Consider the following 57671-nt stretch of genomic DNA (forward strand, 5'->3'; position numbering starts at 1 on the left):
TCCTGACGTTAAGGGCGATCGCGTCCGCTTAAAAATACGCGGACACCATCGCCCTTAATGCTGGAGTTCGGAAGGTGACTTCCCCAGCCGCTTACGTATTTAAGGCTTTCTTTTACCGCTGGCCTTGAGATTTTCAGGGGTATGATATTGGCCACTTCGACTCGAACGCACTCATCCAAAAAAGCCTTTTTTGGAAGATGAGGCTGCTGAGCGTGAGTAGGCTCAAGTCTTTGGTCAGACATCACAACTGCCCTCCATTCTGAAGCCGAGTCTGTATCAGCTTTGGCATCAAATTCAGATGCTCTGCAGAGAGTAGCTTTTCGAAGTCACTGACGGATAAGAGCTCTTTAATCGCTTGAATGGCGAAAACAACCCGGTCGTGGGTAAAGGCTGCCTTTTTTACCATTAAGCGCTGTCGTTCGGCCTCCCGTTCGAATAGTCGTCTCAAGTCTGCGGGCGTCAGTCTTTTCTTTTTATTCTGGCTGACACCTAATGAGCTCCCCCGCACAAATTTGTCTTTCTTGGCTCGGAGCTCTAAAAGGTGTCGCAGCTTTGTTATTTTCTTTCCTCTTATTCCACGCTCGTAGGCATCAGTGAGCAAATTTTGGATATCGCTTTCACTGCTTCGGGCGATGTCGGTTGCCATGCTTAAAGGGATTAAACCGGTTTCGACAGCTGACAGGAGTTTTTCTTCACCGCGCTCCAGCAGCCCAACAATCATGCTGACCCATGATGCGGTGCTGCCAATTACTATTGCGATCTCTGCGTCTGTCTTGCCCCTTTCCTTCAAGCGTCCAACCTCGTTCATGAGATCTATCGGGCGATGCTGCCTTCGAGCTACGTTCTCTACCAAACTCATTACAAGGCAATCTTCTTCGACAGCATCAATCACAAACGCTGGAATCTCTGTGGCCTCCAGTGCTAGGAACGCCTCTAGACGGCCTTGTCCGCACACAAGGTCATAGTTGAGCGCGCCTTGCGGCGAGGCTTTTCGACTTAATGTGATGGGGCGTTTGAGGCCCACCGTTTTGATATTTTCGATGAGCTCGCGGTGAACCTTCTTATTCCTCGTTCGAGGGTTCAGGATATGAATTTGTGCTATAGGAATTAGTGCGACACGTTCGCGTGAAGTTGATGGGACGGTCATCGGCAAGCCTCCTTCAGGGAGCAACGGGCAGCAAGCCCATCAAGAACATCCAGCGTTGTGAAGCGGTAGCTGTCGATTAAAGGGCTATTTTCCTCGGCCATTTTTTGTGGCCATGCCCCCATATCTATACTGGGAACCAGGTAATAGTCCCGCACCTGAAGATTTGCGTGCTCCATGCGGGCAGCAATCGTGATGTCAGGCGCCAGGCTGTTGTCGAATCTGAGCTTCCAGCGAAGAGTCCCTGTAGGTGTCGCCTGGCAGCGCGCTATGACCACGGACGCCGTCCACTCACCGTTAACGGTCAGTAGGTCATTGTCAGCATTGGGCTCGACTTGGGCTCCGACTTGCTTCAGGTGTTTGACAACATCTTCAAGAACCTTCGGATGCAGCTGTCTTATGGAGCGATTGATCTCCAAATATCGATAGTCTCTGTCGGGTGTATAACCGATGAGTGTGTAGGCACGTAAAAGCCCGCCGAATCTGCTTACATAGGTAGTGCTAGACGGCATGTTGTCCTGCTCATCGATGAGCATTCCGGACAGTAAACCCGCCCGGTTCAATAGAGTACGAAGCAGTTCCAACATTTGCGCATCGTCCAGGCGATGTGAGCGCTGCAAGATTATTTCGCGAACGACCGCAAACACCTCTAGCGAGACAATTCCCTGGAATGCTCCATCACAGCGAACCCACCTGTCGGGTGGGTTGCGACTGATGCGTTTACGTAGCTTGGAGGAGGTTTTGTTGTAGACATTGTTACCGATGTATTTTTCGTTGGTCAGCACTTGGTGGACGCTACCCCGGCTCCAAGGACGGTTAAAGTCGGTGATCAGTCCTTCAGCGTTCAGTGCGTTGGCGATCTCACGTTCGTTCATTTTGTCGTGGACGAATTGATGGTAGATGCGCTGAACCACCTCAATTTCCGCCTCGGGCCCAGGAATCAAAATGACCCTGTCGGTCTGGATGCTCTTCTGCTGGCCCCTTGATAGTTCTGCCTTGAATTCGTTTTTCTCGTCGATCAATGCACGACGTAATCCATATCCTGCTGGCCCACCTTGGTGAAAACCCTTTTCGACCAGGCGGCACTGACCAGCGAAAACTTTTTGGGATAGCTCTCGGCTGTACTCCCCTGCCATGGATCGTTTGATGCCTTTGTAAATTGTTGCCAAAGGCGAACCGTCGTTTTCGAATGGCTCTGCGCAATACACAACCTTGATGCCTGAGCTAGTGCAAAGATACTCATAGTGGGCGCTTTCGTCCGTGTTCTGAAAGCGTCCCCAGCGACTGACGTCATAGACAAGAATGACCTGGAATTGGGTATGTCCGGTCTGGACGTCGTCTAGCAGCCTGCGCAGAGCATCACGACCGCCGATGTCCAGGCCGCTTTTCCCTTCGTCTCGGTAAGTTGTAATGATTTCCATGCCATGGCTCATTGCGTATGCATGGATGGCTGCTGATTGGTTTTCGGTGGAGTACCGTTGGTGATCAGTGGACATGCGAACGTACTCTGCAGCTGGTATCAAGCTATCAGAGCGGTCTGTTGAGTTTGTCCGTATGGATGGAGAGGGCAATAGGCCTCCTCTAGACCAGAGAAGGCTGGCCCATTCGATTCAGCCTAGCGATGCTTTATTACGTGATGGTGACGGAGCAGGAGTATCTACCCAGACTGAGCAGCGGCTCCTCTTCTATGCTTTCGGCGAGCTTAGAGGATCATGGATCAGTTGACATGGCTGTATTTATGTACAGTCATAGATTTGGAGGTGGGTGTCAGGGCTGGCAGTTAAAAGTTGCCAAAATAGACTGGTATTAACTTACTAAGACGTACTTGAATAAGTGAGTTATATAGTTTAATTTATATTCTCTTTTGACAAATTGTCAATTAACCGAATTTTAAAATCGTTGTTCATTTCCATGGCGTCTAACTTTGGCCGAAAATAGGTTTCCGCACTTTAACTTCTTCTAATAGGAAGATTAACTTTGCCCAAACGTGCCGTATACCTCTGATATTTCAATCTGTCAAAGTCGGTTAACTTTGCCCACCTACATCCAGCGGATTTGCCAAACAAAAAACCAGCGCATTGCGCTGGTTTTTTTTTCGGATTTTTTCGGGATTCGGCGTGAAGCACCTGAAAAAAACGTGGTGTTGTCTTGATGATAGATGTTATACATATAACATTACTGACTATAATGACATCTATATAACAGTTCCTCGATCGGTGCGCTGACATGCCTACAGAAAAGAACAGCTTCCTTCAGTTGCTCGAGCAAGAGTTCTCCAACCTGACTCCGACTGGCAAACGCATTGCCAGCTATCTGTTGGGGAACCCGGATCAGTTACCGTTCGAGTCGGCCGACAGCATCGCGCAGCAGGCTTCCACCACCGGCATTTCCGTGGGGCGTTTTTTCCGTTCGCTGGGTTATCAGAACATTGATGAGGTTAAACAGAGTCTGCGCGGCGAAGCGCCGGCGTCCTGGTTGATCACCGACCGTATCGGTGCCTTTCGCACCGAAAGCACTCTAGAAGACGCGCTCGACCGCTCCATGAGTCGCGAGATCGAGGCCATCCGGCACGTCTATGGCCTGGCGCGAAGCAGTGCCTTCGCTGAGATCGTGCAGCGCATCTACGAAGCCGATGCGGTATTCATTCTCGGCATCCAGTCGACGCGCGGGATTCTCACCGCGTTTCACAGTCACCTCGAATACATTCGGGCCAAGGTCTACTACGTCGACGGCTTGTCCGGCATATATGCCGAAACCCTGAATTCCGGCTTTGCCAATCCCTACGCAATCATTTCGGATTTCCGGGCCTATTCCAGTGTGACCCGGACCTTCTGCGACGCCGCCATCGACAGCAATCTGCCCTTGGCCCTGATCACCGATCTGCAATGCCCATGGGCACGTGACTACCCGCTGGATTTGCTGCAACTCAAAACCGATGTCGGGCAGTTCTGGGACTCCCCTGCCCCGCTGGCCTGCCTGTTGAACCTGATGGTGTCGGCCGTTGCGGAAAAGTACGGCGATCGCCTCGATGAACGTCTGAGCAAAAATCGACAATTGCAAAAAGCTTTCGGCCAGTTCGAAGGCTAGATCCATCCAATCCCAACTGGAGTTTTTGCGTGAACAACAGCCCCCTTGTAGAGATTGATGCCGAGCGATATCAGGTGCAAATCGATCTGATCTACGCCAGTGCCGACAATCTGGCAGGAAAGGTGATTTACCCCAGTGCCCGTTGCCTGCTGCATCGCCAAGCAGCCGAGTGCCTGGGCAAGGCCAGTGAACTGGCGCGGCTGGCCGGTTACACACTGCGCATCTATGACGCCTACCGTCCACCTTTCGCCCAGTTTCTATTGTGGGAGGCGTTGCCTGACGGCAACTACGTGCGCGATCCCCATTTGGGGTCCCACCATAGCCGTGGCGTGGCAGTGGATTTGACTCTGGTGGGGAGTGATGGACAGCCGCTGGATATGGGCAGCGCCTTCGACACCATGGAAGAGAAGTCCCATCAGTTCTACCCCGACCTTCCCGTTCACGTGCAACGCAATCGTCTGCTGTTGCTGGGAATCATGCTCGCGTCCGGGTTCTGCGCAATTCCCACTGAGTGGTGGCATTACGAACTTCCGGATGCCGATGATTACCCCCTGCTGGAAGACAACCAGACCACGTTCTCGAACAACTAAAACCGCAACAAACCGATAACGAAACCAAAGAGTTTCGAAACCAACGCAACACGATAACAACAAGTCAGCGTTACCTGCTTCACCTGCAACTGCCCGGTTATAGCTTTTATAAAAAACCTGACGTACTTCCATACATCGAATGATTAAGGAAACCGGCATGACCCCAATGAACACCGTGACCCGCAATACCTTTCCACGCACCAGCAAGCTGCTGCTTGGTCTACTGTGCAGCGCGATGAGCCTGGGCGCCTGGCAAGCCGCTTCGGCGGCGACGGCTCAAGACACTCTGGTCATCGGCAAGCCCGCCGACCCGCAAACGCTCGACCCGGCGGTAACCTTCGATAACAACGACTGGACCATCACCTACCCGTCCTATCAGCGCCTGGTGAGCTACAAAACCGACGGTGACAAGAGCAGCACCGAAGTGACAGGGGATCTGGCGGAAAGCTGGACCGTGTCGCCGGACAACCTGGTGTGGGAGTTCAAGATCAAGCCCGGAAACAAGTTCGATGACGGCACCGCGGTGGATGCCGCCGCCGTGAAGTTTTCCTTCGATCGCCTGATGACCCTCAAGCAAGGGCCGTCCGGTGCATTCCCGGAGGACATGGTGGTGGCGGTGATCGACCCGCAGACCATTCGGTTTACGCTGAAAACGCCGTTCGCCCCTTTCCTGTTCACCCTGGCCCATAACGGCGCCTCGATCGTTAACCCGCTGGTGGCCAACAAGGGTGCCGAAACCAATGCCTGGCTGTCCAGCCACACCGCAGGCTCCGGTCCTTTCCGCCTGACCAACTGGCAAAAGGGCCAGTCCGTCACGATGGAGCCGAACCCCTACTTCGCCGGTCCCAAGCCTGCGTTCAAGACCGTGATCCTCAAGACTATTGCGGAGCCCTCGGTGCGTCGGCTGCAACTGGAGCGCGGGGACCTGGATATCATCGAAGACATGCCCGAAGACCAGTTGGGTGCACTGGGCGGTAAGCCGGGCGTAGTGGTCAGGGATTTTCCTTCGCTGCGCGTCACTTATCTGTACCTGAACAACAAGAAGGGTCCTCTGACCGACGTCAACGCCCGTCGTGCGATCACCGAAGCGGTGGACTACAACGGTATCGTCAAGGGCATTCTCAAGGACAAGGCCAAGCTGCTGAACGGGCCGATCCCGGATGGCATGTGGGGCTACGACAGTTCGCTGCCAGTGATGAAGCAGGACATGGCCGCCGCGAAGAACAGCCTGGCCAAGGCACCCCAGAAGATCACCAACCTGAACTACATGTATTCGGACAAGGACGCCAACTGGGAACCGATCGGCCTGACCTTGCAGGCGGCCCTGGCACCCCTGGGCATCAACCTCAAACTGGAGAAAACCGCCAACGCCACCCTGCGTGAACGTGTTGGCCAGGCCGACTACGACATCGCGGTGGGGACCTGGAGCCCGGACTTCGCTGACCCGTACATGTTCATGAACTTCTGGTTCGACTCCAAGATGCAGGGCCTGCAAGGCAACCGCTCGTTCTACAGCAACCCGGAAGTCGACAAGCTGATTCGTGAAGCGGCCGCTGTCAGCGACACCGCCAAGCGCATCGAGCTTTACCAGACTGCGCAGAAAAAGGTGCTCGACGACAGCGTCTATGCCTACCTCTATCAGAAGAGCTACTCCCTGCCGATGCGTGATTCGGTCAAGGGCTACGTGTTCAACCCCATGCTCGAACAGGTGTTCAACCTGGGAAGCATGAGCAAGTAAACATGCTCCTTCGCGCCAGCCCCGGTGGTTGGCGCGGCTTCTGATTTCGTCGCTCGTGTAACTGAGGTGCCAGATGGCCTTCCTGACATTGTTGCGCAAGCGCCTGCTCGGCTTGATGTTGGTCGTGTTCGGTGTTTCGCTGATTACCTTTTCAATTTCCCACCTGATCCCGGGCGACCCTGCCCGATTGATCGCCGGTGACCGTGCCAGCGACGCTCTCGTAGCCGGCATCCGTCATCAACTGGGATTGGATCTGCCGCTGTATCAACAATACGGTCGCTACCTGATGGATCTGTTGCACGGGGACCTGGGAACCTCGATACGCACCAACCGTCCCGTCCTGGAAGACTTGCAAGCGTTCTTCCCGGCGACACTGGAACTGGCGCTGGTCGCACTGACATTGGCGATTCTGGTCGGTGTGCCGCTGGGCGTGTTGTCAGCGGTCTACCACAACCGGCTGATCGATCAGATCGCCCGGACCCTGGCGGTCACCGGTATTTCCACGCCGGCCTTCTGGCTCGGCCTGGGTGCAATCGTGCTGTTCTACGGTCATCTGGGCTGGCTGCCCGGTGGTGGCCGGTTATCTGAAGGACTCTCGCCGCCACCGACGATCACGGGTTTTTATCTGATCGACTCGCTGCTGGCGGGGGATGTCCGCCTGTTTCTCGATGCGGCCGAACACCTGATTCTTCCAGCCGCAACGCTGGGCTTCGTGACCCTGGGGGTTGTCGCCCGGCAGATCCGCTCGGCCATGCTGGATCAATTGGGCGAAGACTACATCCGCACCGCGCGCGCCTATGGCCTTTCGCGGTGGACAGTGATCCTGCGTCATGCTCTGCCTAACGCTCTAATCCCTTCGGTGACCGTCCTCGGGTTGACCCTGGGTGATTTGTTGTACGGCGCGGTACTGACCGAAACCGTATTTGCCTGGCCCGGAATGGGTGCCTATGTGGTCAAGTCGATCCAGTCGCTGGATTTCCCGGCGGTGATGGGCTTTGCCATTCTGGTGTCGTTCATCTATGTCCTGTTGAACATGGCTATCGACCTTTTGTATCGCGTGATCGACCCACGCATCGGCGAGGTGAATTGAAATGTCCGTGACTCTGACGGCGGTACATGGCCTGCGCAGGGCTGAAAAACTCGCCTACCTGGCATACCAGATCCGCCGGAGCCCGCTGACCATGGCGGGCCTGCTGATCACTTCTATCGTATTGCTGTGCATGATCTTCGCGCCCTGGCTCGCCAGCCACGACCCGAATGCACTGAACCTCGGCGAACGCCTGGCGCCGCCATCTGCCGACCATTGGTTCGGCACCGACGAAGTGGGCCGCGACTTGTTCAGCCGGGTGCTGTTCGGCAGCCAGCAGTCGGTGGGTGTCGGCCTGTTCGTGGCTTTTACCTCCTGTTTCATTGGCGGGCTGTTGGGGTGCTTTTCGGGGGTGATCGGGGGGCGTTTCGACGCATGCATCATGCGCCTGATGGACATCATGCTTTCAGTCCCGTCACTGGTACTGATCATGGCATTGGCGGCCGCATTGGGCGCGAGCCTGTTCAACGCCATGCTGGCCATTACCCTGGTGCGAATCCCATCCTACGTACGACTGGCCCGTGGCCAGGCCTTGAGCATTCGACAGATGGGTTACGTCAAGGCAGCCCATACGTTCGGGGCCGGACGCTGGCACGTGGTGCACTGGCACGTGGCGCGAAACGCAATGCCGCCCTTGCTGGTGCAACTGAGTCTGGATATCGGTAGCGCAATCCTCATGGCCTCGGCCCTTGGATTCATCGGCCTGGGGGCGCAGCAGCCAACCGCCGAGTGGGGCGCAATGGTCGCCACCGGGCGCAACTACATCCTCGATAACTGGTGGTATTCGACCTTTCCAGGCATGGCGATTTTGATCACCGCCACCGGTTTCAACCTGCTGGGCGATGGTGTGCGCGACCTGCTCGACCCACGGCAACAGGGGAAATGACAATGCAGACTTCGAGCCCAGTGCTGGCCATCGACAACCTGAGCCTGGAATTCCCGGCTTACAAAAACAATGTGAAAGCCCTGAACGGCGTGACGTTGCACGTCAATCCCGGCGAAATCGTCGGCGTGGTGGGGGAGTCCGGGTCGGGCAAGTCGGTCACGGCCATGCTCAGCATGCGTTTGCTGCCCGAGCGCAGCTATCGGATTACCGCGGGCAGCCTCAGCATGCTCGGCCGCGACATGCTGACAACGCCTGAAAAGGAACTGCTGCAGATTCGCGGACGCGATGCGGCGATGATTTTCCAGGAGCCGATGACCGCCCTGAACCCGACCCGACGCATCGGTCGACAAATGCTTGATGTGATCATCCATCACCAGAAAATCAGTGCTGCCCAGGCACGACTCAAGGCGATTGCCCTGTTGCGTGACATGCACATCGCAAGCCCCGAGCACGTATTGGAGAGCTACCCGTTCGAACTGTCCGGGGGCATGCGCCAACGGGTGATGATTGCGCTGGCGTTCTCCTGTGAACCGCAACTTTTGATCGCCGACGAGCCGACCACCGCGCTCGACGTGACGGTGCAACGCCAGGTGCTGTTGCTGCTGCGAGAAAAGGCTAGGCAACGGGGGACTGCTATTTTGCTCATTACCCATGACATGGCATTGGTGTCGCAGTTCTGTGACCGGGTGTATGTCATGTACACCGGCGCTGTGGTCGAAGAAGGCCGCACCGTCGACGTGATGAACAATCCGCAACACCCCTACACCCGTGGGCTGCTCAGCGGCCTTCCGGAAATGGTGGAACCGGGCCAGCCGTTGCTGACCATTCCCGGGCAAGTCCCCAACCTCGCTTCTTTACCCGAGGGCTGTACCTTTCAGGAGCGGTGCTCATACGCCATGCCTGTCTGTGCCAAACGCCCTACCCTCACTGCCATTAACGACCAACGTAAAAGCGCTTGCTGGTTGCCCGTCAAGGAGCTTTCGTGATGAACAATGCCGTCCTTCATAGTGCTATCGACATGGCTCCCCCGATTCTTCAACTTAACGATGTTCGTGTGCGTTTCCCCGTGAGCAACGACTGGCTGGGTCGGCCGCGAGGCTATGCTCACGCCCTGAATGGCATTGATCTTCAGGTACGAGCGGGCGAAACCCTGGGGATCGTGGGTGAGTCAGGCTGTGGAAAAAGCACATTGGCGCAGCTGTTGATGGGCTTGATTGCGCCCAGCAGCGGCGATTTGAACTGGGCCAGTCGTACCGGCAGCGAAGGCCGCAACAACGTGCAGATTGTGTTCCAGGACCCCCAGTCTTCGCTCGACCCGCGTCTGCCGATCTGGCGGATCATCACCGAGCCGCTGTACGCCCGGGGTCATGCCGATCGAGCACAGATGCGCGAGGTGGCAGCCAAGGTCGCGTCCCAGGTCGGTATCCGCCCGGAATACCTGGACCGCTTTCCCCACCAGTTTTCCGGCGGCCAGCGTCAGCGGATTGCCATTGCCCGGGCTCTGTCCTCCGACCCGGACATTATCGTCCTCGACGAACCCACATCGGCGCTGGATATCTCGGTTCAGGCGCAGATCCTCAACCTGCTCGCAGAGCTGCAACGAGCCCGCAACCTGACCTACATCCTCATTTCCCATAACGTATCCGTCGTGCGTCATATGGCAGACCGGGTAGCGGTGATGTATTTGGGGCAAATCGTCGAGCTTGGCCAGGCTGCCCAAGTGCTCGACCAGCCACGCCATCCCTATACCCGCCTGTTACTCGACGCGGTGCCGCGACTGGGCGCTGCGCTGCATGAAGAGCAGGTGGCGGCGCCTACCGAATTGCCGGGTAACCGTCATCTGCCAACTGGCTGCTTCTTTCGGGAACGTTGCAGTCTGTGCACCGTTGGCTGTGACAAACCTCAGGTCCTGCAGGGAGACGAGCAGCAGCGGGCGCGATGTCATTTACAAGGCTGATGTCCTGTCGGCAGAGAGCGTGTTGTGGCGCATAAAAAAACCGGCTTTGTTAGCCGGTTTTTTTGACCTTAGGGAAAACCTATGCACATTTTTCCGACTTTTATGAATTTAAGAAATATATAGTTAAATCATAGTCTTAAAAGCAAAACACGGCGTGTGTCAGCAAAACGGCACACAGGTTATCCACAGAATTCAGACAGCCACTTGATCGCTGGCTGCCGGGGCTTGTGAAGCGGGTGGAAGCGAACCCATTTCCCGTTGCATCTGCTCGTTCCAGGCCTGAACCCGGTCATTGAGGTTGGCAATCGCGCGGGGCCCGCTCCCTTCGGCGTACATCGGCTCGCCGATGATCACTGTAATGACGCCCTGCTTCTTCGCCCAGCCGGTTTTCGGCCAGAACTTGCCGGCATTGTGCGCAATCGGCAACACCGGAAGCGCGGCGTTGACCGCTAACGCCGTACCACCCCGGGAGAACTTGCCAATGGTGCCGTATGGAACTCGCGTCCCTTCAGGAAAGATCAGCACCCAGACACCATCCTTCAACAGTTCATCACCCTTCTTGGCCACATGTTTAAGCGCGGCTTTCGGGTTATCGCGGTCGATTGCGATCGGTCGCAACATGGCCATGGCCCAACCGAAGAACGGCACAAACAGCAAAGAGCGTTTCAGTACCTGGCTCAGCGGCTCAAAGTAGGCCGAGAGGAAGAACGTCTCCCAGGTGCTCTGGTGATTGGACTGAATCACGCAGGGCTGGTCAGGCACGTTCTCGGCGCCCTTCACTTCGTAGCTGATGCCCAGAAAGACTTTGCTCAGCCACAGGGCGCAGCGGCACCAGTACACGTTGATGAAACGATAGCGCGCCTTGAACGGCAAAAAGGGCGCGATAAAAAAGCTCAGGCTGCACCAGAGCAAGGAGCTGGTGCCCAGCAGCAGGTAAAAGAGGAAGGTTCTGATGGCCTGCAGTATCGACATGGCGACGTTTACCGTGCGGGCTCTGCCCGTCTATATAAAGCGCACTTCCGATCAGTCCTTAAATCGGATCAATCGAAGCACTCTAATTGTGGATAAGTTCTGCGGCAATCGCCGCGAGATCGTCAAAAATCAAGGTGCCTACCGGCAGGGTCCTGCCCAAAGTCTTTTCGCCTTTCCCGGTCTTTACCAAAACTGGCTGAGAATCGACGGCTTTGGCGGCTTCCAGGTCACCGAGGCTGTCGCCAACGAACCATAGATTGGTCAGCGACACGTTGTAATGCGCGGCGATGGTTTTCAACATCCCGGGTTTTGGCTTGCGGCAATCGCAGCCTTCGTCCGGCCCGTGCGGGCAATAGACGATCAGGCCGACCTCACCGCCCTGCTCCGCCACCAACGAACGCAAGCGTTCGTGCATGGCATCGAGGGTGGCGATGTCGTAATAGCCGCGAGCGATGCCCGACTGGTTGGTCGCGACCGCTACCGTCCAGCCGGCCTTGCTCAACTGCGCGATGGCCTCGATCGAACCGGGAAGTGGAATCCACTCCTCCACCGACTTTATGTAAGCGTCGGAGTCATAGTTGATCACCCCGTCCCGATCGAGAATCAGCAGTTTCAACAGCAGCCCCTCAACCCAGCAGCGAAATGTCGGCGACGCCGAGGAACAGCCCGCGAAGACGTGCCAGCAGCGCATACCGGTTGGCGCGGACCTTGGCATCTTCAGCGTTGACCATCACGGCTTCGAAGAACGCATCCACCGGCTCGCGCAAGGCCGCCAGGCGCGCCAGAGATTCGCTGTACTGACGCGCAGCGGCCATTGGCTGAACAGCCTGGTCCGCTTGCTGAATCGCCGAATACAGGGAGAACTCATTGGCGTTGTCGAAATACTTGGCTTCAACGACCGATGGAACAGAGCCTTCAACCTTGCTCAACAAGTTCGAAACGCGCTTGTTCACCGCGGCGAGGGCGGCGGCTTCCGGCAATTTGCGGAAAGCTTCTACCGCTTGTACACGCTGATCGAAGTCCAGCGCAGAGCCCGGCTTCAGTGCCCGTACCGACAGATAAGTCCCGACATCGACGCCTTCGTCTTCGTAACGAGCACGCAGACGGTCGAATACGAATTCGAGTACCGAGTCGGCCAGGCCAGCAGCCTTGACCTTGGCACCGAATGCATTCACAGCGAACGCCACGGCATCGTTCAAGTCGAGATCGAGCTTCTTGTCGATCAGGATACGCAACACGCCGAGTGCAGCACGACGCAGGGCATACGGGTCTTTGCTACCGGTCGGCAGCATGCCGATACCGAAGATACCCACCAGAGTGTCGAGCTTGTCGGCGATGGCCACTGCTGCACCGGTCAGGGTGGTCGGCAGTTCAGCACCGGCACCGCGCGGCATGTATTGCTCGTTCAGCGCCAGAGCGACTTCTTCCGGCTCGCCATCATTGAGGGCGTAGTAGTAACCGGCGACGCCTTGCATCTCCGGGAACTCACCGACCATCTCGGTCGCCAGGTCGCACTTGGACAGCAGGCCGGCACGGGAAGCCCAGGCTGCGTTGCCGCCAATGCGCTGAGCGATGAATGCAGCGAGTCTGGAAACGCGCTCGGCCTTGTCGTAGACGCTGCCGAGTTTTTCCTGGAACACCACGTTCTGCAGACGCAGGTTGAAGTCTTCGAGTTTCTGCTTCTTGTCTTGCTTGAAGAAGAACTCGGCGTCGGTGAGGCGTGGGCGAACCACTTTCTCGTTACCGGCGATGATCTGCTGCGGGTCTTTGCTTTCGATGTTGGCCACGGTAATAAAACGTGGCAGCAACTTGCCGTCGGCATCCAGCAGGCAGAAATACTTCTGGTTGTCCTGCATGGTAGTGATCAGCGCTTCTTGCGGCACGTCGAGGAAACGTTCTTCGAACGAGCACACCAGCGGCACCGGCCATTCAACCAGCGCGGTCACTTCATCGAGCAGGGCTGGCGGAACGATTGCCGTACCTTCCTGCATCGTCGCCAGCTCATCGGTGCGCTTGCTGATGATCGCGCGACGTTCGTTGGCATCGGCCAGCACATAAGCGGCACGCAGGTCGGCCAGGTAGTTGGCCGGCGAGGTGATGCGCACGCTTTCCGGGTGATGGAAGCGGTGACCACGGGAATCGCGACCGGCCTTCTGGGCGAGGATCGTGCATTCGATGACCTGGTCACCGAGCAACATCACCAGCCATTGGGTCGGACGAACGAATTCTTCCTTGCGAGCGCCCCAGCGCATGCGCTTCGGGATCGGCAGGTCATTCAGGGAGTCTTCGACGATGGTCGGCAGAAGGCTCGCGGTCGGCTTGCCGGCGATGCTTTGGCTGTAACGCAGTTTCGGACCGCTCTGATCGATTTCGCTCAGCTCTACGCCGCACTTCTTGGCGAAACCCAATGCCGCTTGCGTCGGATTGCCTTCGGCATCGAACGCGGCCTGACGTGGCGGGCCATCGAGGTTGATGCTGCGATCCGGCTGTTGGGTGGACAGCGAGGTGATCAGCACCGCCAGACGACGTGGCGCGGCGTAGACGGTTTTGGTCTCGTAGTTCAGGCCAGCGGCTTGCAGACCCTTGTCGATACCGGCCAGGAAGGCCTCGGCCAGGGTGTTCAGGGCTTTGGGTGGCAGTTCTTCGGTGCCCAGTTCAACCAGAAAATCTTGAGCACTCATTGTGCAGCCTCCAGCTTGGCCAGTACTTCATCGCGCAGGTCCGGGGTCGCCATCGGGAAGCCCAGCTTGGCGCGAGCCAGCAGATAGGCTTGCGCAACGGAACGCGCCAGGGTGCGCACACGCAGGATGTATTGCTGACGCGCAGTTACCGAGATCGCCCGGCGCGCATCCAGCAGGTTGAAGGTGTGGGAAGCCTTCAACACCATTTCGTAGCTCGGCAACGGCAGCGGCTGGTCGAGTTCGATCAGGCGCTTGGCTTCGCTTTCATAGAAATCGAACAGTTCGAACAGCTTCTCGACATTCGCGTGTTCGAAGTTGTAGGTCGACTGCTCCACTTCGTTCTGGTGGAACACGTCACCGTAGGTCACTTTGCCGAACGGACCGTCAGCCCAGACCAGGTCGTAGACCGAGTCCACGCCCTGCAGGTACATGGCCAGACGCTCGAGACCGTAAGTGATCTCGCCGGTCACCGGGTAGCATTCGATGCCGCCCGCTTGCTGGAAGTAAGTGAACTGGGTCACTTCCATGCCGTTGAGCCAGACTTCCCAGCCCAGGCCCCAGGCGCCCAGTGTCGGCGATTCCCAGTTGTCTTCGACGAAGCGAATGTCGTGGACAAGCGGGTCCAGGCCGACATGCTTGAGGGAGCCCAGGTACAGTTCCTGGAAATTGTCCGGGTTCGGCTTCAGGACTACCTGGAACTGGTAGTAATGCTGCAGACGGTTCGGGTTTTCGCCGTAGCGGCCATCAGTCGGGCGACGACTGGGCTGCACATAAGCGGCGTTCCAGGTTTCCGGGCCGATGGCGCGCAGAAACGTGGCAGTGTGGAAAGTACCGGCGCCTACTTCCATATCGTAGGGCTGAAGTACCACGCAACCTTGCTCGGCCCAGTATTGCTGGAGGGCGAGGATCAAGTCTTGGAAGGTACGCACGGCTGGCGTAGGCTGGCTCACGAAATTCACCTGTTTCTTGGGCTGCGATTTAAAGAGCGGGAGTATACCCGATTCGTTGCTGCGCACGCCCCCTGGAGCCTTATGCCACGCTGCTTTTGGTGTTCCGAAGATCCGTTGTACATGGCTTATCACGACCAGGAGTGGGGCACGCCGCTACGCGATGCGCAGGGATTGTTCGAGTTGCTTTTGCTCGAAGGGTTCCAGGCCGGCCTCTCCTGGATCACCGTGTTGCGTAAACGTGAGCGATATCGCGAGGTGTTGTTCGGCTTCGACGTACAGCGAGTGGCGCAGATGAGCGACGCTGAAATCGATGAATTGATGCTTGATCCCGGCATCATTCGCAATCGCCTCAAACTCAATGCGGCCAGGCGCAATGCCCAGGCTTGGCTGGCGCTGGAGGACCCGGTGGCGTTTCTCTGGTCCTTCGTGGGTGGCCAACCGGTTATCAATCATTTCAAGGATCGCACCGAAGTGCCGGCGGTCACGCCGGTCGCTGTGGAGATGAGCAAAGGCCTGAAAAAAGCCGGCTTCACCTTCGTCGGCCCGACCATTTGCTACGCGTTGATGCAGGCCTCGGGGATGGTCATGGACCACACCCGGGATTGCGATCGCTACGCGACCTTGTCGATCGGCGGTTAGAATAGCCGCCTCGCGCACAGCACAAGATCAGGAGTGACCTGTGGATAAGTTGAAAGGCGCCTTGCTGGTAGGCGCTCTGCGGCTGTTTGCCCTGCTTCCTTGGCGAGCAGTGCAAGCGGTTGGCTCGGCCATCGGCTGGGTGATGTGGAAAACCCCTAACCGTTCCCGCGATGTGGTACGGATCAATCTGGCCAAGTGTTTTCCCGAGATGGACCCTGCCGAGCGCGAGCGCCTGGTCGGCCAGAGCCTGAAAGACATCGGCAAGTCGTTGACCGAAAGTGCGTGCGCGTGGATCTGGCCGGCGCAGCGTTCCATTGATCTGGTTCGCGAAGTCGAAGGGCTCGACGTCTTGAAGGACGCCCTCGCTTCCGGCAAAGGTGTCGTCGGCATTACCAGCCACCTGGGCAACTGGGAAGTGTTGAACCACTTCTATTGCAGCCAGTGCAAACCGATCATTTTTTATCGTCCGCCAAAGTTGAAAGCGGTGGATGAATTGCTGCGCAAGCAGCGCGTGCAACTGGGTAACAAGGTTGCCGCGTCGACCAAGGAAGGCATTCTCAGCGTCATCAAGGAAGTGCGCAAAGGTGGTGCAGTGGGCATTCCCGCTGACCCGGAACCGGCAGAATCCGCCGGGATCTTCGTGCCGTTCTTCGCCACTCAGGCGCTGACCAGCAAGTTTGTACCGAACATGCTCGCCGGCGGCAAAGCGGTCGGCGTGTTCCTGCATGCCCTGCGCCTGCCGGATGGTTCGGGTTACAAAGTGATCCTCGAAGCCGCGCCAGAGGCCATGTACAGCACCGATACCGAAACGTCCTGCGCGGCCATGAGCAAGGTGGTCGAACGCTATGTGCGGGCTTATCCGAGCCAGTACATGTGGAGCATGAAACGTTTCAAGAAGCGGCCGCCGGGTGAAGAACGCTGGTACTGAGTGGATTGGCATGATCTGTGGATAACTTGAACCTGCAGGAGCGAAGCAAGTTGCGCTCCTGCAGGTTCAAGTTATCCACAACTGATCAAGAAAGGGCGCAGAAGATGTCCGAACACCGCAAATCGTTTCGCATCAAGATCAGTCATGAAAGCTTTGGCGAATGCCTCGGCCAGACCCGCAACCTCTCGACCACGGGTGTCTACGTCAAGCATCCGGGCTTGTCTGCGTTGCCTGAAGGCGCCGTGGTGTACGGTCAGGTCCAGGATTTACCCACAGGTGCGCCGCGGGTGCGCATGGAAGTGGTGTTGGTGGATGCCGACGGTATTGGCCTGCGCTATCTCTAATCAGGGCGCCTGACGCTCAAGCTTTTTCAGAAATACCGTCATTTCTTTCTCTGCCTGCTTGTCGCCATGAGCGCGGGCGGCTTCCAGACCCTGTTCCCACGCCTGACGCGCGGCCGGATAGTCCGCCAGCGCCAGCTGCGCCTTGCCCAACAGCTTCCACGCCGCTGAATACTTCGGATCGAACTCGACGCAACGCTGGAAATGTTCGGCGGCCTTGGCGTTTTCCCCAAGATCCAGGTAGCCCTTGCCCAGGCCGAAGCGCAGCAGTGAGTTATCCACACCCTTGGCGAGCATTTTTTCCAGGGATTCGATCATGGGGAAAATTTCCGAATGGGTGGCGTAATCGACATCGCATCGCCAGCAAGCCGGCTCCTGCAGGGTAACCGCCACCCTTTGTAGGAGCCGGCTTGCTGGCGATAGCGATCCAACGGCTTAAAAGAAGCTAAGGCCGACATGGAACAACTTCTCCACATCCCGAATATGCTTTTTATCCACAAGGAACAGAATCACATGGTCACCCGCCGAGATCACCGTGTCATCGTGGGCAATAATCACTTCTTCGTCACGAATGATTGCCCCGATCGTGGTGCCCGGTGGCAAACCGATGTTCTCAATGGCCTTGCCAATCACCTTGCTCGACTTCGCATCGCCATGGGCAATCGCCTCGATGGCCTCCGCCGCGCCACGGCGCAGTGAGTGCACGCTGACGATATCGCCACGCCGTACATGAGCCAGCAACGTGCCGATGGTTGCCAGTTGCGGGCTGATGGCGATGTCGATGTCGCCGCCCTGAATCAGATCGACGTAGGCCGGGTTGTTGATGATGGTCATCACCTTCTTCGCGCCCAGTCGCTTGGCCAGCAGCGACGACATGATGTTGGCTTCGTCGTCGTTGGTCAGGGCCAGGAAGATGTCGGCATCGGCGATGTTCTCTTCCATCAGCAAGTCGCGGTCGGAGGCGCTGCCCTGCAACACCACGGTGCTGTCCAGAGTGTCCGAGAGATGGCGGCACCGAGCCGGGTTCATCTCGATGATTTTCACCTGATAGCGGCTTTCGATGGCCTCGGCCAGACGCTCGCCGATCTGCCCGCCACCGGCGATGACGATGCGCTTGTAGCTCTCGTCGAGGCGGCGCATTTCGCTCATCACTGCGCGAATGTTCGCCTTGGCGGCGATGAAAAACACTTCGTCGTCCGCTTCGATCACCGTATCGCCCTGGGGCAGGATCGGCCGGTCACGGCGGAAAATCGCGGCAACGCGGGTTTCGACGTTCGGCATGTGCTCGCGCAACTGACGAAGTTGCTGGCCCACCAGCGGTCCGCCGTAATACGCCTTCACCGCGACCAATTGTGCTTTGCCTTCGGCGAAGTCGATCACCTGCAATGCGCCCGGATGCTGGATCAGGCGCTTGATGTAGTTGGTGACCACTTGTTCCGGGCTGATCAGCATGTCCACCGGAATCGCTTCGTTATCGAACAGCTCGGAGCGCGTCAGGTATGCCGCTTCGCGGACCCGAGCGATTTTGGTCGGTGTGTGAAACAGGGTATGAGCAACCTGACAGGCCACCATGTTGGTTTCGTCACTGTTGGTCACCGCCACCAGCATGTCGGCATCGTCCGCGCCGGCTTGGCGCAGCACCGTCGGCAGCGAGCCGCGGCCATGCACGGTGCGGATGTCCAGCCGATCGCCGAGGTCGCGCAGGCGTTCGCCGTCGGTGTCGACCACGGTGATGTCGTTGGCCTCGCTGGCCAAGTGTTCCGCCAGCGAACCGCCGACCTGCCCTGCGCCGAGGATGATAATTTTCATCCAGTCACTCCCTTAAACCGGTTAACCGCGCGCGGCGGTGATCTTGATCAGTTTGGCGTAGTAGAACCCGTCGTGGCCGCCTTCCTGGGCCAGCAACTGGCGACCATGGGGCTGCTTGATGCCGGCCGTTGTGGCGAGGTCCAGCTCACGAGCGCCCGGTGTGCGGGCGAGGAAGGCTTCGATGACTTCGGTGTTCTCGGTCGGCAACGTGGAGCAGGTGGCGTAGAGCAGAATCCCGCCGACCTCCAGCGTTATCCACATGGCATCAAGCAATTCACCTTGCAGCACTGCAAGTGCGGCGATGTCATCCGGTTGGCGAGTCAGCTTGATATCCGGGTGACGACGGATCACACCGGTGGCCGAGCAAGGTGCATCGAGGAGGATGCGCTGGAACGGTTTGCCGTCCCACCAGGTGGCAGTGTCGCGGCCGTCGGCGGCGATCAGTTCGGCGCTCAGACCCAGGCGTGCGAGGTTTTCCCGCACGCGCACCAGACGCTTGGCTTCCAGGTCTACGGCAACGACGCCGGCCAATGCAGGCTCGGCTTCAAGGATGTGGCAGGTCTTGCCGCCCGGTGCGCAGCAGGCGTCGAGCACCCGTTGGCCTGGCGCCAGGTCCAGCAAGTCGGCGGCCAGTTGTGCCGCTTCGTCCTGCACGCTGATCCAGCCTTCTGCGAAGCCCGGCAAACTGCGCACATCGGCAGCGGTGTCGAGAATGATGCCGTCCTGACTGTAGACACACGGTGTGGCGGCGATGCCCGCTTCGGTCAGCAGGCTCAAGTACGCATCGCGAGTGTGATGGCGACGGTTGACCCGCAGAATCATCGGCGGATGTGCGTTGTTCGCCGCGCAAATGGCTTCCCATTGCTGCGGCCAGAACGCTTTCAGGGATTTTTGCAGCCAACGCGGATGCGCCGTGCGCACCACCGGGTCATGTTCCAGCTCGGCCAGCAGCGTTTCGCTTTCACGCTGTGCGCGGCGCAACACGGCGTTGAGCAAGGCCTTCGCCCACGGCTTTTTCAGCTTGTCGGCGCAACCCACGGTTTCGCCGATGGCGGCGTGGGCCGGGACGCGGGTGTAAAGCAGTTGGTAAAGACCGACCAGCAACAGCGCCTCGACATCGGCGTCGGCAGCCTTGAACGGCTTCTGCAGCAACTTGGCCGCGAGTGCCGACAAACGCGGCTGCCAGCGCGCGGTGCCGAACGCCAGGTCCTGGGTGAAACCGCGATCACGGTCTTCAACCTTGTCCATTTGGGTCGGCAGCGAACTGTTGAGCGAGGCTTTTCCGTTGAGAACTGCAGCCAGTGCCTTGGCGGCGGCCAGACGTGGATTCATTGAGCGTCCGCCGTTTGACCGAGCACGGTGCCGGCGGCAAATTTCTCACGACGGCTGTTGAACAAATCGCTGAAGTTCAGCGCCTTGCCGCCGGGCAATTGCAGGCGGGTCAGGCACAGTGCCTGCTCACCGCAGGCGACGATCAGGCCGTCCTTGCTGGCGCCGAGGATTTCCCCCGGTGCGCCCTGCCCTTCGGCGAGGCTCGCGGCCAGCACTTTCAGCGCTTCGCCATTCAACGTGCTGTGGGTGATCGGCCATGGATTGAAGGCGCGGACCAGACGTTCCAGCTCAATGGCCGGGCGGCTCCAGTCGATTCGCGCTTCATCCTTGTTCAGTTTGTGCGCATAGGTGGCGAGGCTGTCATCCTGCACTTCGCCTTCCAGGGTTCCGGCAGCGAGGCCGGCAATCGCCTGAATCACCGCCGGTGGACCGATTTCCGCCAGACGGTCATGAAGGCTGCCGCCGGTGTCTTCAGCGCTGATCGGCGTGGTGACTTTCAGCAGCATCGGCCCGGTGTCGAGGCCCAGTTCCATGCGCATCACAGTCACACCGCTTTCGCTGTCGCCAGCTTCGACGGCACGCTGGATCGGCGCCGCTCCGCGCCAGCGTGGCAGCAACGAGGCGTGGCTGTTGATGCAGCCCAGACGCGGAATATCCAGCACCACCTGCGGCAGGATCAGGCCGTAGGCGACCACCACCAGCAAATCCGGCTTCAGCGCGGCCAGTTCAGCCTGAGCGTTTTCGTTGCGCAGGGTCGGCGGTTGCAGCACCGGGATGTTGTTTTCCAGTGCCAACTGCTTGACCGGGCTCGGCATCAACTTTTGCCCGCGACCCGCCGGACGGTCCGGCTGGGTGTAGACCGCGACGACCTCGTAAGGGCTGTCGAGCAGGGCCTTGAGGTGTTCGGCGGCGAATTCCGGGGTGCCGGCAAAGACGATGCGCAGTGGCTCAGTCATGGGAGCAATCTCTGAAAAGAAAAAGGCTTGCCGCAGCAAGCCTTTGAAAGAAGGGCATCAAGCGTTCTGGCGATGGAGCTTTTCCAGTTTCTTCTTGATTCGGTCGCGTTTGAGGTTCGACAGGTAGTCGACGAACAATTTGCCGTTGAGGTGGTCGCATTCGTGTTGGATGCACACGGCGAGTAGGCCTTCGGCGATCAGTTCGTAAGGCTGGCCGTCGCGGTCCAGGGCCTTGACCCTGACCTTCTGTGGGCGATCGACATTTTCGTAGAAGCCCGGCACCGAGAGACAGCCTTCCTGGTATTGCTCCATCTCATCGGTCAGGGGTTCGAACTCGGGGTTGATGAACACCCGCGGTTCGCTGCGGTCTTCGGAGAGGTCCATCACGACGATACGTTTGTGCACGTTGACCTGGGTCGCGGCGAGGCCGATGCCTGGCGCTTCATACATTGTTTCAAACATATCATCGACCAACTGACGCACTTCGTCGTCCACTACGGCCACAGGTTTGGCGATAGTGCGCAGACGCGAGTCGGGAAATTCGAGGATGTCTAAAATGGCCATAAGCTTGATTGCTGCACGTGTGAGGTAAAGTCGGGTCGATGGCCTGGCAGGTCCGGAGATGCAGGCTACCGTTGTGAAGCGTAGCTTCCTTTTCTTTAAGAACCGGAAGCGAGCCACGAGGGCTCTGGCGTTTCACGCGAACGCATATAATAAAGGGATTCACCGCATGAGGAAATCACTACTCGCCTTGCTCCTTCTGGCCTCGGCCGGTTTGGCGCACGGGCAAGTGCAACTCAGGGAAGGTTTTCCACAGCAATACACGGTTGTCTCGGGTGACACACTCTGGGACATCTCTGGAAAATACCTCCGTGAGCCGTGGAAATGGCCTGAGCTCTGGCAGGCCAATCCGCAGATCCAGAACCCCAATCTCATCTACCCCGGCGATGTGCTGTCGCTGGTCTACGTCAATGGCCAGCCGCGTCTGACGCTCAATCGCGGGGCATCCAGGGGCACTATCAAGCTTTCGCCGCGGGTGCGCAGCTCGCCGGTGGCGGATGCCATCCCGAGTATTCCGCTGCAAGCGATCAACAGCTTCCTGCTGAGCAACCGAATCGTCGATAAGGTCGAGGATTTCGACCGGGCGCCTTATATCGTCGCCGGCGATGCCGAACGGGTGCTCAGCGGCACCGGTGACCGCATCTTCGCCCGTGGTCAATTCGATCCGAGCCAGCCGGTTTACGGCATCTTTCGCCAGGGCAAGGTCTACACCGACCCCGACAGCAAAGAGTTTCTGGGGATCAACGCGGACGACATTGGCGGCGGCGAAATTGTGGCCACTGAAGGCGATGTCGCCACCCTCGCCCTGCAGCGCACGACTCAGGAAGTGCGTCTTGGCGACCGTTTGTTCAGCAGTGAAGAGCGATCAATCAACTCAACCTTCATGCCCAGCGCGCCAACCACCGACATAAACGGGCTGATCATCGACGTGCCGCGCGGGGTCACTCAGATTGGCGCGATGGATGTTGTCACGCTGAACAAGGGTCAGCGTGATGGCCTGGCCGAAGGTAACGTGCTGGTGGTGATGAAAACCGGCGAAACCGTGCGTGACCGGATCACCGGTCAACCGCTGAAGATCCCTGATGAACGCGCCGGTTTGCTGATGGTTTTCCGCACTTACGACAAGCTCAGCTACGGGCTGGTGCTTAACGCATCGCGCTCGTTGGCGGTGATGGACAAGGTGCGAAATCCGTAAGCAGGCTCCACAAGTTACCAACAGAGTTATCCACAGCTTATTCCCGTTTGAACGGGGCTCATAACGATCAAGGATGATCCATGTCGCTGTCTGCTGTTACACCGGTTTCCCCTGCGGAACTGGAAGCTCGTTTACGCCTGCATCGTTTGCCGGAACTCGGCCCGGCGCGTTTCAGGAAGTTGCTTGAGGCCTTTGGCTCGGCGTCCAAAGCCATCAGCGCCCCGGCCAGTGCGTGGCGTGCATTGGGTTTGCCGCTCGCCTGTTCGGAGGCCAGGCGCTCGAGCGAAATTCGCGATGGCGCAAGCCACGCACTGGCCTGGCTAGAGCGTCCGGGCCAGCATTTACTGATGTGGGACCAGCCTGACTACCCGGCATTGTTGGCGGAGATCAGCGACGCACCGCCGCTGTTGTTCGTGGCGGGCGATCCGGGGATTCTGGAAAAGCCGCAGCTGGCGATGGTCGGCAGTCGTCGCGCCTCCCGACCGGGCATGGACACCGCTGCCGCGTTCTCCCGCAGTCTGGCCAGCGCCGGTTTTGTCATCACCAGCGGTCTGGCGCTGGGCATCGATGCCGCCGCGCATCAAGCCGCTCTGGACGTGGGCGGGCGAACGGTCGGTGTACTTGGCACGGGACTTGAAAAGTTTTATCCACAGCGCAACCGGAGGCTGGCGGACGCCATGATCGCATCGGGCAGTGCGGTGCTTTCCGAGTTCCCGTTGGACACGGGGCCCACCGCCAGCAACTTTCCCCGGCGCAACCGGATCATCAGCGGTTTGTCCCTCGGCGTGCTGGTGGTGGAGGCCAGTGTCGCCAGTGGTTCACTGATCACCGCGAGGCTGGCGGCGGAGCAAGGTCGTGAGGTGTATGCCATTCCGGGGTCGATTCACCATCCCGGTGCCCGAGGCTGTCATCAGCTGATCCGTGACGGTGCGGTATTGGTGGAAACCATCGAGCATATCCTCGAAGCCTTGCGCGGCTGGCAACAGTTGCCGTTGTCCATCGAGACGCCCTCGGTAACGCATCCGCTGCTGATGCTGCTGCATGCGGCGCCGCACACCAGTGAAGCGTTGGCAGGCAGCAGCGGCTGGGCGCTGCCGAAAGTGCTGGCGGCGTTGACGGAGCTGGAAATGGACGGCCGGGCGGTTTGCGAAAGCGGGCGCTGGTTTGCGCGGGTGAGCTAGGTTTTATAAGGAAGATCGGTAAACTGCGCAGAGCCTTATTCCGGAGAGTTTTTCATGGTCAACAGTTGGCGTGTGCAACAAGCCGCGCAAGCCATTCGCGCAGGGGCGGTGATTGCCTATCCAACCGAGGCGGTCTGGGGCCTGGGTTGCGACCCGTGGGACGAAGAAGCGGTAGAGCGTCTGCTGATGCTCAAGGGCCGGTCGGTAGAAAAGGGCCTGATTCTGGTCGCCGACAACATTCGCCAGTTCGATTTTCTCTTCGAAGACTTCCCTGAACTGTGGATGGATCGCATGGCCAGTACCTGGCCGGGGCCGAATACCTGGCTGGTGCCGCATCAGAATTTGCTGCCGCAGTGGATCACGGGTGTGCACGAGACGGTCGCATTGCGGGTCAGCGATCACCCGTTGGTGCGGGATTTGTGCGCGGTAGTCGGGCCGCTGGTTTCGACCTCGGCCAACCCGCAGGGCCGGCCGGCGGCGCGGACGCGGATTCGCGTGGAGCAGTATTTCCGTGGGCAGTTGGATCTGATCCTGGGCGGCAACCTCGGAGGGCGCAAGAATCCGAGCGTGATTCGGGATCTGGCGACCGGGAACGTCATCCGCCCGGATTGAGACCGCGGTGCGGCCATCGCGAGCAAGCCCGCTCCCACAGGATTTCGGTCGTTTACATATTTTGTGATCGACCCTGTACCTGTGGGAGCGGGCTTGCTCGCGAAGAGGCCCTTACAGACGCCACAAATCTTTAAGGCAGTAACACCGTCGAACCCGTGGTACGCCGAGCCGACAACTCGGTCTGGGCCTTCGCCGCGTCAGCCAACGAATACTTCTGGCTGATCTCCACCTTCAACTTCCCGCTGATGATCATTTCGAACAGCTCATCCGCCATCCGCTGCAGGTTCTCGGCGTTGTTGGCGTAGGTCGCCAGCGTCGGCCGGGTCACGTACAACGAACCTTTCGCCGACAAAATCCCCAGGTTCACCCCATCCACGGCACCCGACGCATTACCAAAACTCACCACCAGGCCCCGAGGCGCCGTGCTATCCAGCGAAGTCAGCCAGGTGTCTTTACCGACGCCGTCGTACACCACCGGGACCTTTTTGCCGTCAGTCAATTCCAGCACGCGTTGTGCGACATTTTCATGGCTGTAGTCGATGGTCGCCCAGGCACCGTTGGCCTTCGCCAACGCGGCTTTCTCCGGCGAGCTGACCGTGCCGATCAACTTCACGCCCAAGGCTTTGGCCCATTGGCAGGCCAGGGAGCCGACACCGCCGGCAGCGGCGTGAAACAAAATGGTTTCGCCGCCCTTGAGTTCATAAGTCTGACGCAGCAAGTACTGCACGGTCAGGCCTTTGAGCATTACCCCGGCCGCCTGTTCGAAGCTGATAGCGTCCGGCAAGTGCACCAGATTGGCCTCCGGCAACACGTGAACCTCGCTGTAGGCACCCAACGGACCGCTGCCATAGGCCACGCGGTCGCCGACCTTGAAGCGGGTTACTTCGCTGCCCACCGCCTCGACCACGCCCGCACCTTCCGAACCCACGCCCGACGGCAAGGCGGGTGGCGCATAGAGGCCACTGCGGAAGTAAGTGTCGATGAAGTTCAGACCGATGGCCTTGTTGGTGACGCGGACTTGCTGCGGGCCGGGCTCGGCGGGCTGGTAATCCACATACTCGAGCACTTCGGGACCGCCATGGGTGCGGAACTGGATACGCTTTGCCATCAGAACTCTCCATAGGTCTTAGCTTTTGGATTAGTAGCGCCAAGCCCTCTATCGGACTCCTAAGCTTGATCCCCGTCAACTGCGGCAGGCCCATCAGCGATGTTATGCTACGCGCCCATTTGCGCCGGCCCTGCTCCGAGGGAGCGCTGCGTAGTTTTGCCCGATTCAAGGTGATGACATGACGACCCGCACCGAGGCCGTAAAAGCCTACCTGCTCGACCTGCAAGACCGCATTTGTGCTGCCCTGGAAGCCGAAGACGGCGGCACGCAGTTCGTTGAAGACGCCTGGACCCGGCCTGCCGGCGGTGGCGGTCGCACGCGAGTGATCGAGAACGGTGCTGTCATCGAAAAGGGCGGCGTTAACTTTTCCCACGTCTTCGGCAGCGGTCTCCCACCGTCCGCCAGCGCCCATCGGCCGGAACTGGCCGGTCGTGGCTTCGAGGCCCTGGGCGTGTCGCTGGTGATTCACCCGCACAACCCCCATGTGCCGACTTCCCACGCCAACGTGCGCTTCTTCATCGCTGAAAAAGAAGGTGAAGATCCTGTCTGGTGGTTCGGTGGCGGCTTCGACCTGACTCCGTATTACGGCAATGAAGAAGACTGCGTGCACTGGCACCGCGTCGCCGAGCAGGCCTGCGCGCCATTCGGCCCGGACGTCTACTCGCGCTACAAAGCCTGGTGCGACAGCTACTTCCACATCAAGCATCGTCACGAGCCGCGTGGCATCGGCGGTCTGTTCTTCGATGACTTGAACGAGTGGGACTTCGACACCAGCTTCGCCTTCATGCGCGCCATTGGTGACGCCTACATCGACGCCTACTTGCCGATCGTGCAGCGTCGCAAGAACGACGCGTTCACCGCCAAGCAGCGCGAATTCCAGGAGTTCCGTCGTGGCCGGTACGTCGAGTTCAACCTGGTTTACGACCGCGGCACCCTGTTCGGCCTGCAGTCGGGCGGGCGTACCGAATCGATCCTCATGTCACTGCCGCCGCAAGTTCGCTGGAGCTATGACTGGAAAGCCGAGCCGGGTAGCGAAGAAGCGCGCCTGACCGAGTACTTCCTGCAAGATCGCGATTGGTTGGCCAAGGCCTGAACGAGGACTCCTGATGGACCGTTACGTCGTATTCGGTAACCCGATTGGCCACAGCAAGTCGCCACTGATCCATCGTCTGTTCGCCGAGCAGACCGCTCAGCAACTGGACTACAGCGCTTCGCTGGCACCGCTCGACGATTTTTCCGACTTTGCCCGGGAGTTTTTCCTTGAAGGTCGCGGGGCGAACGTGACGGTGCCGTTCAAGGAAGAAGCGTTTCGTCTGGCGCACAGTTTGACGGCACGAGCGCAGCGCGCCGGTGCGGTGAACACCCTGAGCAAACTCGCCGATGGCACGTTGCTGGGCGACAACACCGATGGCGCCGGGCTGGTAAGGGATCTGACGGTCAATGCCGGATTCAGTCTCAAGGGCAAACGCATCTTGCTGCTCGGTGCCGGTGGCGCCGTGCGCGGCGCGCTTGAGCCGCTGCTGGCCGAGCAGCCGGCCTCGGTGATCATCGCCAACCGCACGGTGGATAAAGCCGAGTTGCTGGCGGAGTTGTTCGCGGATCTGGGGCCGGTGTCGGCCAGTGGCTTCGATTGGCTGCAAGAGCCGGTGGACCTGATCATCAACGCGACGTCCGCCAGCCTGACAGGCGATGTACCGCCGATTGCCAGCAGTTTGATCGAGCCGGGCAAGACCGTTTGCTACGACATGATGTACGGCAAGGAGCCAACCTCGTTCTGCCGCTGGGCTACGGAGCACGGCGCAGCAGTGTCGATGGATGGCCTGGGGATGCTCGCTGAACAAGCGGCAGAAGCCTTCTTCCTGTGGCGCGGCGTGCGCCCGGACACGGCGCCGGTGTTGGCCGAACTGCGCCGCCAACTGGCCCTGTAGGAACCGGCTTGCTGGCGATGGGGGCACCGCGGTGTATCAGGTACACCGCGTTATCGTTGAATCGCCAGCAAGCCGGCTCCTGCAGCCGGTCTGTGTGCCGTAATCACGGTCATTGTCCGGAGATTGGTGTGTTTCAATCCTCGAAACGGATCGGGCATTTCTCCGCACCTTCCAGCTTCCTCAATTCCTCCACCACCGGCGGCCGGGCCCCGCGCAAGGTCAGGCTGCGGTCCTGCTTGCGCAGCCGTCGCGCTTCCTGGTGCAGCATTTCCACACCTGAATAGTCGATGAAGTTGATGTGCTGCGCCTCGATCACCACGCGCGCGCCGTGCATCCGTTGCAGGCGCGCTTGCAGGTAATGGCTGGCGCCGAAGAAGATCGAACCGCCGACCCGCAGGATGTCTTCATCACCGTCGCGCCAGTGCTGCACCCGCGGTTGCGACGTGCGTTTCAAATAGAAGAACAGCGAAGCCAGCACCCCGGCATAGATCGCAGTCTGCAACTCCAGCAACAGCGTGGCGACACAGGTCAGCGCCATCACCACGAACTCGGCGCGGCTGACCCGCAGCAACGCGCGAATGCCGCGATGGTCGACCAATCCCCAGGCGATCAACAGAATGCTGCCGGCCATGGCCGGGATAGGGATGTGCGCAATCAGATGGGCGCCAAAGATTGCGAACAACGCCACCCACAACGCCGAAAAAACCCCCGCCAGCGGCGAACAGGCACCCGCTTCGTAGCTCAGTCCCGAGCGGGTGAAGGATCCGGCTGACAGCGAACCGGAAAAAAACGCACCGACAATGTTCGACAAGCCCTGGGCGCGAACTTCCTGATTCGCATCGAGCAACTGTTGTGAGCGCGCCGACAGGGAGCGGGCAATCGACAGACTCGTCACCAGCCCCAGCATCCCGACCGCCACGGCGCTGGGCAACAGGCGCAGGATCAGATCCAGGTCCAGCGGCAACGGGCTGAAGGGCGGCAGGCGCCCGACAAACGCGCTGACCAACTGCACGTGACCAAACATTGATGGCCAGAGCCACACCAGCCATCCGCTCAGGACCAGGGTGATCAACAGCGTTGGCCAGCGCGGCAATAGCAGTTTCAGCGTCACCCCGACCGCGACAGTCGCCAGGCCCAACACCAGCGAAGGTTGGTCTACCTCGCCGAGATGCCTGAACAGCATCGTAAAACTGTCCAGCGCCGTGGCCTGGTTGGGCAAATCCAGCCCCAGCAGGTTGGGCATTTGACCGATGGCAATCACCACGGCGGCGCCAAGCGTGAAGCCGAGCACCACCGAATGCGAAACGAAATTCACCAGCGCGCCAAATCGCAGCAAACCCAGTAGCCACTGGAATATGCCGGCAAGGAGCGTCAGAAGCAGGATCAGCGTGATGTAGTCCTTGGACGCAGGAACGGCCAGAGGACTGACGCTCGCGTACAGGACAATCGAAATGGCCGCCGTAGGACCGCAGATCAGATGCCACGATGATCCCCACAGGCAGGCAATCAGCACCGGGATGATCGCCGCGTACAAGCCGTATTCCGGTGGGAGACCGGCGATCAGCGCGTAGGCAATGGATTGCGGCAACGCAAGAATGGCGCCGCTGAGACCGACAATCAGATCACGACCGACGCTGGCGCGGGTTTGCCGGGGCAACCACGTGAGGAAGGGAAAGAGTGAATGGCGGCTGGGAAGGGCCATGGGTCCTCTCGGTCTGGAATTTTGCGCAAGGGTAACAGCACCAGAACCTGTAGGAGCCGTCTTGCTGGCGATAGCGGTGTATCAGGCGCCATCAATGTTGACTGATGTGCCGCTATCGCCAGCAAGCCGGCTCCTACAGGTAAGGGGTTAGAGCTTGGCTTTCACGGCCGGCAACGCATCCTTCCCGTCCACGGTCTTCACACCATCCAGCCATTTATCCAGCACCGCCGGATTAGCCTTGATCCACGCCTTGGCGGCGTCCGCATTGCTGACCTTCTTGTTCACCACGTCCGCCATGATGCTGTTCTCCATCTCCTGGGTGAAACTCAGGTTGGTGAGCAGCTTGCCGACGTTCGGGCAGGCCTGTGCATAACCTTTGCGAGTCAGCGTGTGAACGCTGCCGGTGTCGCCGAAGTATTTCTCGCCGCCTTTCAGGTAATGCATTTTCAGCTGCACGTTCATCGGGTGCGGCGTCCAGCCGAGGAAGGTCACGAACTTCTGTTTCTTCACCGCGCGGGACACTTCGGCCAGCATCGCCTGCTCGCTGGACTCGACCAGTTTCCACTGGCCCATGTCGAAGTCGTTCTTCTTGATGATTTCTTGCAGCGAGATGTTCGCCGGCGCGCCGGAGCCGATGCCGTAGATTTTCTTGTCGAACTTGTCGGCGAACTTGTTCAGGTCGGCAAAGTTATGCACACCCGCGTCCCACACGTAATCCGGGACGGCCAGGGTAAATTCGGTGCCGTCGAGGTTCTTCGCCAGTTGCGTGACGTCGCCGGTGGCGACGAACTTGTCGTAGAAACCCTGCTGCGCCGGCATCCAGTTGCCGAGGAACACGTCGACCTGGCCATCCTTCAAACCGCCAAAGGTAATCGGCACCGCGAGGGTGTCGACTTTGGGCTTGTAGCCCATGCCGTCCAGCAGAAACCCGGTGATGGCGTTGGTCGCGGCGATGTCGCTCCAGCCAGGGTCAGCCATTTTCACCGTCTCGCAGCTCTGATCGGCATATGCCGACGCACTGCCCAGAGCCAGCAGCCCGACCGTCAGTACTGTGGATAACTTTTGCATGGACTTCCCCTTAACATTATTGGTTTTGGCAGGGTTGTGGATAACGTGCTTTGCGCTCCAGGTCGTCGAGGTCGATGTGGTTGCGCATGTACTGCTGACTGGCGTCCACCAGCGGCTGGTGATCCCAGCTCTTCAGCTTGCCGATGGTCAGCGCATCGGCGACGAATCGCCGACGACGCTGGCTCGCGAGCACCTGTTGGTGTATCGCCGGGATGTTCCATTTGGCCCGTGCTTCGGCCAGAAATTCCTCGAACAGGGGCCGATGTTGCGGCGACTGGCTGAGTTCTTCCTGTTCACGCGGGTCATTGTGTACGTCGAAGAGTAGGCACGGGTCGTCTTCGCTGTAGATGAATTTGTAGGCGCCGCGACGAATCATCATCAACGGGCTGATGGTGCCTTCGGCCATGTACTCGCCGAAGACTTCGTCGTGACCGCCCTGCCCTTGCAGGTGCGAGACCAGCGAGCGGCCGTCCAGTGGCAGGCCTGGCTCCAGCGAGCCGCCGGCCAACTCGACAAACGTCGGTAACAGGTCGGCGGTGGAAACCGCTGCGCTGACCCGGCCTGCGCCGAACTGTCCCGGAGCACTTATCAACAGGGGGACTCGTGCAGCCATTTCAAACCAGTGCATTTTGTACCAGAGCCCGCGCTCGCCGAGCATGTCGCCGTGGTCGCCGGAGAAGACGATGATCGTGTCGTTGATCAGCCCAGTTTCTTCGAGTGTTTGCAGGAGTTTGCCGACGTTGCTGTCGATATAGCTGCAAGCACCGAAGTAAGCGCGGCGCGCATCGCGGATCTTATCCACAGGCAGCGGTTTGTCCCACAGGTCGTAAACCTTGAGCAAACGCTGTGAGTGCGGGTCGAGCTCGGTTTGCGCCGGCGTTTGCGGCAACGGGATGTCGGCATCGTCGTACATATCCCAAAAAGCCTTGGGAATTGTGTACGGATCGTGTGGGTGAGTCATCGACACGGTCAGGCAGAACGGCTGATCGCCATCCTCACGGATGTGATCGAACAGGTATTGCTGGGCCTTGAACACCACCTCTTCGTCGAAATCCAGCTGATTGGTACGCACGCACGGCCCGGCTTGCAGCACCGACGACATATTGTGATACCAGGTCGGACGTACGTCCGGTTCGTCCCAGTTCACCGCCCAACCGTAGTCGGCCGGGTAAATGTCGCTGGTCAGGCGTTCTTCGTAACCGTGGAGTTGGTCCGGACCACAGAAATGCATCTTGCCGGACAGCGCGGTGCGGTAACCGAGACGGCGCAGGTAGTGAGCGTAGGTCGGTACATCGGCAGGGAAATCCGCCGCGTTGTCATAAGCGCCGATCTTGCTCGGCAACTGACCGCTGACCAGGGTAAAACGCGACGGCGCGCACAGTGGGCTGTTGCAATAAGCAGCGTCGAACACCACGCCTTCGGCGGCGAGGCGGCTGAGATTGGGGAGTTTGATCGGCGAAGGACCGTAGAACGGCAACATTGGCGCGGCCATCTGATCGGCCATGATGAAAAGAATATTCTTGCGCTTCATGTGATCGCGGCATTCCATAGTGAATATTTATGCGAGAGTGCTGCGATCGAGCATGTAGCCCATGCACTTTGTGGTAAAGCCCCTGCCAGGCAATGACTAGGATAAGCACAGCTTATGTATGACGCTCTGGGTGATTTGTCCCTTGATCTGCTCCGTGCCTTCGAAGCAGCGGCGCGCAAGCGCAGCTTCACCGCGGCGGCGGTTGAGCTTGGCACCACGCAACCGGCAATCAGTCAGCAGATCAAGCGGCTGGAAGATCAGCTCGCCACCCGGCTGTTCGATCGCATTTATCGCGGCATTGAATTGACTGAGGCCGGGTCGATACTTTTTGAGCAAGTTCAGCTCGGTTTACAGAATATCGACGCAGGGTTGAGCGCTATCAGTGCACAGCATCAGCATGAGGTGTTGCAGGTCGCCACCGATTTCGCCTTCGCTGCCTATTGGCTGATGCCCCGTCTGCATCGCTTTCACGCCGCCAATCCGCAAGTGGACGTCAGCCTGGTGACCAGCGAGCGCAGCCTCAACATGCTGCGCACCGATATTGATGTGGCCGTGCTGTTTGGCGATGGCCGATTCAAGCAGGGCGAAAGCCACTGGCTGTTCAGCGAAGAAGTGTTTCCAGTATGCAGTCCGCTGCTGCTGAAGGATCGTGCCCTGCCCTTGCCTGCACAGTCGCTGCTGGAATTTCCGCTGCTGCACCTGCGCGGCGAAAACAGCAGCAACTGGTTCGACTGGAGCGGCGTGTTTCGCGAGTTGGGGATCACGTCGGCGCCAGCGCCCGGGCAATTGCGTTTCGACAATTACACCTTGTTGATTCAAGCGGCGATTGGCGGCCAAGGGGTGGCGATTGGCTGGCGACACCTTGTGGATAACTTGCTCGCGCAAGGTTTGTTGTGTCGCCCGATTGCCGACACGGTGATGTCCCGGCAGGGTTATTACGTGGTCTTGCCCCAGCGCAAACGGCGCGGGGCATTGATTCAACAGTTTGTGGACTGGTTGATGGCGGAACAGGCCAGCAGCGCGCAATCGCTCAATGGCCTGCCTTTGCCTTTGCCTTCGATTGCGGTGTGAATGCAAAAAGATCGCCGCCTTCGGCAGCTTCGACAGGGGAAACGCATTCCACAGTAGGAGCTGCCGAAGGCTGCGATCTTTATGACTGCTCTGAAGTTGCGACGAAATTCACATGTTCGCCAACGTGCAGATTCAACCGCAGTTCATCGGCAATCCCCGCAGCAACGCGGCTCAACCGCTGAAGCGGCTCGGCCAGCCCCGGTTCCAGGCTGCTGCTGACCTGACTGAAATGCTCGATGGTCAGCCCTGCGACGCCGCGTGGCGCATTCACCAGCGTCCAGTGCAATGCGCTGCTTTGCAGAGCCTCGCGGATTTCTTCGGCGGCGTGGTATTGCAGTTGATCCTCGATGTCCGGATCGTCCAGTACCTCGAAATCGCCCACCACAAACAGTCTGGCAATGCCCGCGGCCTGCATGCCACCAATCAGCGCATCGACGGCCAGTACTTGTTCGACCGGGCCCGGCACGATGGTTTTTTCTATGTGCTCACTGTTAAACGGCAACCCTGGTGCGTCCAGTAGACAGATGACGGCCGAACAGCCCGCCACGCTTTGTTTTACCCGCTCGGCGTCAAACAGATCACCGGTCTTGGCGCGCAAACCGGGGCGCGGCGCCAGCGCCGTCAGGTCATCGAGAATCGCGATCACTTCATGTTGGCGTCGCAGCATTTCAGCCATCAACGCACTGCCCAGGCTACTCATGGCACCATACAGCACCACTTTGACCACTGGGGTTTCGGCATTTTTCATGGCTGGACTCCGCACTCTCCTACCTATATGACGTGTGACCTGTGGGAGTCGGTGAGGGTTCGACCGGGTTTAGAGGGATTCAGATGCAACAGATCAAGGGCTATCACGCCCATGTGTATTTCGACGCCGCCAGCATTGATCAGGCGCGCACGTTGTGTGAGCAAGCCGCGCAGCTGTTCCCGCTGAAAATGGGCCGCGTGCACGAACGTCCGGTGGGGCCGCACCCGGACTGGAGCTGCCAGTTGGCATTCGGGCCGGAACTCATCGGCGACGTGTTGCCGTGGCTGGCCCTCAACCGCAAGGGGCTGGTGGTGTTCTTGCACCCGGACACCGGCGACGATCTGCTTGACCACACGGAACATGCGATCTGGATGGGCGCGATCCGGCCACTGGACCTGTCTATTTTTTGATCACAGGGTTTCTTCGGCTTCACCCGGCAGGTGCTCGTCCAGATGCAGCCACGGCAGACGGTTGTCCGTCCAGATGTGTCGTTCGGCCGGCGCCTGCTCGGGATGATCGAGGGTGGCGACGGTCAGGTCGATACTCTGCGGGCTGAGGCGGGTTATCAGCGCGATCTGTGCCCCACAGTTTGGGCAGAAATAGCGTATGCAGCTGGATGACGAGGCGTACTGCGCCGGTGTGCCTTTCGCCCATTGGAAGGTGGAGGCGGGTACGGTGATCCAGGTGGTGACGATTCCGCCGCTGACTCGTCGGCAGATCGAGCAGTGACAGTGGGCGATGTCGTGCAGCGGCCCGCGGAATTGATAGCGCAGATGTCCGCAGTGGCAGCCGCCTGTGTGAAGTTCGCTCATGACTTTCCCTCCTCATGCGTCTGTACCGACGCCTTCGCGAGCAAGCCCGCTCCCACAGTAATCAGCGTCGTACACAAAAGTGTTTTCACATCGAAAACCCTGTGGGAGCGGGCTTGCTCGCGATGGCCTCACCCCGGTTTCCCTTCCTGCCCCGGTCCGACGACCGGTTGTACATCCCATCAATGCTTTCATCGGCGAAAGCTGGGTGAAAGCTTCCCCGATTAGGATCGCCCCCACTGCCGGCAACAGACCGGTCGGCCAATGCCAGTGTTTTATCGCTCGCACAGCCCATTTAACAACAACAATGGTGACCCTGATGTCCTTTGCTACCCGCCGCTTCGCTGCAACTCCGCCCGTACGCCTCGTGCTTTCCGTTCTGCGCTGACCCCACCCGGTTCGCCCATTCCCTAGCCGCGCTACGCCTGGAGTATTCCCATGCTGACTTTCCTTGGCTTCGCCATGGTCATCACGTTCATGTTCCTGATCATGACCAAGCGCCTGTCTGCGCTGATCGCCCTGATCATCATTCCTATCGTCTTTGCCCTGTTCGGTGGTTTTGCGCCGAAGATCGGCCCGATGATGCTCGAAGGCATCACCAAGCTTGCGCCGACCGGCGTGATGCTGATGTTCGCCATTCTGTATTTCGCCCTGATGATCGACTCCGGCCTGTTCGACCCGGCCGTGCGCAAGATCCTCAAACTGGTCAAGGGCGACCCGCTGAAAGTTTCGGTCGGCACCGCCGTACTGGCGCTCGTCGTTTCCCTTGATGGTGACGGCGCGACCACTTACATGATCTGCGTGGCCGCCATGCTGCCGCTCTACAGCCGCATCGGCATGAGCCCGCGAATCATGGCCGGCCTGATCATCCTCGCCGGTGGCGTGATGAACATGACGCCATGGGGTGGCCCGACCGCCCGTGCGGCCAGTGCGCTGCACGTGGACCCGTCGGCGATCTTCGTACCGATGATCCCGGCGATGGCGGCCGGTGTCGTGGCCATCCTGGCCATCGCTTATTTCTACGGCAAACGTGAACGTGCGCGTCTGGGTGAGCTGCACCTGGTGGGCGATGAAATCGATCACAGCGAAATCAGCGTTTCGCAGTTCCCTGACGCCCGTCGTCCGAAGCTGATCTGGTTCAACGGTGCCCTGACGTTCGCCCTGATGTGCACTCTGATTGCTGGCCTGTTGCCGCTGCCGGTGCTGTTCATGGTGGCGTTCAGTATTGCGATGATCGTCAACTATCCTTGCCTGCAACAGCAGAAGGATCGCGTCGCGGCCCACGCCGGCAGTGTGCTGGCGGTGGTCGGTTTGATCTTCGCGGCAGGCATCTTCACCGGTATCCTGACGGGCACCGGCATGGTCGATGCGATGTCGAAGAGCCTGTTGGCGGTCATCCCGGATTTCCTCGGCCCGTACCTGGCCGTGATCACCGCGCTGGTGAGCATGCCGTTCACGTTCTTCATGTCGAATGACGCATTTTATTACGGCGTGTTACCAGTACTTGCCGAAGCCGCCAGTCATTACGGTATAACCGCGGTTGAAATGGCACGTGCCTCGATCGTCGGTCAGCCCGTCCACTTGCTGAGCCCGCTGGTACCATCGACCTATTTGTTGGTGGCCCTGGCCGGTATCGACTTCGGTGACCATCAGCGCTTCACCCTGAAGTGGGCAGTGCTGGTGTGCATGTGCATACTGGTCGCCGCATTGCTGATGGGGATTTTTCCGCTGTTCAGCACTCTATAAGCCCAAGACTCACCACAACGGGTCCAGGCTTTGTTGTTCGAAGCCCGGGCCCGTTCTGGTTTAACACTCGCTCAAAGGAATACACATGGAATGGCTGACCAACCCTGAAATCTGGGTTGCCTTCTTTACCCTGACCGCCCTGGAAATCGTCCTGGGTATCGATAACATCATCATGATTTCGATCCTGGTCAGCCGCATGCCCAAACACATGCAGGCGCGCACCCGAATCTTCGGCCTGGCGCTGGCCATGATCACGCGGATCCTGTTGCTGCTGTCGATCACCTGGGTCATGCGCCTCACCGCAGACCTGTTCGAAGTGTTCGGCCAGGGTATTTCCGGGCGAGACCTGATCCTGTTCTTCGGTGGTCTGTTCCTGCTGTGGAAGAGCTCGCAAGAGATGTACCACGCGCTGGAAGGTGAAGACGAAACCAATGAGGAGCCGGGTGGCAAGGGTGGCAACTTCCTTTACACCATCATCCAGATCGCGATCATCGACATCGTATTCTCGCTGGACTCGGTGATCACCGCAGTCGGCATGGTGTCCCACGTACCGGTCATGGTCGCGGCGATCGTAGTTGCGGTACTGGTGATGATGCTGGCTTCCGGCACCATCAGCTCGTTCATCGACAAGCACCCGTCGCTGAAGATGCTGGCGCTGTCGTTCCTGCTGATCGTGGGTACCGTGCTGATTGCCGAATCCTTCGACGTGCACGTGCCAAAAGGCTACGTCTACTTCGCCATGGCGTTCTCGCTGGCGGTGGAAGCGATCAACATCAAGATGCGCACCGCGATCGCGAGAAAGAAGAAACAGCAGGATCCGGTGAAACTGCGCAAGGATATTCCTGGGCAGTAACACTTTGCACACGCTCGCTTCTACATGAATCGGGGGCCTTCGGGCCCCTTTTTCACATCTGCATCAAGTTGTTTTCATGACAGTTTTGTTTCAATCGCCTCTTTAGCTATGCGATGCTGGCGCCCAGACCGTTAGCCAACTACAGCTTAAGTACACAACGTAGAAAGTCGCGCGGCACCGTCAACTTGCTCCTTTGGGGCGCTACCACCACAGGGGGCCCGTATGCTCACCCTGCTCAATTTGTTATCGGCCGTGGCCTTGTTGATCTGGGGCACGCACATCGTCCGAACCGGCATCCTGCGGGTCTACGGCTCTAACTTGCGCCACGTGATTGGCCAGAACATGTCCAAGCGCTGGCTGGCGTTCATCGCCGGCATTGTCGTGACCGCCATGGTCCAGAGCAGCAACGCCACGGCCATGCTCGTCACGTCCTTTGTCGGTCAGGGCTTGATGGCGCTGATGCCGGCGCTGGCGACGATGCTCGGCGCCGACGTGGGTACGGCATTGATGGCACGGGTCCTGACCTTCGATCTGTCATGGCTGTCGCCGCTGCTGATTTTCCTCGGAGTGATTTTCTTCCTGTCGCGCAAACAGACGCGGCTCGGGCAGATGGGCCGCGTCAGTATCGGCCTGGGGCTGATCATCCTGGCGCTGCAACTGATTGTTGAAGCGGCTGCGCCGATCACCCACGCCCAAGGGGTCAAAGTGATTTTCGCCTCGCTGACCGGCGACATCCTGCTCGACGCCCTGGTCGGCGCTCTGTTCGCGATGATTTCCTACTCCAGCCTGGCCGCCGTCCTGCTGACCGCAACCCTGGCCGGCGCCAGCGTGATCAGCTTGCCCGTGGCCATCGGCCTGGTGATCGGCGCCAACATCGGCAGCGGCATTCTGGCGTTCATGAGCACCAGCATGCAGAACGCCGCGGGCCGCCAGGTGGCGCTCGGGAGCCTGCTGTACAAGCTGATCGGCCTGTTGCTGATCATTCCCGTGCTCGATCCGCTCGTGCACTGGATCGACAGTCTGGATTTCAGCCCCCAGGAAATGGTCATCGGCTTCCACCTGCTCTACAACACGGTACGCTGCCTGATCCTGCTGCCAAGCGTCGGGCTGATGGCCAGGCTTTGTGCCTGGCTGCTGCCAGAGCGGCCGGAAATCAATGGCACCGCCAAACCGCGGCACCTTGACCCGACGGCGCTGGTGACCCCCAGCCTGGCGCTGGCCAACGCCGCCCGGGAAACCCTGCGTATCGGCGATCTGATCGACAACATGCTCGAGGCCATGCTCGACGTGCTGCGCGGCAAGCAAACCGCCGTCACCCAGGAAATGCGCCGTCTGACCGATGATGTGGAATCGCTCTACAGCTCGATCAAGCTCTATCTGGCGCAGATGCCCCGCGAGGACCTGAGCGAGCACGACAGCCGGCGCTGGGCGGAAATCATCGAACTGGCGATCAACCTCAAACTGGCCAGCGACCTGATCGAGCGCATGCTGCGCAAAGTGCAGCAACAGAAAACCTCGCAGCGCCGGTCTTTTTCCGAGGTCGGACTGGACGAATTGGCGGGGCTGCACAGTCAGCTGATCTCCAATTTGCGCCTGGGATTGTCGGTGTTCCTCAGCGCCGACAAGGAAAGTGCCCGCCAGTTGCTGCGTGAGAAGCGTCGCTTTCGCGCACAGGAACGCCGCCTGGCCCATGCGCACGTCAGCCGGTTGCAACGTAAGATCGTGCAGAGTATCGAGACCAGCTCGCTGCACCTGGAGCTGATCGCTGACATGAAGCGCCTGAATTCGTTGTTCTGCAGCAGTGCATATGTGGTGTTGGAAACATCGGACACTGGCGCGTTGGCCGTCGACGATTTGGCTGACATCACACATTCGCCTTGAACGTCTGGCAGTGTGGTCAGTCAGTAACATGTATTCAGCCTTCAGGTTGTCTTCGCGAGCAAGCCCGTTCCCACAGTGGATATTAGGTGTACTCAGAAATTGAGTCTGACTCGATCACCTGTGGGAGCGGGCTTGCTCGCGAAGACGGCCAGACTGACGACACGGATCTCCGATTGATTGCCTGGAAGCGTGCTATGCGTTGTCTGTTGTTCGCCTGTCTGTTGCTTGCATCTCTCCCTTCGTTTGCCCTGGATCGCTTTCAGGTCGAGGGCTATACGCTGCCCAATGGCCTGCAAATGCTGCTCAAACCCGGCACCGAACGCGGGCATGTGGCAATTCGGCTGGTGGTCGGCGTCGGTATCGATGATTTCAGCTGCGCCGAAAAGGAGCTGCCGCATCTGCTCGAACACCTGCTGTTCAGCGGCATCGACGCCACCGGCGAAGGCGGTCTGGAAGAACGCATGCAAGCGCTCGGCGGTGAGTGGAACGCCTACACCAGCAATGCCGATACCACGTTTGTCATCGAGGCCCCGGCGAAAAACCAGCGCAAGGTCCTCGACCTGCTGCTGGCGCTGCTGACCCAGACCCGAATCGACGACAACGCGATCAACGCCGCCAAACAGGTGGTCGAGCGCGAGGACGGTGGCCATTACTCACACTTGCAACGCTGGCTGGATCGTCAGGATCTGGGCCACACGGCGAGCAATCAATTGGCCGTGGAGCTGGGGCTCAAGTGCCCGGAGCGGGCTGAGGTCGATCACCTGACCCGTGAACAACTGGAGACGGCACGCAAGGCCTGGTACGCGCCGAACAACATGACACTGATCATGGTCGGCGACCTCGACCGCTTGCTGCCGGCTTATCTGGAACGGGCGTGGGGCGCACTCGAGGCGGTTGCCCCGACCGATCACCCGCCACTGCCGCAAATCCAGGCCAGCGCGGCCCACGAGCGCACGTTGAGTCACGGCTTTGTCGGCGGTGGAGCGAAGTTGCACTGGCTGGTGCCGGAGCCGGTGCTGGAAGACCAGCACGACGAAACCTTCGACCTGCTCAAGGACTATCTGGACTGGGCGCTCTATCGCCAGTTGCGCCTGGCGCACAGTTTGTCCTACGGCCCCTCGGCCGAGCGCGAGGTGTTTGGCGGAGTGGGTTTCATGAGCCTCAACGCCGATGTCGAGCGCGACGATGTGCCCCAGGCCGAGCAAGTACTGGAAGAGTTGAAGGCAGGGTTGCTCAAGGACGGCCTCGACGCCGACACCTTCAACCGTCTCAAGCAGGCCGCCATTGCCCGTCAGGCCTGGGCCGTGCAAGGCAACAGCGCGCTGGCCGATTACTACTGGAGCGCGCTGGGCGACTACGAGGAAGGCCGTTTCGCTGACCCGGCCAGGGAGCTGCAGGGCGTGACGCTGGCAGAGGCCAACAAGGCCATGCGCGAATTGCTGTTGCAACCGGGCTATCTGCGGATCGAGAAGCCGTTGATGAGTTATGACCAGGTGATGTGGGTGGTTGTCGGGGTGTTTGCCTTGATGGTGCTCGGATTGTTGGCCTGGCGGATCCATCGCAAACAATAATTACCCGTGTGGGAGCCGGCGTGCTGGTGAAGGTCGTTAACGATAACGCGTGTTTCCTGGGTTAACGCGGTGCCTTGAAGTGCATCGCCAGCAAGCCGGCTCCTACAGGCCGGCGTGCCCTCGCGAAGCTGATTTGACCCTCGCCACACCGCCCCACGGGCGGTAACCTGTCGGGGATTTTTCCCACGACTATTGTGAATCGCCGAATGCCTACCCTGACCTTGTTCGTACAGCGCATCCTCGAATTGATGAAGCGCTATCCGGGGGTCATTGCGCTCGGCGGTTTCATCTCCGGGGTCGGCAGTTTCATGCTGGTGGACCGTCAGCAAGGCCTGGCGACCTGGATCACCATCATCATGGTGCTCAGCTGGATCTGGTTGATGCTGGAAAACAGCCTCACCAAGCTCTTCACCCGAATCTTCAAGCGCGAGATCCCCCAGCCGCTGCTGCGCTACGCCACGCAGATGATTCACCAGGAAAGTCTGTTTTTCGTCCTGCCGTTCTTTTTCATCACCACGACCTGGAACAGCGGCCAGCTGTTTTTCACCGGGCTGCTGGGCATCGCCGCGCTTATTTCCATCACCGACCCGCTCTACTACAAATGGCTGGCGCCCCGGCGCTGGGCGTTCCTGGCGCTGCACACGCTGACGCTGTTCGCTGCGCTGCTGACCGCCCTGCCCGTCATCCTGCACCTGACCACGTCCCAGAGTTTCAAGCTGGCTCTGGGCACGGCCGTCGTCCTGTCGTTCCCGAGCCTGGCGTCGATCTTCCCGATCCGGACGGTGCGCAACGCGCTGGCTATTCTGAGCATCACCGTCGGCATCGGCGGCGTGGGTTGGGTGCTGCGCTCGTGGGTGCCGCCGGCCACGCTGTGGATGACCGATGTAGCGATCAGCACGCAAATGCAGGACCGCACGCCCGGCAAGAGTCTGGAAGAAGTCAGCGCGGAACAGATCCGAGGCGACGGCCTGTACGCCTACACGGCGATCAACGCGCCGCGCGGTCTCGATGAGCGGATTTACCATGTCTGGCAGTTCAACGGAAAAGAAGTCGACCGCATCGCACTGGATATCCACGGCGGGCGCAAGGAAGGCTATCGCGCCTGGACCCACAAGCAGAACTTCCCCGGTAACCCGGCGGGCAAGTGGCAGGTTCGGGTGCTGACCGAGGACGGCCAGTTGATCGGTGTGTTGCGCTTCAAGATCACGGACAGCACACCGATCAAAGAAAAGTAATGCGGTTCGTGCTATTACGTAGCTCTGCGTAACAGCCGAACAAGCACGGAGCTTATGACCAGCAGCACAACGCCCGGCAGTGCCTTGATGGACACCTCGCACACCCCTGCGCAATTGCGGGTCATGGGTGACTGGACGCTTGCCCATTACGCCGATCTCAAGGCACTGAGCGAAAAGCTTCGCGGCCAATACGACGACAGCACCCACATTGACCTCAACAGCCTCGGCGCGCTCGACACCGCCGGTGCCTCGCTGTTGGTGGAATTGCTCGGTTCGGAGCGCCTGGGAAAATCCGCCGAACATCCCGATTGCACGTTGTCCGTCGCCGATCGTGCCTTGTTGCAAACCGTTTATTGCTCAATGACCGACTTCTGCGTGCCGATCAAGGAACCGGAAATCGGCGTCGGCATTCAACTGCTCACCCGCATTGGCCGCGCGGTGGATGCCGTCTGGCAGGACACCCTGCAACTACTGGGATTCGTCGGCCTGATCCTGGAAACCATCGCCCGCAACCTGTTGCGCCCCAAACGCTGGCGCATCACGCCAATGGTCGCGCACATCGAACAGACCGGCCTCGACGCCGCGCCCATCGTTGCCCTGCTGACGTTTCTGGTGGGCGCCGTGGTGGCGTTTCTCGGGGCGACGGTGTTGCAGAGTTTCGGTGCGAGCATTTTCACCGTGGACCTGGTGGCGTTCTCCTTCCTGCGCGAATTCGGTGTGCTGCTCACCGCTATCCTGATGGCCGGCCGCACCGCAAGTGCCTTCACCGCGCAGATCGGCTCGATGAAGGCCAACGAAGAGATCGATGCCATTCGCACCCTGGGCCTCGACCCGATGGAGTTGCTCGTCGTGCCGCGTGTGCTGGCGCTGCTGGTGGCGCTGCCGATGCTGACCTTTCTGGCGATGCTCTCGGGGATTGTCGGCGGTGGCGTGGTCTGTGCCGTGGCGCTGGATATTTCGCCGGCGATGTTCCTCTCGCTGCTGCAAACCGACATCGGCGTTCAACACTTTCTGGTGGGGATCGTCAAAGCGCCGATCTTTGCATTTCTCATCGCCGCCATTGGTTGCCTTGAAGGCTTCAAGGTCAGCGGCAGCGCCGAGTCTGTGGGGGCGCACACCACGTCGAGTGTGGTGCAGTCGATTTTCGTGGTGATCGTGCTCGACGCCGTGGCCGCACTGTTTTTCATGGAGATGGGCTGGTGAGTCGTCTACCCCGAGCGCCCTCCGAGGCGGTGATCGAAGTCCGTGGGCTGTGCAATCGTTTTGGCCGCCAGAGCGTGCACGAGAACCTCGACCTGGATCTGTACAAGGGCGAAATCCTGGCCGTGGTCGGCGGTTCCGGCAGCGGCAAATCGGTGCTGCTGCGCAGTATTGTCGGCTTGCGCCAGCCCAGCGAAGGGGTGGTGAAGGTCTTTGGCAAGAACCTCCCGACGCTGCCCGAACACGAGCGCTCGATGGTCGAACGACGCTTCGGCGTGCTGTTCCAGAAAGGCGCCCTGTTCTCTTCGCTGACCGTGACCGAAAACGTCGCCCTGCCCCTGATCGAACACGCAGGCCTGAGCCGCGACGATGCCGAACACCTGGCGGCGGTCAAACTGGCGCTGGCCGGGTTGCCGCTGTCGGCGGCGGACAAGTACCCCGCTTCGCTGTCCGGCGGCATGATCAAGCGCGCGGCACTGGCCCGCGCGCTGGCGCTGGACCCGGACATCCTGTTCCTCGACGAACCCACCGCCGGCCTCGACCCGATTGGCGCGGCGGCTTTCGATCAGTTGATCCTGACCCTGCGCGACGCGTTGGGTTTGAGTGTGTTTCTGGTCACCCATGACCTCGACACGCTCTACACCATCACCGACCGCGTGGCGGTGCTGGCGCAGAAGAAAGTGCTGGTGGCGGACGCCATCGACAAGGTCTCGGAAACCGACGACCCATGGATTCACGAATACTTCCATGGCCCTCGCGGCCGCGCGGCGCTGACGGCCGCTCAACAGTTGAATGAGGTCTGACATGGAAACCTGAGCCCATCATGTATTGATCGGCCTGTTCACCGTGATTGTGGTGGCAGGCGCCCTGCTCTTCGGCTTGTGGCTGGCCAAGTCCAGCGTCGATACCGAGTTCAAGGATTACGAAATCGTCTTCAACGAGGCGGTCAGCGGTTTGTCCAAAGGCAGCGCGGTGCAGTACAGCGGGATCAAGGTCGGCGATGTGGTGACGTTGCGCCTGGACCCGAAAGACCCGCGCCGCGTACTGGCGCGGATTCGCCTGGGCGGTGATACGCCGATCAAGGAAGACACCCAGGCCAAACTGGCTCTGACCGGGATCACCGGTACGTCGATCATCCAGCTCAGCGGTGGCACGCCGCAAAGCCCGACGCTCAGGGGCAAGGACGGTAATTTGCCGACCATCATCGCATCGCCCTCGCCCATCGCCCGGCTGCTCAACGACAGCAACGATTTGATGGCCGGTGTGAACGTCTTGATGCACAACGCCAATCAGATGTTTTCCGCGGAGAACGTCGAGCGCATCAGCAAGACCCTCGAACACTTGGAACAAACCACCGGCACCATCGCCGATCAGCGCGGCGACATCCGTCAGGCGATGCAGCAACTGGCGTCGGTCGGCAAGCAGGCCGGCGCGATGCTGGAGCAGACGTCGGCGCTGATGCGCAACGCCAACGGCATGCTCAACGATCAGGGCAAACAGATGTTCGGCAGTGCCGAGCAGGCCATGAAGTCGCTGGAACAAAGCAGCGCGACGATCAACAAGTTGCTCACCAACAATCAGGATTCCCTCAACAGCGGCATGCAAGGTCTTAACGGCTTGGCCCCGGCAGTGCGCGAGTTGCGCGACACCCTGACGTCGTTGCGGGCGATTTCCCAACGCCTGGAAGCCAACCCCAGCGGTTACCTGCTGGGCAATGACAAGAACAAGGAGTTCACGCCATGAAGCTGCGTCACATTGCCCTCCTCGGCGCTGTTGCGTTGACCAGCGCTTGCTCGATCCTTCCCAAGTCCGAGCCGTCCGATGTGTATCGGTTGCCTTCGGCCCAGAGCGTTTCTCCCAGCCACGGCACGCCGCAGCGCTGGTCCCTGCGCCTGACCAAGCCGCAGGCCAGCGAGGCGTTGAACAGTCCGCAGATCGCCGTGATTCCGCAAGGCGATCTGATCAGCAGCTACAAGGCTTCACGCTGGAGCGACCCGGCGCCGGTGCTGTTGCGTAATCGTCTGCTGGATGGTTTTCAGCGTGACGGTCGGGTTGCGTTGCTGAGCACCGACGACAGCAATTTCCAGGCGGACCTGGAATTGGGCGGGAGCTTGCAGGCGTTCCAGACTGAATACCAAGGCACAGCGGCGAGTGTCGTTGTGCGTCTCGATGCGTTGTTGGTGCGTGGTTATGACCAGCGGATTCTCGCCAGTCGCCGCTTTGAAGTGCGTCAGCCGCTGAGCGATGTGAAGGTGCCAGCGGTGGTGGTCGGGTTTGGCCAGGCGAGTGATCAGTTGACGGCGCAGGTGGTGAGTTGGGCGGTTGAGCAAGGACAGAAAGTCGCGCCGCCACCGCGACCTTGAAGCCCTGCACAGATCAAATGTGGGAGTGGGTTTGCTCGCGAAGCGGTGTGTCAGTCAGCATTGATGTTGCCTGACACTCCGCCATCGCGAGCAAGCCCGCTCCCACAAGGTTTTGTGTTTAACCGAAGAACCAGTAGCAAACGCCAATGGCCCCGAGCACCCCGGCCAATTCCGCCAGCAACGCACACCCCACCGCATGCCGCGCCCGCTGAATCCCCACCGCGCCGAAATACACCGCCAATACATAAAACGTCGTTTCCGTGCTGCCCTGAATCGTCGCTGCCACCAACGCCGGGAAGCTGTCTACCCCGGACGTCTTCATGGTTTCAATCAGCATTGCCCGGGCCGCGCTGCCGGAGAACGGCTTGACCATCGCCGTCGGCAGCGCATCGACGAAGCGCGTGTCCCAACCGGCCCACTCCACCAGATGCCGAATCCCGTCGAGGCCGAAATCCAGCGCTCCGGACGCGCGTAGCACGCCCACCGCGCACAGCATCGCCACCAGGTACGGCAGCAGATTCTTGGCCACGTCGAAGCCTTCTTTCGCGCCTTCGACGAACGCCTCATAAACCTTCACTTTGCGCAGCGCGCCGATCACCAGGAACAGCATGATCAGGCCGAACAGCGTCACGTTGCCGAGGATCGAGGACAAGCCGGCCAGAGCAGTCGCCGAGAGTGTCGCCAGCAACGCCATGAAGCCGCCGAGGGCGAGGGCACCGGGGATCAGGTAGGCAAGCACCACCGGGTCCCACAGGCGCAGGCGCTGCATGACCGCCACCGACAGCAATCCCACCAGTGTCGAGCAACTGGTAGCGAGCAGGATCGGCAGGAACACCAGCGTCGGGTCCGGCGCGCCTTGCTGCGCGCGGTACATGAAGATCGTCACGGGCAGCAGGGTCAGGGAGGAGGCGTTGAGTACCAGAAACAGGATCTGCGCGTTGCTGGCAATGGTGTCGCTGGGGTTGAGCTCTTGCAGCGCCTTCATGGCCTTGAGGCCGATTGGTGTGGCGGCGTTGTCCAGGCCCAGGCCGTTGGCGGCGAAGTTCAGGGTGATCAGGCCGATGGCCGGGTGACCTGCGGGCACTCCCGGCATCAGGCGCAGGAACAACGGGCCCAGCGCCTTGGCCAGCCATTCGACGATCCCGGCCTTCTCGGCGATGCGCAGAAAACCCAGCCAGAGGGTCAGGGTGCCGAACAGCAGGACCATGACCTCGACCGACAACTTGGCCATGGCGAAAATGCTTTCCACCATCGCCGCGAAGATCCCGGCGTTACCACCGATCAGCCATTGCGCCAGCGCCGATACGGCCGCCACGATGAAGAAGCCAAGCCACAGGCCATTGAGCATCAGTTGAATCCCCCGAAGAATGTGGCGAATGATAGCGGGGTAGCCAGAAACGACAAACCCCGGATTTCTCCGGGGTTCATATAAATGCCACATCTTGTAGGCGCCGGCTTGCTGGCGATGAACGATAACGCGGTATGTCTGATAAACCGCAGTGTCCGGATCGCCAGCAAGCCGGCTCCTACAGGTTTAGTTGCGGGAAATCTCGCCTGCCGGCAATTTTTCCTTGCTGCGCCAGTGCGGCAGCGAGTTCCAGTAGCGCTGGCCCTTGGCGTCGTCGTACATGCCTTCCCAACGGGAGATGACCAGTACGGCCAAGGCATTGCCGATCACGTTCAGTGCGGTACGCGCCATGTCCATGATGCGGTCGACACCGGCAATGAACGCCAGGCCTTCCAGCGGAATCCCCACACTGCCCAAAGTGGCCAGCAACACCACGAAGGACACGCCCGGAACACCGGCGATACCTTTGGAGGTGACCATCAGCGTCAGCACCAGCAGCAACTGCTGGCTGATCGACAGGTCGATGCCGTACAGCTGGGCAATGAAGATCGCCGCGATGCTTTGGTACAGGGTCGAACCGTCGAGGTTGAACGAGTAACCGGTCGGCACCACGAAGCTGCAAATGGCTTTCGGCGCGCCGTAGGCTTCCATCTTCTCGATCACACGCGGCAACACGGTTTCGGAGGAGGCGGTGGAGTACGCCAGCATCAGCTCATCCTTGAAGATGCGCATCAGCTTGATCACCGAGAAGCCGAACAGGCGGGCAATCAGGCCCAGCACCATGAAGGCGAAGAAGGCGATGGCGAAGTAAACCAGGATCACCAGTTTGGCCAGCGGCAGCAGGGACGCGAAGCCGAAGTTGGCCACAGTCACCGCGATCAGTGCGAAAACGCCGATCGGGGCGTAGTTCATGATCATGTGGGTGACCTTGAACATGCTTTCCGAAACGCCCTGGAACATTGTCACCAGCGGGTCGCGCAATTCGGGCTTGAGGCTCGACAGACCGAGACCGAACAGCACCGAGAAGAAGATGATCGGCAGCATTTCACCGCGAGCGATGGCGGCGAAGATGTTCGACGGGATCAGATTGAGGATGGTTTCGATGAACGCATGTTCATGCTGAACCTCGGCCGCCGTGGCCTGGTACTTGGAAATGTCCACCGTACCCAGCGTGCTCATGTCAATGCCGGCGCCCGGGTGGAACACATTGGCCAACACCAGGCCGACAACGATAGCGATCGTGGTCACGATCTCGAAGTAGATGATGGTCTTCAGGCCGATGCTGCCGAGCTTTTTCGCATCACCAACGCCGGCAATACCGACGATCAGTGACGAGATCACGATCGGGATCACAATCATCTTGATCAGACGGATAAAGATATCGCCTGCCGGTTGCAGGACGTTGCTGATCCACCAGGCCTTCTCGGCGCTGAAATGGTTGAGCAGCGCACCGATTGCAATCCCCAATACCAGACCGATGAGGATCTGCCAGGCGAGGCTGAGCTTTGCCTTCTTCATATCTTTACCCTTACTTGCGTTTGACTCGGGCAGATGCAGCAACTGGAACGCTTGTGGCGAAAAAGTCTTGAGCATCTGCCCCCGTATAAGGTGCCCCGGAGCGATTGTTCATGGCTCTCTGGCAGGCGAAAAAAGGCGCAACTATTCCGATGCAAGGAAGCGACGTCTAATGCCGTAAACGCCTACCCTATGCCGAATCGGCATGAGGTTTTTTTGCTGAAACCGACGTCGCAAACAGTTCGAATGTGACATTTCGGCAGGCATACGTGCCGTGAACCGGCCATTTCCGGGCAGGGTGGGTGTTTTTTGCTCATTTTCGCGGGAGGGGTATTTCAGAAGAAACCGACCATAAGGGACGAGAAATCACTGCAAAATCAGGCGGTTTTTTCTCGATGTACGGTCACGCAAGAAATACCGGGAGGCGTATTTTCCGGTGATCATTCGTACGAATGGGGCGTGAGGAACGAAATCGAATGGATCGCTGCAGTTCAACGCATTGCGCGCATAAGCTCTCCGCAAGTCCGTCGTGCCATCTGGGGACGGCGAACTTGCGTCGCAGCTTTTACCTGACCCGGCCCTTGCGCAGGCACTCCCTGTACCCGTAGGTCACTCCGCCCCTGAAACAGGCAGAACGTCCCGACCCCTTGGTCATGCGTCTACCTTCCTCGGGTAGCGCATTAGAGAGAAGCAATGCTGCTTCTTTCATGTGACAAATTCAGTACCAGTTCGGATCTTTCTTCAGTTGCTCCATCAACAGGTCCTGCATGCCCTGGTCAGGCTTGCCGAGGAAGCGGTAGTCGGCATGCCGCGTGGGCGACTTGTCGGCCGGCAACCCTGCAGGCACTTCGACCAACATGCCGTAGGCATCCTTCTTGTCGAAGCTGACGGCCACGATCAGGCGTTTGTTGAGGCATGTACCCTGCGATTCGCAGAGCGGCCCCACCAGATACTTATCGCCATCTTCTTCAACGGCATTCATTTGTTCGGCGTCACCGGACAGGTTCATCACCCATTCCGGCAGGCGTTCTTCCTTCTTCACGACGCCTTGCCAGGTGTCGTGGAACTGCGGGTCTGCGCTCAACAACTCGTTGACCCGCGACTGGCCATCATTAGCTGCCATCGCAATGGCGCTGCCGCCCAGAAGCAGGGCGGCTGCCATCGTTTTCAGTAAAACGCTCATCTTCAACCTCGACCGCGACGGCCAAAGAAGAACGAAGCAATGAACATCACCAGGAACACGACAAAGAGAATCTTGGCGATACCCGTGGCGGTGCCCGCGATACCACCGAAGCCCAGTACTGCAGCGATGATGGCAATGATCAAGAATGTGATTGCCCAGCTCAACATGGTGATTCTCCTTACGCTTCTATTTAGAGGTGATGCTTGTGATGCGTGTCCCGGCGCATCGAATGCGCCAAGTTCGTGTGTTTAAAACACCCAGCGATCCTGACGTTGCATCTCATCCGCAGGCTGAGCCTGGTCGACGTCCATCATTCGCATGGGGGCGCTGTCGGCGGAATTGCTGCTGCTGACGGCGCTGAAGTGGGTTTGGGTCGGATGCGGAATCGACAGGCGTGGCGCTTCTTGCTCCTGACTCTGCTCCCAGCGTTGAAACTGCTGGCCGCCGATCAAGGTGATTAATAGCGCCAGGACAGCAAACAGGCCTTGCTGGATATGCAGTGGCGAGATACGCAATTGGGCGGCACGTTGGCGACACATCCTGAAGCTCCTCCCACACTGTGTGGTGATCTTGTTGAGGGCGACGGTTCTGATGCCCTTGTTGGTCAGATCATTGCAGCCTGCATGCCAGCTTTTTTTGAATAAAAAATATAATAAAATCAATAAGTTATATTTGTTGTAGGAATCGCATAGGACGCATCCTGCACGATGACCAATTTGACGTCGTGCGTAATGCACGATTGATTTGCAGGCGCTTTCAGAATTTTTGAATTGCGGGAAGGGCGTAGATGTCTCACAGGAAGTCGGGAGCGCACCTGAAACCAGCGATCCGATAAAAAAACAACAAAATCAGGCGATTAGCCGTAGGGTGAGCAGATAGCTACCCTGATGTGGTCGGAATCGACCAGAATCAACCATGCAACTTGCCCGATTTTTCCCGGACTAACCAAGATCATTCACTAAGGAGCGTAGGAAAATGGAATCAGCCACCGAGCATCAGGGCCGCATTCTGCTGGTGGACGACGAGTCCGCCATCCTGCGAACGTTCCGTTACTGCCTCGAAGACGAAGGCTATAGCGTCGCCACCGCCAACAGTGCGGCGCAGGCTGATGCGTTGTTGCAACGCCAGGTGTTTGACCTGTGCTTCCTCGATTTGCGCCTCGGCGAGGACAACGGCCTCGATGTACTGGCCCAGATGCGTATTCAGGCGCCGTGGATGCGCGTTGTCATCGTCACTGCTCACTCGGCCGTGGACACCGCCGTCGATGCGATTCAGGCGGGCGCCGCTGATTATCTGGTCAAGCCGTGCAGCCCCGATCAATTGCGCCTGGCCACCGCCAAGCAACTCGAAGTTCGGCAACTGTCGGCACGGCTGGAGGCGCTGGAAGGTGAAGTGCGCAAACCCAAGGACGGCCTGGACTCCCACAGCCCGGCCATGAAAGTGGTGCTCGAAACCGCCCGCCAAGTGGCCAGTACCGATGCCAACATTCTGATTCTCGGTGAGTCCGGCACCGGTAAAGGCGAACTGTCCCAAGCCATTCACGGCTGGAGCAAGCGAGCGAAAAAATCCTGCGTCACCATCAACTGCCCTTCGCTGACGGCCGAATTGATGGAAAGCGAACTCTTCGGCCACAGCCGTGGGGCTTTTACGGGGGCGAGCGAAAGTACCCTTGGACGAGTGAATCAGGCGGATGGGGGCACGCTGTTTCTTGACGAGATCGGCGATTTTCCCCTGACATTGCAACCAAAGTTGCTGCGTTTCATTCAAGATAAGGAATACGAGCGGGTCGGCGATCCCGTGACCCGCCGTGCCGATGTGCGCATCCTGGCCGCTACCAACCTCAATCTTGAAGACATGGTGCGCGACGGCCGTTTCCGTGAAGATTTGCTCTATCGCTTGAACGTCATCACCTTGCATCTGCCGCCGTTGCGCGAACGCCGGGAGGATATCCTGAACCTGGCTGACCGCTTCCTGGCTCGATTCGTCAAGGAATACGCGCGCCCGGCGCGAGGCTTCAGCGACGAGGCCCGTGAAGCGCTGTTGAGCTACCGCTGGCCGGGGAACATTCGAGAGTTGCGTAACGTGGTTGAGCGGGCGAGCATTATTTGTCCACAGGAGCGCGTCGAAATCAGCCACCTGGGGATGGCAGAGACCCCGGTAAACAATGCGCCACGCATTGGCGCTGCACTGAGTCTGGACGAACTGGAGAAGGCGCACATCGGCGCGGTGCTGGCCACCGCCGACACACTGGACCAGGCCGCGAAGACACTCGGCATTGACGCTTCGACGCTGTACCGCAAACGCAAGCAGTACAACCTGTGAGTCCTGCCCGATGAAACTGGCGATGAAGTTGCGTACTCGGCTTTTTCTGAGTATTTCCGCTCTGATCACCGTAGCGCTGCTTGGGCTGTTGCTCGGGCTGATCAGTGTGATGCAGATGGCTGGAACCCAGGAAGCCTTGGTGCGCAACGACTTCGCCACTCTGGATCTGGGCCTGAAATTGCGCCAGGCCTTGGGCGACCAGTTGATTCTGATGATGAGCGACAAACCCGACCCGGCGGCATTCGAAGCGTCCAAGCAGCATTATGTTCAGCTGTTGGATGAAGGCATCGCCCGTGATCAGGGCAGCGAGGGGCGCAAGTACGGATTCTTGCAAGCCAAAAACGATTACCTGAGCTTTCTTCAGGCGCTGGCCCTGTCGAGTGATCCGTCCCATGTGTTGAGTGGCAACGAAGCGCTTACCGAAAAATTCAATGTGCTGCGCAACGGTCTGATCACCGAGCACAAGCGCGCGCTGGACAGCATCAATGAAACGCAACGCCAGGCCCGGGATCGGGCGCTGCTGATTGCCGGCCTGCTTGGGTTGGTGGGGCTGGCAGTGTTGATCATAGGTTTCGTAACCGCCCATGCGATCGCTCGACGTTTCGGTGAGCCGATCGAAGCCCTGGCTCAGGCCGCTGATCACATCGGCCAGGGCAACTTCGAGGTGACCCTGCCGATTTCTTCGGCGGTGGAAATGAATCAGCTGACCAAGCGCTTCGGGATCATGGCCGAGGCGCTGCGTCAGCACCAAGCCACCAATATCGACGAATTGCTCGCGGGCCAGCAGCGTCTGCAGGCGGTACTCGACAGCATTGACGACGGTCTGTTGATGATCGACCGCGATGGTCATCTGGAACACCTCAACCCGGTGGCGCAGCGCCAGTTGGGTTGGGATACCGACCGTCTCGGCCAAGGGTTGGGCTCGGCGCTCGAACGCCCCGAGCTGGATCAACAGCTGCAACTGGTACTGCGCGGAGGCACGCTGGAGCGCGCACCGGAAGACCTGAGTATCGAGGTCGATGGTGAATCGCGCTTGCTCACTTACAGCCTGACGCCGGTCAGTCATACCCAGGGCCACATCCTGGGAGCGGTGATGGTGCTGCATGACGTCACCGAGCAGCGGGCGTTCGAACGGGTGCGCAGCGAATTTGTATTGCGCGCCTCCCATGAGCTGCGTACGCCGGTCACCGGGATGCACATGGCGTTCGGCCTGTTCCGCGAGCGCGCGCATTTCCCCGAGGACTCGCGAGAGGCCGACCTGCTCGACACCGTGAATGAAGAAATGCAGCGCTTGATGCAGTTGATCAACGACCTGCTGAATTTCTCGCGCTACCAGAACGGCTTGCAGAAACTTTCCCTGGCGCCGTGCTCCATCGAGGAGCTGCTGGAGCAGGCCCGTTCGAGGTTTGCCGATACCGCGCAAGAGAAGGGCATCGATTTGCTGGTCGAAGTGCAGGGGCCATTGCCGTGGTTGCAGGCCGATCAGCCACAACTCGACCGGGTGCTCGATAACCTCATCGACAATGCGTTGCGTCATACCGGCGCTGATGGCCAGATCCGCTTGCAGGCGCGACGCCACGGCGAACGGGTGATTATCAGCGTTGAGGACAATGGCGAAGGTATCGCTTATGGCCAGCAGGGGCGGATCTTCGAACCCTTTGTACAGGTCGGGCGCAAGAAGGGTGGCGCGGGGCTTGGCCTGGCGTTGTGCAAGGAAATCGTGCAGTTGCACGGTGGGCGAATGGGCGTCTATTCGCGGCCGGGGCAGGGCACTCAGTTCTACATGGCGCTGGCGGTTTAACGTGCGCTTACGCTTCGTCATCCAGGCGTCGGCCGGTCAATCGCCGGCCACGTGTAATCAGTTCGATGAACTGAACGGCGCTCAACGCATGGGCGAATAACCAGCCCTGACCGTATTTCACCCCTTCACTGCTCAGAAACGCTGCTTGCGCTTCATGTTCGATGCCCTCGGCAATCACTTTGAGTTGCAGCGCCTGGGCCATGTGAATGATGTGCGGCGCCACACCGCTGCTGGCGGCGTCATGCCCCAGCGCATCGATAAACGCCTTGTCGATTTTCAGGCAATCCACTGGCAGGGTTTGCAGATAGGCGAGGCTGCAATAGCCAGTGCCAAAGTCATCGATCAACACCTGATGCCCGACGTCGCGCAAGGCTTGCAGGTTTTCCCGGGCCACCACCACATCGATCAGACCGCGCTCGGTCACTTCAAAGGCAATCTGTTTGGCCGCCACACGGTGCAGGATCAACAGGCGCGCCATCACCTGACCGATACGCGGCACCATGACGTCGCAGGCTGCCAGATTGACCGAGATGTACAGTTGCGGATTGGCCCGCAACAAATGCCCAAGCTGCTCCAGCAAGCGTTGCAGGACGAAGTCGGTCATCTGGCGGATCTGGCCCGTGTTCTCCGCCATGGGAATGAACAGGTCGGGACTGGTCAGGGTGCCATCCGGGCGGCGCCAGCGCAGCAAGGCTTCAGCCCCGACACAGTTGCGGCTGTCGAGATCGAAGATGGGCTGGTACAACACCTGCAACTCGCCTCGCCGTATCGCGCCAGCCAATTCGGCGTCCAGCGACTGTCGCTGCCGCACCAGCAGAAACACCATGAAGCCCACGACGACTCCCAGCGCCAGGCTGGCCGGCACCAGCCACCACCAGGCGGCGGGTACATTCACGCCGGTGCGCGGGGTGATCAGCACCAATTGGTATTCAGGGCTTTTGGTCGGCATCAGATAAATCAAGCGAGTCGGGGTGACTTGCAAGACATCACTGCCTTTGGGTGGCCAAGGCTTGGTCGGTGGCCAGGCTTGCGGGGAGCCCAGCACCGGAATCGCGCGGGTACCGTGGTCGAGTATCACCAAAAGACTGCTGCCCGGCGACAGGTCGACCATGTCGGTCAAATGTCCGCGAGAGGTCGCGACACGGAAATTGCCACGCCCGAGCATGAGCGCGGCCCGGTTTTCATCCGGTTCGGTGGTGGTGTTCAGCCAATAACTGTAAGTGGGGTCTTTGATGTCCGGTGGTCGTGCCAGTGACGTTCCGTCCTGGCGCGGACGGTTAGAGCAGATCTTCGAGGCATCCATATAGACGGCCTCGTAAACGAAGCGGTAATTGAAGGTGACCTGCTGCAAAGTGGCGATCATGTCTTTGTCGCAGGTTCGCAGCGGTTGGGCCTCCAGATCATCGAGTCCTTCGCGCAGCTGCCCGAACAACTGCTCCAGGCGCGCAAGAAATCGCTCACCCTGCGCGTTCATTTCCTGGCTTTCGTTCTGCTCGATCTGATGCATTGCCACGAACAGGCTGAGCGCCAATAGCAATACGCTGCTCAGGGCAGCAGCCAGCATCGCCAAAAACCATGGGCGATAGAACCAGCTACGAAGCGTCTCTCGAGCAGCGGTCATGTGGGAATATCCGAAGAATTACCAATGAGTTATAGCTGCTGATTGAGAAAAAGCCCGGACCGTCGGGCGGGCGTCATTATTTTGTCTGATTCAATACTTGAAGAAGAGCGGCCGTTTGCGCGTCTGGCATACCGTCGAAGAGGGATGGCCGGAAATGCATCTGAAAAGCTGCAATCACGTGACGTGTCGCAACATCCAGCTCACCGGTTTGCGGCGTGGCATAGCCCAGGCGAGCCAGTTGTCCCTGAAACCAGCTGATGCTCGGCAGTTCAGCGTTGAACTGCACCTGTTGGCGCGCCACTGCCTGTTCGTTCGGCCAGACGCCAAGACCTTCGGCCGCCAACCGTTTCCAGGGGAAAGCGGGCCCCGGATCCAGCTTGCGCAGCGGTGCGATGTCGCTATGGCCGATGATACTGCGCGGACTGATGGCGTAACGTTTGCTGATGTCCTTGAGCAACACGATCAACGACTGGACCTGGGCTTCGCTGTAGGGGTACCAGTAACGCCCTCCGGTCGGGGTTGCCTTGAATCCTGGGTTGACGATTTCGATGCCGATGGAGCTTGAGTTCAACCAGGTCCGACCCTGCCATTCACTTTCTCCGGCGTGCCATGCCCGCAGGTTTTCATCCATCAACTTATAGATGGTGGCGTTTTTATCATCGCCGATCAGGTAGTGGCTGCTGACCTCGCCGTGGGTCAGCAGTTGCAGCGAGCGTTCCAGCGATGCGGAGGTGTAATGAACCACCACGAACTGAATGCGGCTGTCGTGATTGGCTGAAGGATGGCTGGTGTCGAACCGGGGGCCACTGGCACAGCCGGCCAATAGAAGCGACACGAAGAGAGCAAGATATTTCATGGCAAAGGACAGTACACGCAAGACAGTAATGCAACAGTGTAACGTAATGCCTTGCGTGACGACGGCTAGCGGGACCATTTAAACAAAATGGAACAATTGACTCTCAGCCGAATTCCATCCGATTGCGGCCTGCATGTTTGGCGCGGTACAACGCCTGATCGGCTCTTTTGAGCACCATATCGCTGTGCTCTCCGGGTTTGAACGCCGTCATCCCCATCGAAACGGTAATGGTCACTGGCTCCCCCTTGAAATGAAATGGGCAGGCTTCGATGGATGCGCGCAGGTTTTCCAACAGTTTTGCCCCCGCCGCTGGCACCGTGCCCGGCATCAACAGCACAAACTCTTCACCGCCAAACCGCGCGATGAAATCGGTGCCGCGCAGGCGTTTGCGCAACACGCTGGCGATGATTTTCAGCACCTTGTCGCCCGCCAGGTGACCATAGTTGTCGTTAATGCGTTTGAAATGATCGAGGTCGAGCATGGCCAGCAACAGGTTGTTGCCGTGTTGCTGCCACTGGCTGATTTCGTGATCGAGCCGTTCGCTCCAGGCCGCCCGGTTGGGCAGCCCGGTCAGCGGGTCGACCAAGGCTTTCTGGCGCTGCTCTTCAAGGTGCTCGCGATAGCCTTGGGCTTCCTGCTCCATGTGCGCCACGCGTTCGGCCAGGCTTTTGAGGCGTGCCGCCACTTCCTGCTCGCGCTCGTCGCGCTGCTTCTGGTGCTGATCCATGGTCCCCAGCAGGCCTTCGAGGTGGTTCTCCAGGACGTGCTTGAGATCGTCGAGGTTCGCCGCCTCCTGCATGCTGCTCTGCAGGCCGTCTACCTGCTCGCGGATCTGCGAGTCCATTTCGCGTGCGGCAGAGTGGTTGTCGGCATGACCTTCGCTGGCGGCCTGCAGGTTGCTTTGGAATGACTCGAGGCGCTCGTTGAGTTGCTGCAGATAAACTTCGAATTCATGCTGGCCGCTGTCGTTGATCGCCAGCATCAATGTAGCCAGATCGTCGAGAATCGGCAGCAACTCGTACCAGTTCAAGCCGTTTTGCAGGCGATCGCGCATCGCTTCGGCTTGTGGCCGATGGCGCTCGGGCAGCGAAAGGTCGTCCAGCAGACCCAGAAGCGTGTCTTCGATGTGCTTGGCGACGGAGCTGTAGGACGGTTCTGGCGAGTCGGGCAGGGCGTAGAGAATATCGTGTTCAGATTGTTCCGGATCGATGGCGGCCAATGCGCTGTCGAGAATTACCGTCGGGGTCAACTCGTCTGGATTGGTCGCCAGTTGAGTCTCGACAACCGTAGACATGGCGGCCGGGGAGGCGACGGGTGTCGGTGGCTCTGGTTGTTCACTTTCCGGCTGGACAGGAGCCTCCGGCGTTCGCAGGGGCTCATGGACTGGCGGCACGAATGCCACGACTTCAGCGATTGGCGTCGTCTCAGCGGGTGCTTCGATCACCTCTGGATCGGGCTCGGCAGGATGATCGGAGGGCGGCGTCACGCGTGGCTCGTCGGCAACTGGCGCGGGATCGACGATCGCTCGCGGCAGTTCGGGAGGTGCCGCAGCAATCTCTTCGACA

General features: G+C 59.4%; 53 protein-coding genes (1 of these 53 running past the window's edge). 28 read left to right on the top strand and 25 right to left on the bottom strand.

The window, feature by feature from the left end; translation table 11 throughout:
- Window positions 1-241: 241 nt before the first annotated feature.
- Window positions 242-1147 carry a plasmid partitioning protein RepB C-terminal domain-containing protein gene (locus tag FBY04_RS25265; protein ID WP_145317768.1) on the bottom strand — a complete coding sequence of 302 codons (906 nt, stop codon included), beginning with the start codon at window positions 1145-1147 and terminating at the stop codon, window positions 242-244.
- A complete protein-coding gene (locus FBY04_RS25270) occupies window positions 1144-2715 on the bottom strand; it encodes a recombinase family protein (protein ID WP_371927864.1) in 1572 nt (523 codons plus the stop codon). Before FBY04_RS25270 ends, FBY04_RS25265 begins: the two co-directional genes overlap by 4 nt.
- A 655-nt stretch (window positions 2716-3370) precedes the next feature.
- Here FBY04_RS25270 and FBY04_RS25275 point away from each other — a divergent pair.
- From FBY04_RS25275 to FBY04_RS25305, 7 genes are all read left to right on the top strand, one after another.
- Window positions 3371-4231: a MurR/RpiR family transcriptional regulator gene (locus FBY04_RS25275; RefSeq protein WP_145317775.1), complete on the top strand. Its 861-nt coding sequence runs from the start codon at window positions 3371-3373 to the stop codon at window positions 4229-4231.
- 29 nt (window positions 4232-4260) lie between these two features.
- Entirely contained in the window at window positions 4261-4821 is a 561-nt protein-coding gene (gene ddpX / locus FBY04_RS25280; RefSeq protein WP_145317778.1) for a D-alanyl-D-alanine dipeptidase, read from the top strand.
- A gap of 157 nt (window positions 4822-4978) precedes the next feature.
- On the top strand, window positions 4979-6559 hold the full coding sequence (locus FBY04_RS25285) for an ABC transporter substrate-binding protein (protein WP_145317780.1): 1581 nt from the start codon (window positions 4979-4981) through the stop codon (window positions 6557-6559).
- A 73-nt stretch (window positions 6560-6632) separates the two neighbouring features.
- A complete protein-coding gene (locus FBY04_RS25290; RefSeq protein WP_047535659.1) occupies window positions 6633-7649 on the top strand; it encodes an ABC transporter permease in 1017 nt (338 codons plus the stop codon).
- Window position 7650: 1 nt separating this feature from the next.
- A complete protein-coding gene (gene ddpC, locus FBY04_RS25295) occupies window positions 7651-8532 on the top strand; it encodes a D,D-dipeptide ABC transporter permease (RefSeq protein ID WP_145317783.1) in 882 nt (293 codons plus the stop codon).
- Window positions 8533-8534: 2 nt separating this feature from the next.
- Window positions 8535-9518, top strand: coding sequence for an ABC transporter ATP-binding protein (locus tag FBY04_RS25300; RefSeq protein ID WP_145317788.1), 984 nt, complete (start codon window positions 8535-8537; stop codon window positions 9516-9518).
- Window positions 9518-10489: an oligopeptide/dipeptide ABC transporter ATP-binding protein gene (locus tag FBY04_RS25305; RefSeq protein WP_145317791.1), complete on the top strand. Its 972-nt coding sequence runs from the start codon at window positions 9518-9520 to the stop codon at window positions 10487-10489. The genes FBY04_RS25300 and FBY04_RS25305 overlap by 1 nt, the downstream gene beginning before the upstream one ends.
- 192 nt (window positions 10490-10681) lie before the next feature.
- Here the strand turns inward: FBY04_RS25305 and FBY04_RS25310 are convergent, their stop codons facing one another.
- From FBY04_RS25310 to glyQ, 4 genes are all read right to left on the bottom strand, one after another.
- Window positions 10682-11461, bottom strand: coding sequence for a 1-acyl-sn-glycerol-3-phosphate acyltransferase (locus tag FBY04_RS25310; RefSeq protein ID WP_145317794.1), 780 nt, complete (start codon window positions 11459-11461; stop codon window positions 10682-10684).
- 82 nt (window positions 11462-11543) lie between these two features.
- The gene (gmhB, locus tag FBY04_RS25315; protein WP_178118330.1) at window positions 11544-12083 is read right to left on the bottom strand and encodes a D-glycero-beta-D-manno-heptose 1,7-bisphosphate 7-phosphatase; all 540 of its coding nucleotides are present in this window, start codon (window positions 12081-12083) and stop codon (window positions 11544-11546) included.
- A 4-nt stretch (window positions 12084-12087) separates the two neighbouring features.
- A complete protein-coding gene (gene glyS, locus FBY04_RS25320; RefSeq protein ID WP_084317556.1) occupies window positions 12088-14142 on the bottom strand; it encodes a glycine--tRNA ligase subunit beta in 2055 nt (684 codons plus the stop codon).
- The gene (glyQ, locus tag FBY04_RS25325; RefSeq protein WP_003213601.1) at window positions 14139-15092 is read right to left on the bottom strand and encodes a glycine--tRNA ligase subunit alpha; all 954 of its coding nucleotides are present in this window, start codon (window positions 15090-15092) and stop codon (window positions 14139-14141) included. Before glyQ ends, glyS begins: the two co-directional genes overlap by 4 nt.
- Before the next feature lie 81 nt (window positions 15093-15173).
- On the opposite strand from glyQ, the gene tag reads away from it, so the two are divergent.
- The 3 genes from tag to FBY04_RS25340 all read left to right on the top strand — a co-directional run bounded on the left by tag (window position 15174) and on the right by FBY04_RS25340 (window position 17003).
- Window positions 15174-15731, top strand: a complete 558-nt coding sequence (gene tag, locus FBY04_RS25330) for a DNA-3-methyladenine glycosylase I (RefSeq protein WP_017341717.1) — start codon at window positions 15174-15176, stop codon at window positions 15729-15731.
- Window positions 15732-15771: 40 nt separating this feature from the next.
- Complete coding sequence (locus tag FBY04_RS25335; protein WP_084317555.1) at window positions 15772-16659, top strand: lysophospholipid acyltransferase; 888 nt, start codon at window positions 15772-15774, stop codon at window positions 16657-16659.
- 104 nt (window positions 16660-16763) lie between these two features.
- On the top strand, window positions 16764-17003 hold the full coding sequence (locus tag FBY04_RS25340) for a PilZ domain-containing protein (RefSeq protein ID WP_084317554.1): 240 nt from the start codon (window positions 16764-16766) through the stop codon (window positions 17001-17003).
- On the opposite strand, the gene FBY04_RS25345 is transcribed toward FBY04_RS25340, so the two are convergent.
- The 5 genes from FBY04_RS25345 to def form a co-directional block, all read right to left on the bottom strand.
- Window positions 17004-17318, bottom strand: coding sequence for a tetratricopeptide repeat protein (locus tag FBY04_RS25345; RefSeq protein WP_145317801.1), 315 nt, complete (start codon window positions 17316-17318; stop codon window positions 17004-17006).
- Window positions 17319-17435: 117 nt separating this feature from the next.
- Window positions 17436-18809: a Trk system potassium transporter TrkA gene (trkA, locus tag FBY04_RS25350; protein WP_145317804.1), complete on the bottom strand. Its 1374-nt coding sequence runs from the start codon at window positions 18807-18809 to the stop codon at window positions 17436-17438.
- Between the two features lie 21 nt (window positions 18810-18830).
- The gene (gene rsmB / locus FBY04_RS25355; protein ID WP_084317551.1) at window positions 18831-20141 is read right to left on the bottom strand and encodes a 16S rRNA (cytosine(967)-C(5))-methyltransferase RsmB; all 1311 of its coding nucleotides are present in this window, start codon (window positions 20139-20141) and stop codon (window positions 18831-18833) included.
- On the bottom strand, window positions 20138-21097 hold the full coding sequence (fmt, locus tag FBY04_RS25360) for a methionyl-tRNA formyltransferase (RefSeq protein WP_145317807.1): 960 nt from the start codon (window positions 21095-21097) through the stop codon (window positions 20138-20140). The genes rsmB and fmt overlap by 4 nt, the downstream gene beginning before the upstream one ends.
- Window positions 21098-21154: 57 nt before the next feature.
- Window positions 21155-21661, bottom strand: coding sequence for a peptide deformylase (gene def, locus FBY04_RS25365; protein ID WP_084317549.1), 507 nt, complete (start codon window positions 21659-21661; stop codon window positions 21155-21157).
- A 166-nt stretch (window positions 21662-21827) separates the two neighbouring features.
- Between def and FBY04_RS25370 the strand changes: the two genes are divergently transcribed.
- The 3 genes from FBY04_RS25370 (at window position 21828) to FBY04_RS25380 (ending at window position 24646) form a co-directional block, all read left to right on the top strand.
- Window positions 21828-22853: a LysM peptidoglycan-binding domain-containing protein gene (locus FBY04_RS25370; RefSeq protein ID WP_084317548.1), complete on the top strand. Its 1026-nt coding sequence runs from the start codon at window positions 21828-21830 to the stop codon at window positions 22851-22853.
- 80 nt (window positions 22854-22933) lie between these two features.
- Window positions 22934-24034: a DNA-processing protein DprA gene (gene dprA, locus FBY04_RS25375; protein ID WP_145317810.1), complete on the top strand. Its 1101-nt coding sequence runs from the start codon at window positions 22934-22936 to the stop codon at window positions 24032-24034.
- Between the two features lie 54 nt (window positions 24035-24088).
- Window positions 24089-24646: an L-threonylcarbamoyladenylate synthase gene (locus FBY04_RS25380; RefSeq protein WP_084317546.1), complete on the top strand. Its 558-nt coding sequence runs from the start codon at window positions 24089-24091 to the stop codon at window positions 24644-24646.
- A 130-nt stretch (window positions 24647-24776) separates the two neighbouring features.
- On the opposite strand, the gene FBY04_RS25385 is transcribed toward FBY04_RS25380, so the two are convergent.
- On the bottom strand, window positions 24777-25754 hold the full coding sequence (locus FBY04_RS25385) for an NADPH:quinone reductase (protein WP_084317545.1): 978 nt from the start codon (window positions 25752-25754) through the stop codon (window positions 24777-24779).
- A gap of 178 nt (window positions 25755-25932) precedes the next feature.
- Between FBY04_RS25385 and hemF the strand changes: the two genes are divergently transcribed.
- Both hemF and aroE read left to right on the top strand, forming a co-directional pair.
- Window positions 25933-26847, top strand: coding sequence for an oxygen-dependent coproporphyrinogen oxidase (gene hemF, locus FBY04_RS25390; protein ID WP_084317544.1), 915 nt, complete (start codon window positions 25933-25935; stop codon window positions 26845-26847).
- A 13-nt stretch (window positions 26848-26860) separates the two neighbouring features.
- Entirely contained in the window at window positions 26861-27682 is an 822-nt protein-coding gene (aroE, locus tag FBY04_RS25395) for a shikimate dehydrogenase (RefSeq protein WP_084317543.1), read from the top strand.
- Between the two features lie 133 nt (window positions 27683-27815).
- On the opposite strand, the gene FBY04_RS25400 is transcribed toward aroE, so the two are convergent.
- The 3 genes from FBY04_RS25400 to betC all read right to left on the bottom strand — a co-directional run bounded on the left by FBY04_RS25400 (window position 27816) and on the right by betC (window position 31983).
- Window positions 27816-29384: a SulP family inorganic anion transporter gene (locus tag FBY04_RS25400; RefSeq protein WP_084317542.1), complete on the bottom strand. Its 1569-nt coding sequence runs from the start codon at window positions 29382-29384 to the stop codon at window positions 27816-27818.
- A 147-nt stretch (window positions 29385-29531) separates the two neighbouring features.
- A complete protein-coding gene (gene choX / locus FBY04_RS25405; protein ID WP_017341730.1) occupies window positions 29532-30452 on the bottom strand; it encodes a choline ABC transporter substrate-binding protein in 921 nt (306 codons plus the stop codon).
- Window positions 30453-30468: 16 nt separating this feature from the next.
- Window positions 30469-31983, bottom strand: a complete 1515-nt coding sequence (gene betC, locus FBY04_RS25410) for a choline-sulfatase (RefSeq protein ID WP_145317813.1) — start codon at window positions 31981-31983, stop codon at window positions 30469-30471.
- 114 nt (window positions 31984-32097) lie between these two features.
- Here betC and FBY04_RS25415 point away from each other — a divergent pair, with 114 nt between their 5' ends.
- Complete coding sequence (locus FBY04_RS25415; RefSeq protein WP_145317816.1) at window positions 32098-33054, top strand: LysR family transcriptional regulator; 957 nt, start codon at window positions 32098-32100, stop codon at window positions 33052-33054.
- Between the two features lie 79 nt (window positions 33055-33133).
- Here the strand turns inward: FBY04_RS25415 and FBY04_RS25420 are convergent, their stop codons facing one another.
- Window positions 33134-33802 (bottom strand): NAD(P)-dependent oxidoreductase, encoded by a 669-nt coding sequence (locus FBY04_RS25420; RefSeq protein ID WP_145317819.1) that lies wholly within the window; start codon window positions 33800-33802, stop codon window positions 33134-33136.
- Window positions 33803-33885: 83 nt separating this feature from the next.
- Between FBY04_RS25420 and FBY04_RS25425 the strand changes: the two genes are divergently transcribed.
- Window positions 33886-34212, top strand: coding sequence for a DOPA 4,5-dioxygenase family protein (locus FBY04_RS25425; protein WP_084317537.1), 327 nt, complete (start codon window positions 33886-33888; stop codon window positions 34210-34212).
- Here the strand turns inward: FBY04_RS25425 and FBY04_RS25430 are convergent, their stop codons facing one another.
- Complete coding sequence (locus FBY04_RS25430; protein WP_145317822.1) at window positions 34213-34614, bottom strand: GFA family protein; 402 nt, start codon at window positions 34612-34614, stop codon at window positions 34213-34215.
- A 435-nt stretch (window positions 34615-35049) separates the two neighbouring features.
- Here FBY04_RS25430 and FBY04_RS25435 point away from each other — a divergent pair, with 435 nt between their 5' ends.
- The 9 genes from FBY04_RS25435 (at window position 35050) to FBY04_RS25475 (ending at window position 45460) form a co-directional block, all read left to right on the top strand.
- Entirely contained in the window at window positions 35050-36357 is a 1308-nt protein-coding gene (locus FBY04_RS25435; protein WP_084317535.1) for a CitMHS family transporter, read from the top strand.
- Window positions 36358-36442: 85 nt separating this feature from the next.
- On the top strand, window positions 36443-37210 hold the full coding sequence (locus FBY04_RS25440; protein WP_084317534.1) for a TerC family protein: 768 nt from the start codon (window positions 36443-36445) through the stop codon (window positions 37208-37210).
- Between the two features lie 222 nt (window positions 37211-37432).
- Window positions 37433-39091: a Na/Pi cotransporter family protein gene (locus FBY04_RS25445; RefSeq protein ID WP_084317533.1), complete on the top strand. Its 1659-nt coding sequence runs from the start codon at window positions 37433-37435 to the stop codon at window positions 39089-39091.
- Window positions 39092-39285: 194 nt separating this feature from the next.
- Window positions 39286-40662: a pitrilysin family protein gene (locus FBY04_RS25450; protein WP_084317532.1), complete on the top strand. Its 1377-nt coding sequence runs from the start codon at window positions 39286-39288 to the stop codon at window positions 40660-40662.
- A 206-nt stretch (window positions 40663-40868) separates the two neighbouring features.
- Window positions 40869-41897 (top strand): DUF5924 family protein, encoded by a 1029-nt coding sequence (locus FBY04_RS25455; protein WP_084317531.1) that lies wholly within the window; start codon window positions 40869-40871, stop codon window positions 41895-41897.
- Between the two features lie 54 nt (window positions 41898-41951).
- Window positions 41952-43100 (top strand): ABC transporter permease, encoded by a 1149-nt coding sequence (locus tag FBY04_RS25460; RefSeq protein WP_084317530.1) that lies wholly within the window; start codon window positions 41952-41954, stop codon window positions 43098-43100.
- Window positions 43097-43900: an ABC transporter ATP-binding protein gene (locus tag FBY04_RS25465; protein ID WP_084317529.1), complete on the top strand. Its 804-nt coding sequence runs from the start codon at window positions 43097-43099 to the stop codon at window positions 43898-43900. The genes FBY04_RS25460 and FBY04_RS25465 overlap by 4 nt, the downstream gene beginning before the upstream one ends.
- Before the next feature lie 25 nt (window positions 43901-43925).
- Complete coding sequence (locus tag FBY04_RS25470; RefSeq protein WP_256667164.1) at window positions 43926-44840, top strand: MlaD family protein; 915 nt, start codon at window positions 43926-43928, stop codon at window positions 44838-44840.
- Window positions 44837-45460: an ABC-type transport auxiliary lipoprotein family protein gene (locus FBY04_RS25475; protein WP_084317527.1), complete on the top strand. Its 624-nt coding sequence runs from the start codon at window positions 44837-44839 to the stop codon at window positions 45458-45460. Before FBY04_RS25470 ends, FBY04_RS25475 begins: the two co-directional genes overlap by 4 nt.
- A 118-nt stretch (window positions 45461-45578) precedes the next feature.
- Here the strand turns inward: FBY04_RS25475 and FBY04_RS25480 are convergent, their stop codons facing one another.
- The 5 genes from FBY04_RS25480 to FBY04_RS25500 form a co-directional block, all read right to left on the bottom strand.
- A complete protein-coding gene (locus FBY04_RS25480; RefSeq protein WP_084317526.1) occupies window positions 45579-46808 on the bottom strand; it encodes a nucleoside recognition domain-containing protein in 1230 nt (409 codons plus the stop codon).
- 186 nt (window positions 46809-46994) lie between these two features.
- Complete coding sequence (gene gltP / locus FBY04_RS25485) at window positions 46995-48326, bottom strand: glutamate/aspartate:proton symporter GltP (protein ID WP_145317825.1); 1332 nt, start codon at window positions 48324-48326, stop codon at window positions 46995-46997.
- A gap of 715 nt (window positions 48327-49041) precedes the next feature.
- Window positions 49042-49506 (bottom strand): inhibitor of vertebrate lysozyme family protein, encoded by a 465-nt coding sequence (locus tag FBY04_RS25490; RefSeq protein WP_145317829.1) that lies wholly within the window; start codon window positions 49504-49506, stop codon window positions 49042-49044.
- 2 nt (window positions 49507-49508) lie between these two features.
- Complete coding sequence (locus tag FBY04_RS25495) at window positions 49509-49673, bottom strand: DUF1328 domain-containing protein (protein WP_003177151.1); 165 nt, start codon at window positions 49671-49673, stop codon at window positions 49509-49511.
- A gap of 81 nt (window positions 49674-49754) precedes the next feature.
- Window positions 49755-50045: a hypothetical protein gene (locus FBY04_RS25500; protein ID WP_145317832.1), complete on the bottom strand. Its 291-nt coding sequence runs from the start codon at window positions 50043-50045 to the stop codon at window positions 49755-49757.
- Window positions 50046-50481: 436 nt separating this feature from the next.
- On the opposite strand from FBY04_RS25500, the gene algB reads away from it, so the two are divergent.
- On the top strand, window positions 50482-51828 hold the full coding sequence (gene algB, locus FBY04_RS25505; RefSeq protein ID WP_084317523.1) for a sigma-54-dependent response regulator transcription factor AlgB: 1347 nt from the start codon (window positions 50482-50484) through the stop codon (window positions 51826-51828).
- Window positions 51829-51838: 10 nt separating this feature from the next.
- A complete protein-coding gene (locus FBY04_RS25510) occupies window positions 51839-53629 on the top strand; it encodes an ATP-binding protein (protein WP_084317522.1) in 1791 nt (596 codons plus the stop codon).
- A 7-nt stretch (window positions 53630-53636) separates the two neighbouring features.
- Here FBY04_RS25510 and FBY04_RS25515 read toward each other — a convergent pair whose 3' ends face one another.
- The 3 genes from FBY04_RS25515 to FBY04_RS25525 form a co-directional block, all read right to left on the bottom strand.
- Window positions 53637-55250: an EAL domain-containing protein gene (locus FBY04_RS25515; RefSeq protein ID WP_084317521.1), complete on the bottom strand. Its 1614-nt coding sequence runs from the start codon at window positions 55248-55250 to the stop codon at window positions 53637-53639.
- Window positions 55251-55326: 76 nt separating this feature from the next.
- Window positions 55327-56106 (bottom strand): N-acetylmuramoyl-L-alanine amidase, encoded by a 780-nt coding sequence (locus FBY04_RS25520; protein WP_084317520.1) that lies wholly within the window; start codon window positions 56104-56106, stop codon window positions 55327-55329.
- 103 nt (window positions 56107-56209) lie between these two features.
- A protein-coding gene (locus FBY04_RS25525) for a diguanylate cyclase (protein ID WP_145317835.1) crosses the window boundary here: on the bottom strand, window positions 56210-57671 show its 3' portion. Its footprint extends 584 nt past the window's final position; only the last 1462 of its 2046 coding nucleotides appear in the window; the start codon falls outside the window, past its right edge; its stop codon occupies window positions 56210-56212.

Origin of the sequence: Pseudomonas sp. SJZ080 (genome assembly GCF_007828295.1) — a bacterium.
GTDB lineage: Bacteria > Pseudomonadota > Gammaproteobacteria > Pseudomonadales > Pseudomonadaceae > Aquipseudomonas > Aquipseudomonas migulae_A.

Coding starts and splice junctions, on each gene's coding strand:
- FBY04_RS25265 (WP_145317768.1), bottom strand. CDS start 1,147: ATGACCGTCCCATCAACTTCACGCGAACGTGTCGCACTAATTCCTATA.
- FBY04_RS25275 (WP_145317775.1), top strand. CDS start 3,371: ATGCCTACAGAAAAGAACAGCTTCCTTCAGTTGCTCGAGCAAGAGTTC.
- FBY04_RS25285 (WP_145317780.1), top strand. CDS start 4,979: ATGACCCCAATGAACACCGTGACCCGCAATACCTTTCCACGCACCAGC.
- FBY04_RS25290 (WP_047535659.1), top strand. CDS start 6,633: ATGGCCTTCCTGACATTGTTGCGCAAGCGCCTGCTCGGCTTGATGTTG.
- ddpC (WP_145317783.1), top strand. CDS start 7,651: ATGTCCGTGACTCTGACGGCGGTACATGGCCTGCGCAGGGCTGAAAAA.
- FBY04_RS25300 (WP_145317788.1), top strand. CDS start 8,535: ATGCAGACTTCGAGCCCAGTGCTGGCCATCGACAACCTGAGCCTGGAA.
- FBY04_RS25305 (WP_145317791.1), top strand. CDS start 9,518: ATGAACAATGCCGTCCTTCATAGTGCTATCGACATGGCTCCCCCGATT.
- FBY04_RS25310 (WP_145317794.1), bottom strand. CDS start 11,461: ATGTCGATACTGCAGGCCATCAGAACCTTCCTCTTTTACCTGCTGCTG.
- glyS (WP_084317556.1), bottom strand. CDS start 14,142: ATGAGTGCTCAAGATTTTCTGGTTGAACTGGGCACCGAAGAACTGCCA.
- tag (WP_017341717.1), top strand. CDS start 15,174: ATGCCACGCTGCTTTTGGTGTTCCGAAGATCCGTTGTACATGGCTTAT.
- FBY04_RS25340 (WP_084317554.1), top strand. CDS start 16,764: ATGTCCGAACACCGCAAATCGTTTCGCATCAAGATCAGTCATGAAAGC.
- FBY04_RS25345 (WP_145317801.1), bottom strand. CDS start 17,318: ATGATCGAATCCCTGGAAAAAATGCTCGCCAAGGGTGTGGATAACTCA.
- trkA (WP_145317804.1), bottom strand. CDS start 18,809: ATGAAAATTATCATCCTCGGCGCAGGGCAGGTCGGCGGTTCGCTGGCG.
- rsmB (WP_084317551.1), bottom strand. CDS start 20,141: ATGAATCCACGTCTGGCCGCCGCCAAGGCACTGGCTGCAGTTCTCAAC.
- fmt (WP_145317807.1), bottom strand. CDS start 21,097: ATGACTGAGCCACTGCGCATCGTCTTTGCCGGCACCCCGGAATTCGCC.
- def (WP_084317549.1), bottom strand. CDS start 21,661: ATGGCCATTTTAGACATCCTCGAATTTCCCGACTCGCGTCTGCGCACT.
- FBY04_RS25370 (WP_084317548.1), top strand. CDS start 21,828: ATGAGGAAATCACTACTCGCCTTGCTCCTTCTGGCCTCGGCCGGTTTG.
- dprA (WP_145317810.1), top strand. CDS start 22,934: ATGTCGCTGTCTGCTGTTACACCGGTTTCCCCTGCGGAACTGGAAGCT.
- FBY04_RS25380 (WP_084317546.1), top strand. CDS start 24,089: ATGGTCAACAGTTGGCGTGTGCAACAAGCCGCGCAAGCCATTCGCGCA.
- FBY04_RS25385 (WP_084317545.1), bottom strand. CDS start 25,754: ATGGCAAAGCGTATCCAGTTCCGCACCCATGGCGGTCCCGAAGTGCTC.
- hemF (WP_084317544.1), top strand. CDS start 25,933: ATGACGACCCGCACCGAGGCCGTAAAAGCCTACCTGCTCGACCTGCAA.
- aroE (WP_084317543.1), top strand. CDS start 26,861: ATGGACCGTTACGTCGTATTCGGTAACCCGATTGGCCACAGCAAGTCG.
- FBY04_RS25400 (WP_084317542.1), bottom strand. CDS start 29,384: ATGGCCCTTCCCAGCCGCCATTCACTCTTTCCCTTCCTCACGTGGTTG.
- choX (WP_017341730.1), bottom strand. CDS start 30,452: ATGCAAAAGTTATCCACAGTACTGACGGTCGGGCTGCTGGCTCTGGGC.
- betC (WP_145317813.1), bottom strand. CDS start 31,983: ATGAAGCGCAAGAATATTCTTTTCATCATGGCCGATCAGATGGCCGCG.
- FBY04_RS25415 (WP_145317816.1), top strand. CDS start 32,098: ATGTATGACGCTCTGGGTGATTTGTCCCTTGATCTGCTCCGTGCCTTC.
- FBY04_RS25420 (WP_145317819.1), bottom strand. CDS start 33,802: ATGAAAAATGCCGAAACCCCAGTGGTCAAAGTGGTGCTGTATGGTGCC.
- FBY04_RS25425 (WP_084317537.1), top strand. CDS start 33,886: ATGCAACAGATCAAGGGCTATCACGCCCATGTGTATTTCGACGCCGCC.
- FBY04_RS25430 (WP_145317822.1), bottom strand. CDS start 34,614: ATGAGCGAACTTCACACAGGCGGCTGCCACTGCGGACATCTGCGCTAT.
- FBY04_RS25435 (WP_084317535.1), top strand. CDS start 35,050: ATGCTGACTTTCCTTGGCTTCGCCATGGTCATCACGTTCATGTTCCTG.
- FBY04_RS25440 (WP_084317534.1), top strand. CDS start 36,443: ATGGAATGGCTGACCAACCCTGAAATCTGGGTTGCCTTCTTTACCCTG.
- FBY04_RS25445 (WP_084317533.1), top strand. CDS start 37,433: ATGCTCACCCTGCTCAATTTGTTATCGGCCGTGGCCTTGTTGATCTGG.
- FBY04_RS25450 (WP_084317532.1), top strand. CDS start 39,286: ATGCGTTGTCTGTTGTTCGCCTGTCTGTTGCTTGCATCTCTCCCTTCG.
- FBY04_RS25455 (WP_084317531.1), top strand. CDS start 40,869: ATGCCTACCCTGACCTTGTTCGTACAGCGCATCCTCGAATTGATGAAG.
- FBY04_RS25460 (WP_084317530.1), top strand. CDS start 41,952: ATGACCAGCAGCACAACGCCCGGCAGTGCCTTGATGGACACCTCGCAC.
- FBY04_RS25475 (WP_084317527.1), top strand. CDS start 44,837: ATGAAGCTGCGTCACATTGCCCTCCTCGGCGCTGTTGCGTTGACCAGC.
- FBY04_RS25480 (WP_084317526.1), bottom strand. CDS start 46,808: ATGCTCAATGGCCTGTGGCTTGGCTTCTTCATCGTGGCGGCCGTATCG.
- gltP (WP_145317825.1), bottom strand. CDS start 48,326: ATGAAGAAGGCAAAGCTCAGCCTCGCCTGGCAGATCCTCATCGGTCTG.
- FBY04_RS25490 (WP_145317829.1), bottom strand. CDS start 49,506: ATGAGCGTTTTACTGAAAACGATGGCAGCCGCCCTGCTTCTGGGCGGC.
- FBY04_RS25495 (WP_003177151.1), bottom strand. CDS start 49,673: ATGTTGAGCTGGGCAATCACATTCTTGATCATTGCCATCATCGCTGCA.
- FBY04_RS25500 (WP_145317832.1), bottom strand. CDS start 50,045: ATGTGTCGCCAACGTGCCGCCCAATTGCGTATCTCGCCACTGCATATC.
- algB (WP_084317523.1), top strand. CDS start 50,482: ATGGAATCAGCCACCGAGCATCAGGGCCGCATTCTGCTGGTGGACGAC.
- FBY04_RS25510 (WP_084317522.1), top strand. CDS start 51,839: ATGAAACTGGCGATGAAGTTGCGTACTCGGCTTTTTCTGAGTATTTCC.
- FBY04_RS25515 (WP_084317521.1), bottom strand. CDS start 55,250: ATGACCGCTGCTCGAGAGACGCTTCGTAGCTGGTTCTATCGCCCATGG.
- FBY04_RS25520 (WP_084317520.1), bottom strand. CDS start 56,106: ATGAAATATCTTGCTCTCTTCGTGTCGCTTCTATTGGCCGGCTGTGCC.